Source organism: Alkalibacillus haloalkaliphilus (genome assembly GCF_007991275.1).
GTDB lineage: Bacteria > Bacillota > Bacilli > Bacillales > Alkalibacillaceae > Alkalibacillus > Alkalibacillus haloalkaliphilus.
In genome coordinates this window covers 115,343-173,013 of record NZ_BJYA01000002.1, presented here as the reverse complement: position 1 = coordinate 173,013, position 57,671 = coordinate 115,343, and the positions used below count along the sequence as shown (strand labels likewise).

At 36.6% G+C, this 57,671-nt stretch carries 62 protein-coding genes (2 of these 62 running past the window's edge); 2 read left to right on the top strand and 60 right to left on the bottom strand.

From position 1 onward, the window contains the following. The 50 genes from flhF to smc form a co-directional block, all read right to left on the bottom strand. Nucleotides 1-1,054, bottom strand: the 5' portion of a protein-coding gene (gene flhF, locus AHA02nite_RS03540; protein WP_146814453.1) for a flagellar biosynthesis protein FlhF. Its footprint begins 74 nt before the window's first position; 1,054 of the gene's 1,128 nt are visible here — the first part of the coding sequence; the start codon lies at nt 1,052-1,054; its stop codon lies off the left edge, out of view. Continuing rightward, entirely contained in the window at nt 1,054-3,087 is a 2,034-nt protein-coding gene (gene flhA, locus AHA02nite_RS03535; protein WP_146814451.1) for a flagellar biosynthesis protein FlhA, read from the bottom strand. The genes flhF and flhA overlap by 1 nt, the downstream gene beginning before the upstream one ends. Before the next feature lie 18 nt (nt 3,088-3,105). After that, a complete protein-coding gene (flhB, locus tag AHA02nite_RS03530) occupies nt 3,106-4,191 on the bottom strand; it encodes a flagellar biosynthesis protein FlhB (RefSeq protein ID WP_146814449.1) in 1,086 nt (361 codons plus the stop codon). A 1-nt stretch (nt 4,192) separates the two neighbouring features. Then, nucleotides 4,193-4,972 carry a flagellar biosynthetic protein FliR gene (gene fliR / locus AHA02nite_RS03525; RefSeq protein ID WP_146814447.1) on the bottom strand — a complete coding sequence of 260 codons (780 nt, stop codon included), beginning with the start codon at nt 4,970-4,972 and terminating at the stop codon, nt 4,193-4,195. 1 nt (nt 4,973) lies between these two features. After that, nucleotides 4,974-5,243, bottom strand: coding sequence for a flagellar biosynthesis protein FliQ (gene fliQ, locus AHA02nite_RS03520; protein ID WP_017185294.1), 270 nt, complete (start codon nt 5,241-5,243; stop codon nt 4,974-4,976). A 21-nt stretch (nt 5,244-5,264) separates the two neighbouring features. Continuing rightward, a complete protein-coding gene (fliP, locus tag AHA02nite_RS03515) occupies nt 5,265-5,933 on the bottom strand; it encodes a flagellar type III secretion system pore protein FliP (RefSeq protein ID WP_146814445.1) in 669 nt (222 codons plus the stop codon). Further along, the gene (locus AHA02nite_RS03510; RefSeq protein ID WP_146814443.1) at nt 5,926-6,627 is read right to left on the bottom strand and encodes a flagellar biosynthetic protein FliO; all 702 of its coding nucleotides are present in this window, start codon (nt 6,625-6,627) and stop codon (nt 5,926-5,928) included. The genes fliP and AHA02nite_RS03510 overlap by 8 nt, the downstream gene beginning before the upstream one ends. Nucleotides 6,628-6,647: 20 nt before the next feature. Beyond that, the gene (locus AHA02nite_RS03505) at nt 6,648-7,010 is read right to left on the bottom strand and encodes a response regulator (RefSeq protein ID WP_146814441.1); all 363 of its coding nucleotides are present in this window, start codon (nt 7,008-7,010) and stop codon (nt 6,648-6,650) included. A gap of 23 nt (nt 7,011-7,033) precedes the next feature. Further along, nucleotides 7,034-8,191, bottom strand: a complete 1,158-nt coding sequence (gene fliY / locus AHA02nite_RS03500) for a flagellar motor switch phosphatase FliY (RefSeq protein WP_146814439.1) — start codon at nt 8,189-8,191, stop codon at nt 7,034-7,036. Further along, nucleotides 8,184-9,179 carry a flagellar motor switch protein FliM gene (fliM, locus tag AHA02nite_RS03495; protein WP_146814437.1) on the bottom strand — a complete coding sequence of 332 codons (996 nt, stop codon included), beginning with the start codon at nt 9,177-9,179 and terminating at the stop codon, nt 8,184-8,186. Before fliM ends, fliY begins: the two co-directional genes overlap by 8 nt. Nucleotides 9,180-9,209: 30 nt before the next feature. Beyond that, nucleotides 9,210-9,632, bottom strand: a complete 423-nt coding sequence (locus AHA02nite_RS03490) for a flagellar basal body-associated FliL family protein (RefSeq protein WP_146814435.1) — start codon at nt 9,630-9,632, stop codon at nt 9,210-9,212. Continuing rightward, nucleotides 9,616-9,843 carry a flagellar FlbD family protein gene (locus AHA02nite_RS03485; protein WP_146814433.1) on the bottom strand — a complete coding sequence of 76 codons (228 nt, stop codon included), beginning with the start codon at nt 9,841-9,843 and terminating at the stop codon, nt 9,616-9,618. The genes AHA02nite_RS03490 and AHA02nite_RS03485 overlap by 17 nt, the downstream gene beginning before the upstream one ends. Nucleotides 9,844-9,884: 41 nt before the next feature. Further along, entirely contained in the window at nt 9,885-10,754 is an 870-nt protein-coding gene (flgG, locus tag AHA02nite_RS03480) for a flagellar basal body rod protein FlgG (protein WP_146814431.1), read from the bottom strand. Nucleotides 10,755-10,846: 92 nt separating this feature from the next. Next, nucleotides 10,847-11,224 carry a TIGR02530 family flagellar biosynthesis protein gene (locus AHA02nite_RS03475; protein ID WP_146814429.1) on the bottom strand — a complete coding sequence of 126 codons (378 nt, stop codon included), beginning with the start codon at nt 11,222-11,224 and terminating at the stop codon, nt 10,847-10,849. Further along, nucleotides 11,217-11,678 carry a flagellar hook assembly protein FlgD gene (flgD, locus tag AHA02nite_RS03470; RefSeq protein ID WP_246118802.1) on the bottom strand — a complete coding sequence of 154 codons (462 nt, stop codon included), beginning with the start codon at nt 11,676-11,678 and terminating at the stop codon, nt 11,217-11,219. Before flgD ends, AHA02nite_RS03475 begins: the two co-directional genes overlap by 8 nt. 2 nt (nt 11,679-11,680) lie before the next feature. Then, on the bottom strand, nt 11,681-12,940 hold the full coding sequence (locus AHA02nite_RS03465; protein WP_146814427.1) for a flagellar hook-length control protein FliK: 1,260 nt from the start codon (nt 12,938-12,940) through the stop codon (nt 11,681-11,683). Between the two features lie 31 nt (nt 12,941-12,971). After that, nucleotides 12,972-13,547 (bottom strand): magnesium transporter MgtE N-terminal domain-containing protein, encoded by a 576-nt coding sequence (locus AHA02nite_RS03460; RefSeq protein WP_146814426.1) that lies wholly within the window; start codon nt 13,545-13,547, stop codon nt 12,972-12,974. 8 nt (nt 13,548-13,555) lie between these two features. Continuing rightward, nucleotides 13,556-13,996, bottom strand: a complete 441-nt coding sequence (fliJ, locus tag AHA02nite_RS03455; RefSeq protein ID WP_146814424.1) for a flagellar export protein FliJ — start codon at nt 13,994-13,996, stop codon at nt 13,556-13,558. Further along, nucleotides 13,996-15,318, bottom strand: a complete 1,323-nt coding sequence (gene fliI, locus AHA02nite_RS03450; RefSeq protein ID WP_146814422.1) for a flagellar protein export ATPase FliI — start codon at nt 15,316-15,318, stop codon at nt 13,996-13,998. Before fliI ends, fliJ begins: the two co-directional genes overlap by 1 nt. Further along, on the bottom strand, nt 15,308-16,087 hold the full coding sequence (gene fliH, locus AHA02nite_RS03445) for a flagellar assembly protein FliH (RefSeq protein WP_170235960.1): 780 nt from the start codon (nt 16,085-16,087) through the stop codon (nt 15,308-15,310). The genes fliI and fliH overlap by 11 nt, the downstream gene beginning before the upstream one ends. Continuing rightward, the gene (fliG, locus tag AHA02nite_RS03440) at nt 16,080-17,093 is read right to left on the bottom strand and encodes a flagellar motor switch protein FliG (protein ID WP_146814418.1); all 1,014 of its coding nucleotides are present in this window, start codon (nt 17,091-17,093) and stop codon (nt 16,080-16,082) included. The genes fliH and fliG overlap by 8 nt, the downstream gene beginning before the upstream one ends. A gap of 14 nt (nt 17,094-17,107) precedes the next feature. After that, nucleotides 17,108-18,685, bottom strand: coding sequence for a flagellar basal-body MS-ring/collar protein FliF (gene fliF, locus AHA02nite_RS03435; protein WP_146814417.1), 1,578 nt, complete (start codon nt 18,683-18,685; stop codon nt 17,108-17,110). Between the two features lie 46 nt (nt 18,686-18,731). Beyond that, a complete protein-coding gene (fliE, locus tag AHA02nite_RS03430; RefSeq protein ID WP_246118806.1) occupies nt 18,732-19,010 on the bottom strand; it encodes a flagellar hook-basal body complex protein FliE in 279 nt (92 codons plus the stop codon). A 47-nt stretch (nt 19,011-19,057) separates the two neighbouring features. Beyond that, nucleotides 19,058-19,513: a flagellar basal body rod protein FlgC gene (gene flgC, locus AHA02nite_RS03425; RefSeq protein WP_146814413.1), complete on the bottom strand. Its 456-nt coding sequence runs from the start codon at nt 19,511-19,513 to the stop codon at nt 19,058-19,060. Between the two features lie 2 nt (nt 19,514-19,515). Beyond that, nucleotides 19,516-19,896 (bottom strand): flagellar basal body rod protein FlgB, encoded by a 381-nt coding sequence (gene flgB, locus AHA02nite_RS03420; RefSeq protein WP_146814411.1) that lies wholly within the window; start codon nt 19,894-19,896, stop codon nt 19,516-19,518. A 434-nt stretch (nt 19,897-20,330) separates the two neighbouring features. Continuing rightward, the gene (gene codY / locus AHA02nite_RS03415) at nt 20,331-21,110 is read right to left on the bottom strand and encodes a GTP-sensing pleiotropic transcriptional regulator CodY (RefSeq protein WP_146814409.1); all 780 of its coding nucleotides are present in this window, start codon (nt 21,108-21,110) and stop codon (nt 20,331-20,333) included. Between the two features lie 11 nt (nt 21,111-21,121). Continuing rightward, a complete protein-coding gene (hslU, locus tag AHA02nite_RS03410; protein WP_146814407.1) occupies nt 21,122-22,510 on the bottom strand; it encodes an ATP-dependent protease ATPase subunit HslU in 1,389 nt (462 codons plus the stop codon). Next, on the bottom strand, nt 22,507-23,079 hold the full coding sequence (gene hslV, locus AHA02nite_RS03405; protein ID WP_146814405.1) for an ATP-dependent protease subunit HslV: 573 nt from the start codon (nt 23,077-23,079) through the stop codon (nt 22,507-22,509). The genes hslU and hslV overlap by 4 nt, the downstream gene beginning before the upstream one ends. Before the next feature lie 11 nt (nt 23,080-23,090). Beyond that, the gene (gene xerC, locus AHA02nite_RS03400) at nt 23,091-23,996 is read right to left on the bottom strand and encodes a tyrosine recombinase XerC (protein ID WP_170235959.1); all 906 of its coding nucleotides are present in this window, start codon (nt 23,994-23,996) and stop codon (nt 23,091-23,093) included. A 283-nt stretch (nt 23,997-24,279) separates the two neighbouring features. Further along, on the bottom strand, nt 24,280-26,358 hold the full coding sequence (gene topA, locus AHA02nite_RS03395; RefSeq protein WP_146814401.1) for a type I DNA topoisomerase: 2,079 nt from the start codon (nt 26,356-26,358) through the stop codon (nt 24,280-24,282). 219 nt (nt 26,359-26,577) lie between these two features. Then, nucleotides 26,578-27,450 (bottom strand): DNA-processing protein DprA, encoded by an 873-nt coding sequence (dprA, locus tag AHA02nite_RS03390; protein ID WP_246118801.1) that lies wholly within the window; start codon nt 27,448-27,450, stop codon nt 26,578-26,580. 73 nt (nt 27,451-27,523) lie between these two features. Continuing rightward, entirely contained in the window at nt 27,524-28,426 is a 903-nt protein-coding gene (gene sucD, locus AHA02nite_RS03385) for a succinate--CoA ligase subunit alpha (protein WP_146814399.1), read from the bottom strand. 16 nt (nt 28,427-28,442) lie between these two features. Next, nucleotides 28,443-29,603, bottom strand: a complete 1,161-nt coding sequence (gene sucC / locus AHA02nite_RS03380) for an ADP-forming succinate--CoA ligase subunit beta (RefSeq protein ID WP_146814397.1) — start codon at nt 29,601-29,603, stop codon at nt 28,443-28,445. 118 nt (nt 29,604-29,721) lie between these two features. After that, complete coding sequence (locus tag AHA02nite_RS03375) at nt 29,722-29,991, bottom strand: EscU/YscU/HrcU family type III secretion system export apparatus switch protein (protein ID WP_146814395.1); 270 nt, start codon at nt 29,989-29,991, stop codon at nt 29,722-29,724. Continuing rightward, nucleotides 29,988-31,835 (bottom strand): hypothetical protein, encoded by a 1,848-nt coding sequence (locus AHA02nite_RS03370; protein ID WP_146814393.1) that lies wholly within the window; start codon nt 31,833-31,835, stop codon nt 29,988-29,990. The genes AHA02nite_RS03375 and AHA02nite_RS03370 overlap by 4 nt, the downstream gene beginning before the upstream one ends. Nucleotides 31,836-31,855: 20 nt before the next feature. Continuing rightward, a complete protein-coding gene (locus AHA02nite_RS03365; protein ID WP_146814391.1) occupies nt 31,856-32,635 on the bottom strand; it encodes a ribonuclease HII in 780 nt (259 codons plus the stop codon). A 60-nt stretch (nt 32,636-32,695) separates the two neighbouring features. Then, complete coding sequence (gene ylqF / locus AHA02nite_RS03360; protein ID WP_146814389.1) at nt 32,696-33,535, bottom strand: ribosome biogenesis GTPase YlqF; 840 nt, start codon at nt 33,533-33,535, stop codon at nt 32,696-32,698. Between the two features lie 124 nt (nt 33,536-33,659). Next, nucleotides 33,660-34,004 carry a 50S ribosomal protein L19 gene (gene rplS / locus AHA02nite_RS03355; RefSeq protein ID WP_146814387.1) on the bottom strand — a complete coding sequence of 115 codons (345 nt, stop codon included), beginning with the start codon at nt 34,002-34,004 and terminating at the stop codon, nt 33,660-33,662. A 125-nt stretch (nt 34,005-34,129) separates the two neighbouring features. Next, nucleotides 34,130-34,870, bottom strand: coding sequence for a tRNA (guanosine(37)-N1)-methyltransferase TrmD (gene trmD, locus AHA02nite_RS03350; protein ID WP_146814386.1), 741 nt, complete (start codon nt 34,868-34,870; stop codon nt 34,130-34,132). Further along, nucleotides 34,870-35,394, bottom strand: coding sequence for a ribosome maturation factor RimM (gene rimM / locus AHA02nite_RS03345; RefSeq protein ID WP_146814384.1), 525 nt, complete (start codon nt 35,392-35,394; stop codon nt 34,870-34,872). Before rimM ends, trmD begins: the two co-directional genes overlap by 1 nt. Nucleotides 35,395-35,400: 6 nt before the next feature. Next, entirely contained in the window at nt 35,401-35,790 is a 390-nt protein-coding gene (locus tag AHA02nite_RS03340) for a YlqD family protein (RefSeq protein WP_170235958.1), read from the bottom strand. Between the two features lie 91 nt (nt 35,791-35,881). Next, the gene (locus tag AHA02nite_RS03335) at nt 35,882-36,109 is read right to left on the bottom strand and encodes a KH domain-containing protein (protein WP_017185497.1); all 228 of its coding nucleotides are present in this window, start codon (nt 36,107-36,109) and stop codon (nt 35,882-35,884) included. Between the two features lie 17 nt (nt 36,110-36,126). Then, nucleotides 36,127-36,396 (bottom strand): 30S ribosomal protein S16, encoded by a 270-nt coding sequence (rpsP, locus tag AHA02nite_RS03330; protein WP_146814380.1) that lies wholly within the window; start codon nt 36,394-36,396, stop codon nt 36,127-36,129. Between the two features lie 181 nt (nt 36,397-36,577). Next, nucleotides 36,578-37,258, bottom strand: coding sequence for an ABC transporter ATP-binding protein (locus AHA02nite_RS03325; RefSeq protein WP_146814378.1), 681 nt, complete (start codon nt 37,256-37,258; stop codon nt 36,578-36,580). Nucleotides 37,259-37,283: 25 nt separating this feature from the next. Then, a complete protein-coding gene (locus tag AHA02nite_RS03320; protein ID WP_146814376.1) occupies nt 37,284-39,821 on the bottom strand; it encodes an ABC transporter permease in 2,538 nt (845 codons plus the stop codon). A gap of 65 nt (nt 39,822-39,886) precedes the next feature. After that, entirely contained in the window at nt 39,887-40,120 is a 234-nt protein-coding gene (locus AHA02nite_RS03315; protein ID WP_146814375.1) for a hypothetical protein, read from the bottom strand. 269 nt (nt 40,121-40,389) lie between these two features. Next, entirely contained in the window at nt 40,390-41,730 is a 1,341-nt protein-coding gene (ffh, locus tag AHA02nite_RS03310; protein ID WP_146814373.1) for a signal recognition particle protein, read from the bottom strand. 15 nt (nt 41,731-41,745) lie between these two features. Beyond that, nucleotides 41,746-42,072, bottom strand: coding sequence for a putative DNA-binding protein (locus AHA02nite_RS03305; protein WP_146814371.1), 327 nt, complete (start codon nt 42,070-42,072; stop codon nt 41,746-41,748). A 39-nt stretch (nt 42,073-42,111) separates the two neighbouring features. Then, entirely contained in the window at nt 42,112-43,116 is a 1,005-nt protein-coding gene (gene ftsY, locus AHA02nite_RS03300; RefSeq protein WP_146814369.1) for a signal recognition particle-docking protein FtsY, read from the bottom strand. 31 nt (nt 43,117-43,147) lie between these two features. Next, complete coding sequence (smc, locus tag AHA02nite_RS03295; RefSeq protein WP_146814367.1) at nt 43,148-46,717, bottom strand: chromosome segregation protein SMC; 3,570 nt, start codon at nt 46,715-46,717, stop codon at nt 43,148-43,150. Nucleotides 46,718-46,877: 160 nt separating this feature from the next. Between smc and AHA02nite_RS03290 the strand changes: the two genes are divergently transcribed. Then, on the top strand, nt 46,878-47,102 hold the full coding sequence (locus AHA02nite_RS03290; RefSeq protein ID WP_146814365.1) for a DUF1128 domain-containing protein: 225 nt from the start codon (nt 46,878-46,880) through the stop codon (nt 47,100-47,102). 51 nt (nt 47,103-47,153) lie between these two features. Here the strand turns inward: AHA02nite_RS03290 and rnc are convergent, their stop codons facing one another. The 9 genes from rnc to sdaAB all read right to left on the bottom strand — a co-directional run bounded on the left by rnc (nt 47,154) and on the right by sdaAB (nt 55,184). Further along, nucleotides 47,154-47,831, bottom strand: coding sequence for a ribonuclease III (rnc, locus tag AHA02nite_RS03285; protein WP_407642714.1), 678 nt, complete (start codon nt 47,829-47,831; stop codon nt 47,154-47,156). A 133-nt stretch (nt 47,832-47,964) separates the two neighbouring features. Next, nucleotides 47,965-48,198 (bottom strand): acyl carrier protein, encoded by a 234-nt coding sequence (locus AHA02nite_RS03280; protein WP_146814362.1) that lies wholly within the window; start codon nt 48,196-48,198, stop codon nt 47,965-47,967. A 35-nt stretch (nt 48,199-48,233) separates the two neighbouring features. Beyond that, entirely contained in the window at nt 48,234-48,974 is a 741-nt protein-coding gene (fabG, locus tag AHA02nite_RS03275) for a 3-oxoacyl-[acyl-carrier-protein] reductase (RefSeq protein ID WP_146814360.1), read from the bottom strand. After that, nucleotides 48,974-49,918, bottom strand: a complete 945-nt coding sequence (gene fabD, locus AHA02nite_RS03270) for an ACP S-malonyltransferase (RefSeq protein ID WP_146814358.1) — start codon at nt 49,916-49,918, stop codon at nt 48,974-48,976. Before fabD ends, fabG begins: the two co-directional genes overlap by 1 nt. Beyond that, a complete protein-coding gene (gene plsX / locus AHA02nite_RS03265; RefSeq protein ID WP_146814356.1) occupies nt 49,911-50,924 on the bottom strand; it encodes a phosphate acyltransferase PlsX in 1,014 nt (337 codons plus the stop codon). Before plsX ends, fabD begins: the two co-directional genes overlap by 8 nt. A 14-nt stretch (nt 50,925-50,938) precedes the next feature. Next, a complete protein-coding gene (fapR, locus tag AHA02nite_RS03260) occupies nt 50,939-51,502 on the bottom strand; it encodes a transcription factor FapR (RefSeq protein ID WP_146814355.1) in 564 nt (187 codons plus the stop codon). A gap of 70 nt (nt 51,503-51,572) precedes the next feature. Then, nucleotides 51,573-53,609, bottom strand: a complete 2,037-nt coding sequence (gene recG, locus AHA02nite_RS03255) for an ATP-dependent DNA helicase RecG (RefSeq protein ID WP_146814353.1) — start codon at nt 53,607-53,609, stop codon at nt 51,573-51,575. A gap of 6 nt (nt 53,610-53,615) precedes the next feature. Continuing rightward, on the bottom strand, nt 53,616-54,500 hold the full coding sequence (gene sdaAA, locus AHA02nite_RS03250) for an L-serine ammonia-lyase, iron-sulfur-dependent, subunit alpha (RefSeq protein WP_174758179.1): 885 nt from the start codon (nt 54,498-54,500) through the stop codon (nt 53,616-53,618). Between the two features lie 21 nt (nt 54,501-54,521). Then, on the bottom strand, nt 54,522-55,184 hold the full coding sequence (sdaAB, locus tag AHA02nite_RS03245) for an L-serine ammonia-lyase, iron-sulfur-dependent subunit beta (RefSeq protein WP_146814349.1): 663 nt from the start codon (nt 55,182-55,184) through the stop codon (nt 54,522-54,524). Between the two features lie 185 nt (nt 55,185-55,369). Between sdaAB and AHA02nite_RS03240 the strand changes: the two genes are divergently transcribed. Then, nucleotides 55,370-56,632 carry an NCS2 family permease gene (locus tag AHA02nite_RS03240; RefSeq protein WP_146814347.1) on the top strand — a complete coding sequence of 421 codons (1,263 nt, stop codon included), beginning with the start codon at nt 55,370-55,372 and terminating at the stop codon, nt 56,630-56,632. A 38-nt stretch (nt 56,633-56,670) separates the two neighbouring features. Here the strand turns inward: AHA02nite_RS03240 and AHA02nite_RS03235 are convergent, their stop codons facing one another. After that, nucleotides 56,671-57,671: the 3' portion of an MFS transporter gene (locus AHA02nite_RS03235; RefSeq protein WP_170235957.1), read on the bottom strand. 199 nt of this gene lie beyond the right edge of the window; the window shows 1,001 of its 1,200 coding nt (coding positions 200-1,200); the start codon falls outside the window, past its right edge — the gene reads right to left on this strand; it ends in the stop codon at nt 56,671-56,673.

Sequence of the window (57,671 nt, the reverse complement as noted above, 5' to 3'; positions counted from 1 at the left end):
CAGTCGTTATATAACTAATATTAAACTTATAGCGGTGCCACAAATTTAAGATTGGTCCATAATGGTTAGTTTCATCGACTTTAGTAAAAATGACCTGATTTATAGGTAATGCTTTAAAGTTGTTATAAATATCAACCATATCTTGTTCTTTTGATGTTAGTGACAAGACACAGTACAACTCATCTTGTTCATTAAAGTCGATTAGTTCATCAATTTGCTCAATATATTCGCTATTACGAAAGTTACGTCCAGCTGTGTCCACTAATATTAAATCCTTATGGCTAAAGCTGTCTTTGGCTTGTTCGAAATCTTCTTTGTTATAAGCTACTTCAACAGGTAAGTTTAAAATTTTAGCATACGTCTTTAATTGTTCAACAGCTGCGATTCGGTACGTATCTAAAGTAATTAAAGCAACGTCTTTATTTTGATTAATAGACGCATCAGCTGCTAATTTAGCTAAAGTTGTTGTTTTGCCTACTCCAGTTGGTCCGAAGAGAAAAATTCTCTTAGCCGAACTATTTGATTGAGTCGCAGCAGCTTCCATTCTAGTTGTAACTTGTTTTTGTAATAATTCATAATAAATAGTCGAATCACCTTGTTGTCCATTTGAATAATACTCAGCTAATAAAGGATCAATTAATTCGTCTATGACCGATTGAGAAACGCCTTGCCCTTGCAAATAATTATTCACTTCTTCTATAACTTTTGGATATTGTGTTTTGGTTTCTTGCTTTAATGTTAACTGTTCCTTTAGATCACGAATTTCTTCAAGTAGCTCTGAATCATATTCTTTGGACTTCGATGTATGTTCATTTCGAATAAGCGGGTCTTGATTCAAGCTGAATTGCCCTTTTGATTCTGTAGTTTGTTTATTATAAATTGGGTTAGGGTCTACTGCAGCTACTACTTCTATATTTTTCTTCTTCAAAAAGCCTAAGAAACCTGTACTCCGTTTCTCTTTAGAGTTCAAAATAACAGCTTGATTCCCTAGTTCTTTTCTAACTTTCTTCATAGCTTCCGGCATAGTAGGAGCTGTATACTTTTTAACTTTCATTAGATATTCACCACCCCGGCGCTTTCAACTTCTAAGTCTGGTTCTAACTCATTGTAGGATAATACAACAACATCTGTTAAATAGCGACCAATCATTTGTTTAACATACCTTCTAATAGCAGGAGAACATAATAAGATTGGAGTAGAATTATCGATAAAAGCCTGGCTTGCTTGTTGGTGAATCGTTTCTATTACTTTTTGTTGTGTCTCAGGATCCATCGATATAAAACTTCCATGTTCTGTTTGTTGTATATGCTCTGCAATTTTCTTCTCTACTTGAGGAGAGAGTGTAATTACTTTCATTTTATAATCTTCTGCAGCAAACATTTTTGTAATTTGAACTGAAAGAGATTGTCTACAATATTCAGCTAACAAATCAGTATCATTTGTCATCTTGCCATAGTCTGCTAAAGTTTCGAAAATAATTGGTAAGTTTCGAATAGAAACTTGCTCTTCTAATAGCTTAGATAATACTTTTTGTATTTCACCAACTGATAATGGTTCTGGTGTCACTTCGTCAACTAATGTTGGATAGCTTTGTTTTAAATGATCAATTAATTGTTGTGTTTCTTCACGTCCTAATAATTGACTAGCATACCTTTTAATTACTTCTGTTATGTGAGTAGATACAACTGATGGTGGGTCTACGATCGTATAACCTGATAACTCAGCTTCATCCTTCATATCCTCACTAATCCATTTAGCTGGTAGGCCAAATGCTGGCTCCACTGTGTCAATCCCTTCAATTGTCTCATCATCCATACCAGGGCTCATCGCCAAATAATGATTCAAGTAAAGTTCACCTTTTGCCACTTCATTGCCTTTTATTTTTAACTGGTACTCGTTTGGATTTAATTGAATGTTATCACGTATACGAACAACAGGGATTACTATGCCGAGCTCTAACGCAATTTGTCTTCTGATCATGACGACTCGATCTAATAAATCGCCACCTTGATTAGCGTCAGCTATTGGAATCAGTGCATAGCCAAATTCGAACTCAATAGGATCCATATTAAGTAAATCAACGACATTATCAGGCGTTGCAACTTCTTTGTCTTCTGTTTGTTGGTCTGTTTCCTCATCTTCATACTCTTGTTGTCTTTGATGAGATCGATCAAGGTAAAAGCCACCTACAGCTAGTATCGTTGCAATTGATGCCGTTAACATAAAGTGAATAGGTGTAAATCCAAGTAAGAAAATCGTACCCGCTGCAACATATAGTAATTTCGGATAGCGGAATAACTGTCCTGTCACATCATGTGATAAGTTACCTTCAGCAGCTACGCGCGTCACGATAATACCTGTTGCCGTTGCAATTAGAAGTGCAGGGATTTGAGAAACGAGTCCGTCACCAACTGTTAATCGTAAGAACACATTAACAGTCTCACTAGCTGAAAGTCCCCACTGCGTCATACCAATAATAAAACCAAAGATTATATTAACTAAGACAATCACGATACCAGCAATTGCATCACCTTTTACGAATTTACTTGCACCATCCATCGCCCCGTAAAAGTCTGCTTCATTTTCAATTTTTTCACGACGATCTTTTGCTTGCTGTTCAGTGATCATACCTGCATTTAAGTCAGCATCTATACTCATTTGTTTACCAGGCATCGCATCGAGAGTGAAACGTGCTGCAACTTCCGAAACACGTTCGGCACCTTTTGTGATAACAATGAACTGAATAATAACTAAGATTAAGAAAATAACGAAACCGACAAAAGGATTACCTCCTGTTACGAACTCTCCGAATGTATCAACAACATTACCAGCGTCAGCTTCTGATAAAATACTTCTTGTCGTTGATACGTTTAAACCTAGACGAAATAACGTTAAGAGTAAAAGTAATGAAGGAAAAATCGCAAAATCTAAAGCTTCCTGTGTGTTCATAGTGACAAGAATCACGATTAAAGCTAAAGAAATGTTTGTCAAAATCAATATACTTAAAAGCCATCCTGGTAATGGGATGACCAACATAATAATAATTAAAATAACACCTAATAATACCGATAAATCTCTTGCTGACATTTCTAAAAACCCTCTCCATTACTTCGCTCTTTTTTCCAGTTTGTAAACATAAGCTAATACTTCAGCTACTTGTTGGAAGAAATCTTCCGGAATTGTGTTTCCGATCTCTGTACCATAATAAAGCCCTCTTGCAAGTTTGCGGTTTTCAACTCGCACAACATCATTAGCCTTTGCAACTTCTCTAATTTTTAATGCGACGTAATCAACACCCATCGCAACAACAAAAGGGGCATCAGCCTTGTTCTCATCGTACTTTAATGCTATTGAATAATGCGTCGGATTGGTAATAACAACGTCGGCGGTAGGTACTTCACTCATCATCCGTTGTTGTGCCATTTGTCGTTGCCTTTCTTTTATTCGTGATTTAATTAGCGGATCCCCTTCGATGTTTTTACTCTCATCTTTAACATCGTGTTTTGACATTTTTATATTTTTCTCATGGTCATAACGTTGGTATAAGTAATCAATCACAGCAACAATCATAAGCATAATCGCTGCACCAACTCCGATTATAATTGTTAACTGTCCGAAAAAAGAGATAGCTTCACCTATTGATTTTTGTGATAGCATCATCAGCTCATCTTTATTAAGCCATATGATTGTAAAACAAACGGAGCCAACTGATGAAATCTTTAGTAAAGATTTCAAAAACTCAACTAACGCTCTAGCTGAGAATATTCTTTTAATACCTTTTAAAGGGTCGATCTTTTTCAAGTCAAACTTCAGTGGTTCACCAGTGAATAAGAAGCCTATTTGCAGATAGTTCGCTATGAGTGCTCCTATAATCGCTATGACCATAACTGGTAAGACTACTTTTACCCCTTCTACAGTTGATTGGAAAAATACTTGTTGAACATTAGCCGGCGTGACCTCCCAATGAATAAACTCTGTGAAACTATGAGTATAAACACCCGTTAACGTTTCTCCCATATAGGAACCATAGATTAATAGAAAGACGAATACACAAAACAACAATATAGATGTATTAACATCCTGACTTTTAGCGACCTGACCTTTTTTACGAGAGTCTTGTCTCTTTTTTGGAGTTGCTTTCTCTGTTTTTTCTTGGTTGAAATATTGTAGATTTAAGCGTAATTGTTTCACATTACGCCCCTCCCATAATCTCCAGAAGTTGTCGCATCGTCTGGAACATGTAATTAAATAATTCACTAATGAGTAAGCCGAAAAAGCTAAACGAAATTAGTATTACGACAAAACTAACAAATATTTTAAGCGGTAACCCTACGACGAACACGTTCATTTGCGGAACGGTTCTAGCGATCATACCTAGGGCAACATCTACTAAAAATAATGTACCAACTATCGGGATCGCCATTTGAAAAGCAATTAAAAACATACCTGATACTGTCATAATAATAAATTCAGGGAATGCGTCACTATGTATTGGAATCATATCTTGGAAACCAATAAATTGATAACTATAAAAAATACCATCAATGAGTAAATGATGCGCATTAGTAGCTACGAGTAATAATAATGCGAAAATATAATAGTATTGACCAATAATAGGACTTTGCACACCTGTTTGTGGGTCAACGACGTTCGCAATTGCAAAACCCATCTGAAAATCAATAAAACCACCAGCAATTTGTACACCAGCTAGTATGAGATAGGCTATTAATGCGATTAATATCCCTACTGTAACTTCTTTAAGTAGTAGTAATACATATTGACCATCAAAAAGCATAGCAGGAACATCTAGCGATAAGTACATGATCCAAGATAAAACGAATACAAGACCAATTCGATGCATCATTGGTATCGTATGATATGAGAATAAAGGGGCTAAAAAGAAAAAGCCCGCAAGTCTAGCTAAAACTAGGAAGAAAGCTGGTAATCTAGTAAAATCTAATAATTCTAACATGTTAACCAACTACTTGAGAGATGTTATTGAAAATACTTACGGTAAATTCAATCATTCTTTGTAACATCCATGGCCCTAAAATAACTATGCCAACAAAAACTGCAACAATTTTTGGGATAAATGCTAACGTTTGTTCTTGAATTTGTGTCGTTGCCTGAAAAATGGCTACCGTTAGTCCTACAAATAAAGCAATTAATAATAAAGGACCAACAACTATTAAAATAGTGTAAATGCCACGTTCAGCAAGTGACACGACCATGTCTGGGGTCATACTTATTCCCTCTTCCTATCGCTATATATAACTCTCTAAAATTGAATGGGTGATCAAATACCAGCCATCGACAATGACAAACAATAATACTTTAAAAGGTAATGAAATCATAACAGGTGGTAACATCATCATACCCATTGACATTAAAACACTCGCAACAGCCATATCAATAACTAGAAATGGAATAAAAATCATAAACCCCATTTGAAAGGCTGTCTTTAATTCGCTAATCGCAAATGCAGGTACTAATGCAGTAAGCGGTATATCCTCAATCGATTGAGGTCGCTCAGCTCCCGAGTAATCTAGAAAAAGAGCTAAGTCTTGTTGTCTCGTATGTTGCGACATAAACTCCTTAAATGGAATGCTCGCTTCATCGTAAGCTTCTTCTAAAGAAATTTCCTCATTGAATAAAGGTTGTAATGCTTGTTCATTCACTTCATAAAATGTTGGTGCCATAATGAAAAAAGTTAAGAACAGCGCTAAACCAATTAACACTTGGTTTGGTGGCATTTGCTGAGTAGCAAGTGATGTACGTACGAAAGAAAGAACAATTACGATTCTAGTAAAACAAGTCATCAAGATTAATATACTAGGCGCTAATGTTAAAACGGTTAATAAAATTAATAACTGTACGGCCGTAGAAATGGCTTCCGGATCATTTTCTGAAAACATGTTTACGAACTCATTCATCGGTCGGTCCATCCTTATCCTGATAACGTTTCATCATTCTTTTTCTTGAGTTTTTCATCGTTTCTAATTCAGTCTTAAACTGATTTTTAGTTTCTTGTTCTTGGTATGGGTTTCGGTTACGATTTTGAAAGTTTTGTAACACAGATTGAAATGAAATATTACTAGATGTGTCTTCATGGGATTGCGCTAACTGTTCAATCGTTTCATCATCATCAACTTTAGTTAACATTTCTACGTTGTCTCCAACACCTAATAAATAATATTCATTTCCGACCCTTACGACTTGAGCTGATTTGTTATTACCTAATGCAATGCCACCTACATTTTCTAACGATTGTGTTTGTTGATAAATCCTTGTTCTCTTTTGTACAAATTTTAAAACAACAAAGATTAAAGCTAACACAAGCACAAGTGCAGCAACCATCCTTAAGAAATCAAGAAATAACGAACGATTCGTTTGGCCAATTTGTTGTTCATCTTGGTCATCATCTGACGCTACAGGTGTTTCTTCTCGCTCGTCATCGTCATTACTACTTAAATCCTCATCATCTTCTTCATGATCTTGAGAATTAAACTCTCCTATGCAATCTGAAACACTACCATCACAATCATCTTCTGCCAATGATATGTAATCACTCGTACTTAGTAAGGCAAAAACTAAGATTGCAATAAATGTTATTCTCCATAATTTCATGATTGATCAACCTTCACAATTTAACTTAAAGCCTTGCCAATTGCTTCTAATACACGATCTGCTTGGAATGGTTTTACGATGAAATCTTTTGCGCCAGCTTGGATTGCATCAATAACCATAGCCTGTTGTCCCATTGCAGAACACATAACGACCTTAGCATTACTATCTTCACTTATGATTTCCTTTAAAGCTTCAATACCATCCTTCTCAGGCATTGTAATGTCTAATGTAACTAAATCTGGATTTAATTCTTTATATTGTTCAACTGCTTCTTGCCCGTTTTCTGCTTCTCCAACCACTTCATAATCATTCTTTTCTAGAATATCTTTGATCATCATTCTCATAAAAGCTGCATCATCTACAATTAAAATTTTGTTACTCATTTTTTAATCCCCCTAATGGCATATTATTTTAACTTTTGTATACGTTCTGTTTTACTCAATATGTCTGAAACTCTAACACCAAAGTTTTCATCAATTACAACAACTTCACCTTTAGCAATTAATTTGTTGTTGACTAAGATATCAACGGGTTCACCTGCTAATTTGTCTAACTCCACAATCGACCCTGTACTAAGTTCTAAAATTTCTTTAATGCTTTTACTAGAGCGACCTAATTCTACTTGCACGTTTAATGGAATATCCATCAACAAGTCTAAATTACGCTTTTCTCCAGAATCAAGTTGTGGCGAATCTCCAAGGTCTGCAAACTCTGCCTTTTCTACTTGGTGGTCTTCTGCCTGTGCTTGAAATGCTCTTTGGCCAATATTTTGAGAATGTGAACTCTCTGTTGCCTGTTGAGTTTCTTCGTTAATGGCAGGATGCTGCTGAGTGATACCTTCTTCCTCAGACAAGTTTTCAGCTGCTTCTTCAGTATTTAATAAACTATCTACAAAATCTTTAGCAAAATCCACTGGTAATAATTGCATAATACTAGAATCAATTAATTGACCTACTTGAAGTTGAAAAGATACTTTCACAAAAGTATCCTCATCAGGGATGTAATCTACACCTTCGCCAGACTCAACATCTAGTAAAGTTGTATTCGGTGGTGTAATATCCACCCTTTTATTAAAGACAGAAGACATACTCGTTGCAGCCGACCCCATCATTTGATTCATCGCCTCTTGTACGGCACTTAATTGTATTTCACCTAGTTCTTCTGATGGTGACTTACCATCTCCACCTAACATAAGATCAGCAATAATAGCAGCATCTTGGCTCTTAATAACGAATAGATTAGTCCCTTTAAAACCTGTCGTGTAATCTACTTTTACTGCTACATGTGGTGTTGGAAAACTATCATCTAATGAATCACTATCAATTGCTGAAACGACTGGTGTCGTAATTTCTACCTTTTGGTTCAATAAGGAAGATAAAGCAGTAGCAGAACTTCCAAAAGAAATATTGCCTAACTCTCCAATAGCGTCTATTTCTATATCTGACAACACATCAGATATAGAAACTGTACCGTTATTTTCGTTAGAGGAGTCCTCATCATTTTGCGTTCCACTTAGCAGTGCATCAATCTCTTCTTGTGAAAGCATATCATCGTTATTACTCATCTTCTTCACCCCTTGTTTCACCTAAAACTTGCACAGCCATATGACGCTTCTTCTTACCTGGCTGTACGTAAAATTTAGGTTCATCATTTACAAATAATTTTAATGGTTGATCAATCTCTTGGTTTAACATAATGACATCATCTTCATTCAAGTTTAAAAACTCATCGATAGAAATTGATGATTCACCTAATAAAGCCTTAGTTTCAACGTTAACTTGATTTAAGTTTGTCGCAATATGTTCAAAGTCTTCTGGATTACTTTTGCTTGATTCGTTTTGCATCCAATAATGAACCGACAACTTTGAAATAATAGGTTCTAATACCATATGTGGAATACAAATATTCATCATGCCTGAGCTTTCACCTATAGTCGTATTTAATGACACAACTACAACTGTTTCATTGGGTGATACCATCTGTATAAATTGAGGGTTAATTTCAAATTCCTCTAGTGATAAGTCTATTTCAACTAAATTCCCCCAAGCCTCTTCTAAAGATCCAAATGCTTGCTCAAACAATCTAGACATAATCCGACTTTCAATTTCAGTTAAGTTTTCTACTTTACTCTCGCCTTGTCCTTCGCCACCTAACGTACGGTCTAAAATTGCGTAAGCTATGTTCGGATTTACTTCGTATAAGATCCTACCTTCTAGTGGTTCGACTGAGAAAATATTTAATACTGTACGTTGCGGCATTGAGCGAATAAACTCTTCATATGGTACTTGGTCAACAGAAGCTACTGATACTTCTGCATATGTTCTAAGTTGACCAGCAAAAAAGGATGTTAATAATCTAGCGAAATTTTCATGAATTCTAGTTAATCCACGAATCTGATCCTTTGAAAAACGCAATGCTCTTTTAAAATCATAATCTCTAATTTTTCGCTCTTCAGTTTGCTGTTCTTTAAGTTCTTCAGCATCCATCTCACCCGTTGAGATTGCTGATAGGAGCGCATCTATTTCTCCTTGGGATAACACATCTTCTGCCATTGTTTCACCTCCACATTGGAGCACCGAGTATTACTGAACTGTTTTTTCAGTAATGAAAATGTCGGTCACTTCTCCTTCATCTAACCGATCATTTAAAGCAGTGGCAACTTCCTCTCGAACAAGATCAAGGTTTGTTCTGAAATCTTCACCCTCTAAAACGGTCAACTTTTGAATAATCGCATCATTTATAATGAAATATTCACCTTCTTGAAGTTGCTCACTAGTACTTTGATTATCTGTTACGACTCTAAATTGTATTCTTACAAAACTTCCGTCTGATAAATCGGTTGTAATTTCATTAGTTACAAATGAACTATCTGCCATTTCACTAATCGTTCTTTCACCATCAACGCTCTCATCAAAATCTACATATATCAGCAGTATTATAGCAACTATGCCAATAATAGTTAGAGAGATTAATGTGGTAAGCATAATCTTAATTGGTTTCGTCATTTTCATCAACTACCTTCGCATGGAGATCTATTAATCCAACATTTCTATAGTAATCTGTTGAAAGTTGAATAACCGTTTCCACTGATTCTTGTACAAAATAAGTTTTTCCGTTTGCTAACGAAATAGTCGTATCTGGTAATGCTTGTACCTTTTCTATGTATAAAGCGTTAAGGACAAACGGTTCACCGTTCAGTCTTGTTACATTTATCATATGATGGATTGGGGCTAAACAAAGTTAGCCCCTGCCCCCTTTTATCGTTTTAAGTTAACTAACTCTTGAAGGATTTCATCTGATGTTGTAATGACACGAGTATTGGCTTGGAACCCTCTTTGTGAAGTGATCATTTCTGTGAACTCTTCAGCAAGGTCAACGTTAGACATTTCAAGAGCACCAGCATAAAGGTTGCCTGTACCGCCTTGACCAGGAACATTAAGGTAATCATCTTCTTCACCCATTAAACCTGCATTACCAGTTAGTGCGTAATTGTTCCCACCAACCTTTTCTAATCCTTCCGGGTTTGAGAAGTTTGCTAACATAACTTGGCCAGCCTCCTCTGAGTTACCTTCATCAGAAACGTAATTAACTGTTCCATCAGCGCCCACATTAAAGCTTTGTGCACCTTCAGGAATATTAATTCTACCTGGCTCACCATCAACTTCTCCTACTAAATACTGTCCATTAGAATTAACAATGTAACCATCTTCATCTAAGTAAAAGTTACCTGCACGTGTAAAATTGATTTGGTCACCATCGTTGGGATCAATATCAACTTCTGCACCATCACCGCTAACAGTTCTTTCTGCAACGACAAACATACCATCACCTTCCACCGCTAAGTCTAATGGTCGATCTGTCGTTTGACGATTACCTTGAGTATGAATATTGTCAATACTTCCTGTATTTGAACCTAAACCAACTTGCATCGGATTACGACCACCTAGTTGTCCATCTCCTACTGGTCCAGTTGCACCTTGTGTTGTTTGGCTCATTAAATCAGAAAAAGTTTGGCGCCCTTTCTTATAACCAAATGTATTAACATTGGCGATATTGTTTGAAACAACATCTAACTTGTTTTGGAAACCATTCATACCCGAAATACCTGTATACATTGAACGTAGCATTAAGCTTCATCCTTTCGATTTTAAATACTTTATTATTACTGCTTCTGTCGTTCAGCAGTTCTGTTGGCTTCCTCTCGGTCCAGCCAATTTGTTTATAAAACAATCGTTCCGTTTACGTTTGTAAATAAATGACCTGTCGCTTCTTGACGATCCATTGCTGTTATAATTGTTTCATTTTTTGTACTAGCAAGTAGTATAGCGTCAGACAAAACTACAGCTGAATCTGTAACGCCTTTTTCTTTTGCTTCAGTCATTTTTTGTTCAATTTGTTCCCACTGCTTTTCACTAATTTGGATATTCCGTTCTTCCATACGCTTTTGTGCATGCTTACTTACTTTTACACCTTCGTTAGAGACATTTTCAAAGACCGTTTTAAATGACTCGCCTTGAATAGGTTTACTTTTCGGCTTTGTATTGGCATTCGTAATTGATAAAGGTTGTTGATGTAACCCAGGGTTTATTTTATTCATTTGAATCACCTTCATCATCGACGTTTACTTGGCCGATTTGAGTGACATCTTCAGCACTTATTTCTTCACCATTATCTAAAGAAATGATAATGCCGTCTCCTTCTTTTCTAACCGATTGAACAACTGCGCTTAATTCTTCTTCTAAATTTCCATTATTACTAAATTCACCGTAATTCACAGCTTGTCCAATTAAGTTCGAATATTGCAAGAAGTTGGAGTAACTTTGGTTTTCCATAAATCCCGAAAAGTCACTAGCCATATTTGTCATTTGCTCTAGTTGAGAGAAGGTTGCCATTTGCGCAATAAAATCTTTGTCATCCATTGGGTCTAATGGATCTTGGTTTGTTAACTGTGTCATTAAAATTTGTAAGAAAGCATCTCGTCCAAGTTCATCATTATTTGTCTCACGTGATTGCGACTGTTGATTTAACATTAATGATTCATCTATTTTCACTACTACACCTCCTCTTGGAATAAGTAATCTTTAAAATCAACGGAAGGGTTTTCTTCTTGTTGTTCTTCTTTGTCATCTTCATAAAGTTGCTCATCTGACTCTTCGCTGTCATCTTTTAACTGTTGTTTTGTAAAATCAGTGTTTGTCTGGTCTACTTGACGTTCAATGACAACTTGGTTCGGATGAAACAAATGTCGTAATTGATTCAAATTACTTTCTAACATCTCTTTTGCAGCAGTAGACATCACAGATATTCTAACTGCCATTTGTCCATCAATTTGTGTAAATTGTAATGTCATCTGGCCTAAGTTAGCTGGCTTAAGTTGAATAGTTAAGTTGTTTGTACCATTTGCTCGTCCAAACTGAGTAGACTGAATAATCTTCTGTAGTTGCTCTATAATTTGTTGCTGATTACTCATTTGACTAGACTGACTACTGTTGGCTCGTGATACATGAACTGTAAACTGCTCTAATTTAGACATATTTAACTGCTCAAAGTTAAAGTCTCCATTTCTATTCAACATACTAGATTGTTCTGATCCACTATTCCCCTGACTTAACAAGCCGGGCAATAACTGTTTAATTGAGTTAATGGACTGTTGGCTCGTTTGCTGGTTTTGTATGTTTTCAACTTTACTCTTTATTTGTTGTACTAGTTGAGACCATCTTTCATTTAATTGATTTTGTCCTTGTTGGTTTGCTTGTTGGTGACCAACTAAGTTAGCAACAACTCGTGAAAGCATACGTTCAACTTGCTCTAACTGTTTAAATACGTCATTTGCTTGCGTGGCCCCGCCTTGAATTGTAAGTTGATTATTCATTGATAGATCTAGCATATTAAAGTCGTTGCTCTCATTCTTCACGTTGTCTTGTAGCTCAAAATGGATTTCTGCTAAAAGCTCACCCAAAGTATCAAGTAGATCATAATCTAGATCATCTAAAATACCAGATTTCTCCGTAAGCAACTCCTCTAAACTATTAAGCATTTGCTCAATTTCATCAGAAGATAAAGAAGATACTATATCACCTAAGTTAATCTCGCCATCTTCTATTAATTCTGTTAGTTGAGCTAACAATTTAACAAGGTCTGATTCAGTTAATAACTCTCCATCTAACAGTTCAAGATTAATTCCTTCCATAGAGTCGGCAAACTTATGATCTAAAAAGTTTTTGAAATCGGTAGACTCTTGTTGTTTAACCGCATTTTGCTTAGAAAAGTTTTGAGGTTGCATCATTGGCATCAATGCCATCATCCCGTTCATCTTTTCACCCCCTTTCAAGTAATCGCTCTAGTTAGTTGGAACGTTGAATTAGTGAGTTAGTAAAGCTTGCTGCAGTTTCTGAATCCATTTCGCTAAGAATTTCACCACGCTCATCATCGTTTAACTCTTCCAAGACGTCTAATGCAATTTCGGTTTCCATTTCAACAATTATGTCAGCTGCATGACTTGCAACCATTTCAGAAAATGATCTTGTTAGCTTCTCAACTGCTTCTGACTGAGATAATCTTGTTTGTTCTTGTGATTCTAGCTGTTGCTGCAACGTATTAATCTCTTCTGTTAAATTATCAACTTCTTGATCTTTAGTTGTTAATTGAGACTCTAAATCATGTATAGTAGCTTCTTGGTCTTGGACAGTAGCTTCATAACTTGCGATTTCCTCTTGCAAACGTTCTTCTTCTGGATCGTCTATAAATGATGAAACGACAGGGACTTTACTGCCATATTCCTGCATAGCTTGGAAAGGATTAATACCAGCTATTGTTGTTACGACCATCACTAAAGTAATAGCAAATACAATTGGTATTACAATAACGTATATAAACCATTGCCACTTATTTTTCTCTTCATACCTTTGTTCTTTAGCCATCTCATCACCTATTTAGCTCTTGAATATTGTTGAACTGCTATTTCATCTATAAAAGATGCTTCAATCTGTTTGTTAAGTAACCTTTGTTTCTCTACCTTATGATCTTTTAACTTCTCAAACTTTTTTAACTCACGATAAGCTTCTTCAACAGCTTCTTGTTTTTTATACATATTGACTCTAGCTTGGTGCACTTTCTTTTGTAAGTTACTCTCTTGTTGTTGAACTGAATCAATATAGTGATGAAAGTTGTTTAAATAAGCAATTGAAGCACCTTTTGAAAGTTGGCTTTCGTATTGGCCTTCAATATTTTCCTTCGATTTAAGCAATTCATAAAGCTTCGTTGCTTCGGATTCAAAATGTTCAACAGCAAGGTTATACTGTTTCTGTGTTTGATCCATTTCTTCTTCTTTAATTTGAATCATTTTTTCATAAGTCTTTAGATCACTCACTAAGCATCACCATTCTGTTCAAAAATTTGTTTTAATTGATTAAAACTATCATCTGATTTAATAGACTCCGTCATCGGTTGAGCCAAAAACTCCATTATTTTAGGCTGATAATAAATAGCTTCATCAACTTTTGCTGATGACCCTTTTTTATATGCGCCGATCTGAATCAATTCCTTATTTTCTTCAAAAGTGGCTATTAATGAACGGACGTGGTGACTAAGTTGTAAATGCTCTTGACTTACAATTTTCTGCATTAAACGACTAACTGACTTCATAATATTAATCGCTGGGTATTGACCTTGTTCTGCCAGTTGTCGATCTAAAACTAAATGTCCATCAAGTAAACCTCTTACAGCGTCTGAAATTGGTTCATCCATGTCATCTCCATCTACTAAGACCGTGTAAAATGCTGTTATACTTCCCTTCTCACCGGGTCCCGTTCTTTCTAAGAGCCTTGGTAGAAGAGCAAAAACACTAGGTGTATAACCTTTAGTTGTTGGTGGTTCACCACTAGCAAGACCTAATTCACGTTGGGCCATCGCAATTCTTGTGAGAGAATCCATCATTAAATTAACGTGGTAGCCTTGGTCACGGAAAAACTCACTAATTGCAGTCGCTGTATAAGCACCCTTAATTCTTTGTAACGCGGGTTGGTCTGAAGTGGCAACTACTATAATGGATCGTCTTAATCCTTCTTCACCGAGTTCATGTTCAATAAATTCTCTAACTTCACGTCCACGTTCACCGAGTAATGCAAAAACATTCACTTCAGCATCACTGTTTTTTGCTAGCATTCCTAGCAATGTACTTTTACCAACACCACTTCCGGCAAATATCCCCATTCTTTGTCCACGGCCAACCGTTACACAATTATCAATGGCTTTAATGCCAGTTGAAACTATTTCATCTATTGGCGGCCTGCTTAATGGGTTAGGTGGTTCACTTTCCACTCCATATGGCTCCATACCATTAGGAATGTTGCGATGATCAATAGGTTCTCCTAATCCATTTAATACTCTACCTATTAGTTGTTCTCCAACCTCAACAGTTAAAGAACGGTTAGATGATTCTACTAAGCTATCAGGTCCAATCATATTGGTTTGTTCATAAGGCATTAATAAAACATGTTGGTCTTGAAAGCCGACAACTTCGGCTTGAACATAGTCTCTCTTAGATCGATCAGTATATATGTAGCAAACATCACCTATATTCGCTTCAGGCCCTTTTGATTCAATTAAAAGACCTACGCTTCGATTAACACGTCCATAACGCTTAACAATATCCGCTTGTCTAATTTGTTCTAGCACGTGTTCAATACTCACTCGTCATATACTCCTTCTCATATGCTCCCAACACATTTTTGAGCTGACTTAACTTAGTATCTATTGAAGTATCAATTTGTCCATTTCTCGTCTCAATAATGCAGTCATTTCTATTTAATTCTTTGTTTGGATAAATAGATAATGTATGTTCACTATTCATAAGAGATAGCAGATCCACTTTGTAATCCAATAGAAGTTCATATTGACTAACATGGACATAAACTTTAATTTCTTCCTGGTCAGACACTTCGTCTATCACATTTTTTACTACATGTTTAAATATTTCTGGTTCTTCATTTAACTTCGATTGAATTATTTTCTCTGAAGCTTCTAAAGCAATTTTTACAATGTCATCTTCAGCAGATTGCAATTTGATTTGATACTCTTGTTTAGACAGATCAATTATTTTTTCAGCTTCATTAATTAACTCACCATAATCTTGTTCAGCCTTTTGTTGTCCTAATTGGTAACCTTCATCGTAGCCTTTCTGTGACGCCCTTTCGAAGATTTCTTGCTTTTCCAACTCTAGCTGTTCTTTTTCTTTTGTGATTTGTTGCCGGGTTTGTTCGAGTAATTTGTTCGCTTCATCCTCAGCTTGCTTAAGCTTGTCATCAGCAGCGTTTAGCTTTTTAGTTAATTCTTGTTGCAAGTCCTCATGTTGGTCTTTATTTTCATTTTCCTCTACATGAGTGTTTTCTGAGCGACCAATAGGTTTAACTTGTATAGTTTTAGGCTTAACGACTTTTGTAGATTGATATAGATTAGACAATGATGTCATCACCTCCGCCACGGGCGATTACGATTTCTCCCATTTCTTCTAATCGTCGAATCGTACCAACGATTCTAGTTTGTGCTTCCTCAACATCCTTCAGGCGTACAGGACCCATGAATTCAATTTCTTCTTTCATCGTCTCTGACATACGAGCAGACATATTTTTAAAGAGTACGTCTTTAACTTCATCACTAGCTACTTTTAAAGCTAGCATTAAATCTTCATTTTCAGTGTCACGTATAATTCTTTGAATGGCTCGGTTATCTAAGGTAACTATATCTTCAAATACAAACATTCTCTTCTTAATTTCTTCTGCTAATTCAGGGTCTTGTATCTCTAGGTCATCTAAGATGGTACGTTCAGTCGTACGGTCAACGCTGTTAAGTATATTAACGATTGATTCAACCCCACCTGTTTCTGTGTAATCTTGAGTTACGGTTGTTGAAAGCTTCTTTTCTAGCAAATGTTCAACTTCATTAACGATATCAGGCGATGTTGAATCCATGACCGCTACTCTTCTAGCTATGTCAGACTGAGCATCCTCGGGTAGTGAAGATAGAATTTGGGATGCTTGCTCTGGCTCCAAGTATGATAAAACTAAAGCTATCGTTTGAGGATGCTCATTTTGAATGAAGTTATAAATTTGATTAGGATCTGCTTTTCTAGCAAAATCAAAAGGTCTTACTTGTAATGTAGATGTTAAGCGTTCAACAATTTTATTTGCTTGTTCATCACCTAAAGCCTTTTCCAAAACTGTCTTAGCATAATTAATACCACCTTGAGCAATGTAATCTTGCGCGATTGCTATTTGGTGAAACTCATCCATGATTTCATCTTTTTGTGCTGAATCAACTTTTTTAACTGATGAGATCTCTAATGTTAATTCTTCAATCTCTTCTTCTGTTAAATGTTTGTAGACTTCAGCTGAAACATCTGGTCCTAATGAGATAAGGAGTGCTGCTGCTTTTTGTTTACCTGATAAATCTCTTTTTTGTGCTGTCAATTTAATCTCCTCCCTTACTCATCAATCCACGAACGTAATAATTTTGCAAAATCTTCTGGTTTATCTTTCGCCATTTGTTCAAGTTGCTTCCTTCTAACATCAGATTCTGATTCTACTTGTTCTATTGAGTAATCAACATCTGAAGTTTCAAGTTGTTCCTCTACAACTTCCTTAGTTCCATCTTCATTCTTATTTCGGACCAGCATAAAGATTAATACGATAATGATTAGGATTAGTATTGCTCCTAGAACGTATAACCAAGTCGGAATTGGAGTTGTAGGGCTTTCAAATTCTGGTACTCCAGAAAACTCTTGAAAGACAATGGATACTTTATCCGCAGGCTCTACTACTTCTGGTTCACCTGGGACTGACGTTTGAATTATTGAAGCTAGTATAGATTGAATATCTTCTTCAACCGCTAATTGCTCTTGTTCTGAAAGCTGGATGATTTCTCCGCCTTCTTCAACTGTATTATCAACCGCTACTTGGATTCCTAGATCCCTAATTTCATAAGGGCTTTCTACAATCTCACTTCTAGCACGGTTGAATTCATTGTTAATAGTTTCACGAACATTTTCGTATTGTGTAACTTCTTCTCCGTCTTCTATAACTGCTGGCAAGTTCGGTACGTCTGCTTCACCATCAACTAATCCTGACCCATCGTATCCAGTATACGTTTCAGTTACTCGGTCAACGCTGACTGGTAACCCTTCCATCGTATCCATATCTACAGGTTCAACAATCTCTTCAACTCTATTTTCTTGAGAGAAATCGATATCAGATGTAACTGATACAACAACTTTTTCTTGACCAATCATTGTTCCAAGTAGTTGTTGGACTCTTCTTTGTATGTCACGTTCTATATCTTTCCTAATTTCTTGATGTTGTGCATATGTATTCGTTGCGCCACCTGATGTATTTTCCAAATCATAATACTCAAAGTGTTGGTTCATAATTACAATGTTTTCTGGCTCTAAGTTTGGTACAGCTCGTGATACTAAGTGATAAAGACTTTGAATTTGATTTTGATCAAAGTTTTGACCATAGTCTGTGTTTATGACAATAGAAGCAGAAGAGTCTCCAACATCATCTGCTACAAAAACTGTCTCTTGAGCTTGGTTAATTAAAACATTGGCATCCGATATACCAGAAATATTACTAATTAGATTGGACAACTCTGTCTGAAGAGCATCTAGTTCAATGATTTGTCTTTCTTCATCCGTCATACCCCATGAAACGTTCTCACTAAAGAAGGAATAGTCAATATTTCCGCTATTCGGCATTCCTTGAGCTGCCAACTCGACCAAAAGCTCATCAGATTGACTTTCTGGCACTAATATTGTCGTGCCACCATGTTCGATTTCATGTGATACCCCTCTACTTTGTAATTCATCACGGAGTTCACCAGCTTCTTCTAAGCTTAAGTTGCTATATAACGGAACCATTTTAGGTGAGCTAGCCAATACTGTTATTGAAATTAATAACACTAGTACTGCTAGCACCCCTCCGATCATGATTGACTTTTGAGGGTTTGTTCTAGTCTGCCAAAATTCTGTTATTTTTTTTCGATATTGTTGCACTGTCTCATTCATTGTAGTCCTCCGACTTCAGAAAAACTTCATAGTTTTGCATGATAAATTATAGTTGCATTCTCATAACTTCTTGGTAAGCTTCAATCGCTTTATTTTGAATCTCAGTTGCAGTCTGTAAAGTTACACTTGCTTTTTCTGCAGAGATCATTACATTATGTAGATCTTGTGCCTCTCCATTAATAAGGGCATTAGTTTGGGCATTTGATTCTTGTTGAGTTTTGTTCACTTCGTTAATAGCATTTTTTAGCTCGTTCGCAAAACTTTGCTGAACTTCACTAGCAGTTGCGGTATTGCCTTGCTTACTATTTGATGCTATTTGATTCATGCCTGTTGAGAAAATATTAGATTCAATCGGTTTCAAAGTTGATCACCTTACCTTCCAATTTCAAGTGATTTCATTAACATACCTTTCGATGCATTCAAAGCCGTTACATTAGCTTCATATGACCTAGATGTTGACATTAAATCTAGCATTTCTTTTAATGGGTCAACGTTAGGCATTTGAACATATCCATTTTCATCTGAATCAGGGTGTGATGGATTATAAACTTGCTCAAATGGGGATTGGTCTTCCTCCACTGAATCCACTCGCACACCTGAACCAGGATTACTCGATCTGTTCATCGATTTTTGTAAAAACGAATTAAAATTTGCATCCCTAGGTTCTGTTGAAACTAGCTTCCTTCGATAAGGTTCCCACTCTCCATCTTCGTTCAATTGTGCTCTAGTTGTATCAGCATTCGCTAAATTGGAAGAAACGACATCCATCTTAAATCTGTTAGCTGTTAGAGCACTCGCATTTGTATTCATCCCATGAAAAATTGTCAAAGTTATCTACCTCCTACAACTGATTTAATAGAACTGAACTTACCATTTATTCTCTCAGTTAATGCTTCATAATAAAGTTGGTTTTTAGCTAACTCACTCATTTCTCGATCAATATCAACACTGTTACCATTATTGTTATATGTAACATCTTGTCGTGCAGTAACAGAATAAGGACGGTCGCCATTTGAAAAAGGCAAATGGCGATCATTTGATCTTTTTGCTTCTAAGCCCGCAGACTCTAAGTGATCCTTAAAAGATACTTGCTTTGCCTTATAATTTGGCGTGTCAACATTCGCTATATTATGACCGATTGTTTGGTTTTTTACAGAGGAATAATCAAGACCTTTTTGTAAGTTTTGGATCGTACCATCAAATAATTTCATTCGACCCCCACCTTTTAATTATTTGTAACGAAATATTTAGATTAGAGATTGCTATAATTTTCTTATATTATTACATAAATTCGCAAAAAATGACACAACTCCTCTAAACATTTTGGTTTTTATGTCGATATAAAGCAAATTTTGTACTTTTGACCTAGTCATAAAGTCACGATATTATACCATTATATAGTTTTAAGATCTCCTGCTTCTTTATTTTGCTGCTATAGATAAATATTGGTAAATCTATTATAGTTTTATGAAAAACACATCTTATTTAATTAATGCACAAAAAAGCCCGGACGAAAAAGTTTGAATTCGTTCGGGCTCTATTTTATCTAAAATATTAAAATGCACTTTTTTTGTAATTCACAGCTAACCACTTAATGAATTTAGCGCAAAAAAAAGAGGTGCATTTCAGCACCTCTTAATGTTTATTACATAATGTTAATTTTCTCAAGCTCTACTAAAAACTTGTTATTCAACACTTTAATATACGTTCCTTTCATACCTAACGAACGTGATTCAATTACACCAGCACTTTCTAATTTACGTAGTGCATTTACAATTACTGAACGTGTAATTCCAACACGGTCAGCTACTTTACTAGCAACTAATAGACCTTCATTGCCATCTAATTCGTTAAAGATATGTTCAATCGCTTCAAGCTCGCTGTATGACAATGAATTAATCGCCATTTGAACAACTGCTTTACTACGAGCTTCTTCTTCAATTTGTTCAGTCTTTTGATGAAGAATCTCCATTCCAACTACTGTCGCACCATATTCAGCTAATAATAAGTCATCATTATCAAATGATTCTTCAATACGACTTAAAATTAATGTACCTAAGCGCTCACCGCCACCAATAATTGGCGTGATCGTTGTTAAACCATTTTTGAATAGTTCCTTATTTTCAACTGGGAATGCCGTATACTCACTATTTATATCAATATTAGCTGTTGTTTCATTAATATTAAATAGGTTATTCGTATACTCTTCAGGAAATTGTCTTTCTTCTAACATTGATTTCATTCTTTCGTTTTCAATCTCTTGTTTAACTGCAAACCCTAATAGTTTACCTTTACGGCTTAATACGAAGGTGTTTGCTTCAATAACATCCCTTAATGTTCCTGACATATCATTGAAGTTTACCGCCTTTCCTTGCGTCTTTTGTAACATTGCATTAATTACTCTTGTTCTTTCTAATAAATTCATTTAAATTCCTCCTATAAGATGTACTCTGATAAATCTTTATTTTTAACGATCGTCGATAGTTTTTCATCTACATAATTTTTAGTTATTTCGATCGTTTCCATCATAATTTCTGGCGCTTCAAAGGAAAGGTCTTCTAGTAACTTTTCCATAATGGTGTGTAATCTTCTAGCCCCAATATTGTCTGTTTCCTGATTTACCTCGTATGCTATTTCCGCTATGCGGTAAATCGCCTCGTCTGTGAACGTAACTTTAATCCCTTCAGTTTCAAGTAATGCCGTATATTGTTTAATAATAGCATTAGATGGCTCTGTTAAGATGTTTACAAAGTCTTCGATTAATAATTTGTTTAACTCGACTCTGATCGGGAAACGCCCCTGTAATTCTGGTATTAGGTCAGACGGTTTAGCCATATGGAATGCACCAGCAGCTATAAATAACATATAGTCCGTTTTGACAGATCCATATTTTGTAACAATCGTTGACCCTTCAACAATTGGTAAAATATCACGCTGTACGCCTTCGCGAGACACGTTCGCTTGCTTCTCATCTTTACCACACACTTTATCAATTTCATCAATAAAGATTATGCCAGATTGTTCAGCTTGTTCAATAGCTAATTGATGAACTTCATCCATGTCGATTAATTTTTCTGCTTCAACTTGCGTTAAGACTTCGCGCGCTTCTTTAACCGGTAACTTTCGTTTTTTTGATTTCTTAGGCATCAATTGGCTGAATGCATCTTGCATGTTCATTCCCATTTGTTCCATACCCGAACCTTGTAACATGTCAAACATTGACGATTGTTGCTCTTCTACTTCAATCGAAACAATTTGTTCCTCAAGTTGCCCTTGTTCTAATTGTTCCTTCACTCTTCTTCTTCGATCTGCTTGGTCAGCTTCTTCCTCATTATCATCATCTGTTTGATCTGGCTGCTGATTAAAAAACATTTCAAGCGGATTTTTCATTTGTGTTTGCTTTTTCTTACTAGGAACAAGTAGTTCTACCAGTCGTTGATTTGCTGACTCACGAGCTTGAGTTTGCACTTCTAGCATTTTCTCCTCACGAACCATTCTGACACTTGTATCGACTAAGTCACGAACCATCGATTCAACATCTCTTCCTACATAGCCCACTTCCGTAAACTTAGTTGCTTCTACTTTAGTAAATGGCGCCCCTACTAACTTTGCTAACCTACGAGCCAATTCAGTCTTACCAACCCCTGTTGGTCCAATCATCAATATGTTTTTAGGGACAATTTCATCGCGCATGTCATCAGATAGCTTCATTCTTCTATATCGGTTTCTTAACGCTACAGCTAAAGCTTTTTTAGCATCTGATTGACCAATAATGTACCGATTTAATTGTTCTACTATTTGTTTTGGCGTTGCTTTTGTACTCATGAATGAGAGTCTCCTTTGTCATTCAAAGTCTCTAACACTATTTCATTATTTGTATAGACACAAACTTCACCGGCAATTTCTAGTGCTGCTTTAGCAATGCTAGCTGCCGTTTGGTTTTCACTGTAACGCTTAAGCGCTCGACCAGCACTTAAAGCATAATGACCACCTGATCCAATTGCTAAAATATCGTCATCAGGCTCTATGACTTCACCTGTACCAGACACTAATAACATTTGATCGTTGTTCATGACGATCAACATCGCCTCTAAACGTCTTAATACTTTATCACTTCGCCACTCTTTAGCAAGTTCAACCGCAGAACGGCTTAAGTTGCCATTATACTTCTCTAAATTAGCTTCAAACTTCTCAAATAAAGTAAAAGCGTCAGCAACTGACCCAGCAAAGCCAGCAACTACTTGCCCGTTAAATAATTTGCGAACTTTTTTAGCTTTATGTTTCATCACAACGGCATTTCCAAACGTCACTTGTCCATCACCTGTCATTGCTGCTTCACCGTTGTGTCTAACTGCAAAAATTGTTGTTGCATGAAATGACTGCTCCACTGTCATCCCCTCTTTCCTCACGCTCTTGGATGAGCATTTTTATAAATGTTTTGTAAGTAGTCTTTAGTTACGTGTGTATATATTTGCGTTGACGACAAACTTTCGTGCCCAAGCATCTCTTGTACGGACCTCATATCTGCTCCTTCATTAAGTAAATGAGTCGCAAAGGTATGACGTAATTTATGAGGATGGATTGAGCTTGTTAGCGCAGCTCTTTTCATCATGTCATTTAATATGTATCTGACACCCTCATCAGTAAGTGGTGTACCACGAAAGTTAACAAATAACTGATCGATCTCTTCTTTGCTTTTGGAAATCAATTCTTTGCGACCGTCTTCGATGTATTCTTTCACTGCAGTTTGAGCATAAGCTCCGAATGGAACATATCGTTCTTTGTTCCCTTTACCGTGAACTAGAATTGTACTAAGTGTATAATCTATATCTGTTAACTTTATTTGAACTAATTCGCTGACACGAATCCCTGTCGCATAGAGAATTTCAATTAATGCTTGGTTTCTTTGGCCTAACGGTTGACTGCAGTCTTCTACATTAAACAGACGCTCTAATTCTTCTGCATAGAAAAACTGCGGGATTTTTTTATCCCTTTTTGGCATTGAAACGTATTCAATCGGGTTATGTTCTACAATACTTTCTTTTTCTAAATAATAATAGAATGTGCGTAAACTTGATAACTTTCTAGAAGCAGAAACCCGAGATAAACCTGCGTTATAAAGTTCAGTTAAGTAAAGTCTTATATCGGAGTGGGTAACAGCATTAAAATGGCTAATAACTTCTTTTGATAAAAACAGATTGAACTGTTGAAGATCAGCAACATATTGATTGACGGTGTGCGGGGAGGCATTTCTTTCGACAATTAAAAACTGTCTAAATTGATTGATTAAATTATCCGTGTTCACCTTCATATCCCTCCACTACTAAAACGATTAAATTTTATCAAACTTTTCGGAATAATACAACAATTTTCACATATATGTCATAAATAATTTAGTAATGGGTTTTTACTCAGCGAACATTCCAGTCCTACCAATGGTAAATTGTATAAGAATAAAAATTGTGTGTCAATTTACACACCTTGACTATCTACATGTTTCACAAATTGTATACAAAATATTCAATTTTAATTTAAAAATTTGTAATAATTAAAAAGATGAACCAACTTTTGTTAGCTCATCTTTCAACAACCTACTATTGTTGTACACTTTCAGCATAATCACAATCTGTACATTTAACCTGAACACCTTTTTTCTGTTTCTTCTCAACGAGTAAGGAAGAACATTTAGGGCAAGGTCGTTCAATCGGCTTATCCCAAGAAACAAATTCGCACTCTGGGTATTGATCGCAACCGTAAAATGTACGCCTCTTCTTGCTTTTACGCTCAACTACATTACCATCTTTACAACTCGGACATTTAACGCCAATTTCCTTAAGAATTGGTTTTGTATTTCGACAATCCGGGAAGTTGGAACAAGCTAAAAACTTGCCGTAACGTCCCATTTTATAAACCATTTCGTGACCGCATTTCTCACAGTCTTCACCAGCTGGTTCATCTTTTACTTCAATCTTTTCAATTTCTTCTTCTGCTTTGTCTAAGCGCTTTTGAAAATCTTGGTAGAAGTTGTCAATAATGTTTCTCCATTGTTGACCTCCTTCTTCTACACCGTCGAGATTATTTTCCATATCTACAGTGAACTTAACGTTAATAATTTCTGGGAAGTACTGCTCTAACAGTTCAATTACAATCGTCCCTAGTTCTGTAGGTACAAATCTCTTGTTATCCAAAGCCACATACCCTCTGCGTTGAACCGTATCTAGTGTTGGTGCATACGTAGATGGCCTTCCGATCCCTTTTTCTTCTAAGGTCCTTACAAGTCTCGCCTCAGTATATCGAGGAGGTGGCTGTGTAAAGTGTTGATTAGGTGTGATATCTTTCGCTTTAACCTTCTCACCTTCTTCTAGTGGGGGAAGGACTTTTTGTTCATCCTTTTTCTGATCGTCACTGCCTTCAATGTAAAGCTCCATAAAACCTTTAAATTTAATTTGAGAACCCGTTGCTCTAAATTCCACACCTTGATTCATTAAGTGTGCTGTCACTGTGTCTAGAACAGCAGGAGCCATTTGACTGGCAATAAAACGATCCCAAATCAATTTATACAATTTAAATTGATCATTAGACAATTTCGGTTTAATCGTCTGAGGGTCTTTATGAATAACTGTAGGTCTGATCGCTTCGTGTGCATCTTGTGAACGTTCGTCTTTCTTTGCTTTACCCTGCTTTTTTCCAAGGTGATCCTCACCGAATTTAGCTTTAATTAGATCAGCTGCTTCACCTTTAGCAGTATCTGATATACGAGTGGAGTCTGTTCTCATGTAAGTAATTAAACCTGTTGTACCATCTTTTCCACCTAAGTCAATTCCTTCGTATAACTGCTGCGCAACCATCATTGTTTTCTTCGCGCGGAAATTCAATTTACGAAACGCTTCCTGCTGAAGAGATGACGTTATAAATGGTGCTGCTGGATTTCTTTTACGTTCACGTTTATTTACCTTTTGTACTGTGAATTCGTCTCCTTCAAGACGGTCCAACACTTTCTGCACATCTTGTTCATTTTTTAATTCTACTTTATCGCCGTCTGTTCCATAAAATTTAGCTTCGAACTTTCTACGCTTATGTGTAAAAGCACCTGTAATCGACCAGTATTCTTCTGGGATAAAGTTTTTAATCTCATTCTCACGGTCAATTATTAATTTAACAGCGACCGATTGTACACGACCAGCACTTAATCCTTTTTTAACTTTTTTCCATAATAAAGGACTAATGTTATAACCGACGAGTCGATCTAACACACGTCTAGCTTGCTGGGCATTAACTAATTTCATATCCACTTCTCGTGGTTCTTTAAAAGACTCTTTAATCGCATCTTTTGTAATTTCGTTGAATACGACACGACATTTTGCACCTTCTTCAATACCAAGACTATGTGCTAAGTGCCAAGCAATCGCTTCACCTTCGCGATCGGGGTCGGCTGCAAGATAGACTTTCTTTGCTTTTTTCGCTGACTTCTTTAAGTCATTTAAAACAGGCCCTTTACCGCGAATAGTAATATAGCGAGGCTCAAAGTTATTCTCAACATCAACGCCCATTTGACTTTTTGGTAAGTCAATAACGTGTCCCATAGATGCTTTAACTTTATATTTTTTCCCTAAGTATCGTTCAATTGTTTTCGCTTTTGCTGGAGATTCTACTATAACTAAATAATCTGACATTCACCAATTCCTCCTACGAGGTATATTTCTTTTTTTGTATGTTTGGTTTCACAAAATCGTTAACCATTAATCTCATTCATTATTAAATAACTTAATATCGTTTGTCAAACTTATATACGAAAAATTGTTCGACAAAGTTTATGTTTTTAACATGATTTTGTCTAATACAATACACGAAAATTAAAATGATGCAAACTTTTTTCATATAATTAAAACTTATTATGTTGGTAAATTAAAGGTAATATCATCCGCTGTCGTAACTGGTGTAGCACCATCTTTTATTAATGAGTGACAACCTTTGGCTTGCTCTAAAAATATTGAATCTGGAATAACAAACACTTCTTTACCTTGCTCTAAAGCTTGATCTGCTGTTATTAACGTACCACTTCGTTCTGCAGCTTCAATAATTAATGTGCCAAGTGATAAACCACTTATAAGCCTATTTCGTTCTGGGAAATGCCATTTTTGAGGTTTTTGGTGTGGTGGATATTCCGAGAGCAACAACCCTTTTTGAGCAATAGATTGAAATAAAGTGCGATGTTTTGCGGGGTAAATATGATTAAAACCAAATCCTAACACCGCTATTGTTTTACCTCCGTGATCTAACGCATATTGATGACTCATACCGTCAATACCATCAGCTAAACCACTTACTATGGTTAGAGATTGATTAATTAAAGGGTTTAAAATGTGATTGATCTTTCTATAAGCTTGCTGTGAAGGTTTTCTAGTTCCAATAACACTAATCATTGGACTGTGTAGTAGTGATAAGTCACCTTTGTAGTAGAGTACAAGTGGGGGATCGGGGATAAACCTAAACGATTCAGGATACTGTGGGTCAAACCAAGTGAAAACAGAGGTTTGTTTGAATTGTTGCCATATTAGTCGCTTAAATGCTTCATCATGTATCTTTTTATAAATTTTGTGAGAATCTATTAATGAAAGGTTTAAATGCTTTGAGAGGATTTGTGGTGTTGCTTGAAGAATACCGTCGAAGTGATCATGCTCACAGATGTATTGAAATAAGTGCCTTCGTTTTACTTCTTTAAATTGACTAAAAATATAAAGGATAAATGAGTCTTTAACATTCAAGAACGTTCACCCCCTAAAATTCTATTAAATAAGCTGGGTTTAGGAGAACCTAAACCCAACTTAATAAATTTAATTAATGAGTTTTACACTTGTCGTATAAACCATTTTCTTTAAGTACTTCGATCATTGTGTCGCCCATATCTGATGGTGTAGGAGCAACTTTAATACCGCACTCATTCATAACGCGGATTTTTTCGTCTGCTGTACCTTTACCACCTGAAATGATCGCACCAGCGTGACCCATACGTTTTCCTGGAGGAGCTGTTGCACCACCAATGAATCCTACAACTGGTTTGTCCATATGATCATTAACCCATTCAGCTGCTTCCTCTTCTGCAGTACCACCGATCTCACCGATCATAATAACTGCATGCGTTTCAGGATCTTCGTTGAATGCTTTTAATGAATCAATGAAGTCTGTACCGTTTACAGGGTCTCCACCAATACCTACAGCTGTAGATTGACCGAAACCTTGCTCAGATAGCTGATGTACAGCCTCATAAGTTAATGTACCAGAGCGAGAAACAACACCGATGTGTCCTTTCTTATGGATGTATCCTGGCATAATACCAATTTTACATTCATCTGGCGTAATAACACCTGGGCAGTTAGGTCCTACTAAGCGAGTTTTCTTACCTTCCATGTAACGCTTAACTTTAACCATATCCATTACTGGAATATGTTCAGTAATACAGATAACTAAGTCTAACTCTGCATCTACTGCTTCCATGATCGCATCTGCAGCGAATGGTGCAGGTACATAAACAACAGAAGCATTAGCGCCAGTTTCTTGTACTGCATCGTCAACTGTGTTAAATACAGGTACACCTTCTACTTCTGTACCACCTTTTTTAGGTGTTACACCACCGACGATTTGTGTACCGTATTCAAGCATTTGCTTTGTGTGGAAAAGCGCTGTTCCACCAGTAATACCTTGAACAATAACTTTTGTGTCTTTATTAATAAAAACGCTCATTTTAGTCCGTCCTTTCTTATTTTACTAGAGATACAATCTTCTCAGCACCATCAGCCATTGAATCTGCTGATGTGATGTTTAAGCCTGATTCGTCTAGAATCTTCTTGCCTAGTTCAACATTTGTACCTTCTAGACGAACTACAAGTGGAATTTCTAAACCTACTTGCTTCGTAGCTTCAACAACACCTTCAGCGATGACGTCACACTTCATGATACCACCGAAGATATTAACTAAAATTCCTTGTACACTGTCATCGGACAAAATGATCTTAAATGCTTCAGTAACTTTTTCAGCAGTTGCACCGCCACCTACGTCTAAGAAGTTAGCTGGTTCGCCGCCATAGTGCTTAATAATATCCATCGTTGCCATAGCAAGGCCTGCACCGTTAACCATACAACCGATATTACCGTCTAAAGCGATATAGCTTAAGTCATGCTTAGATGCTTCGATCTCTTTATCATCTTCTTCATCTAAGTCACGGAACTCAACAATGTCCTTATGACGGAATAGTGCGTTATCATCGAAGTTTAGCTTAGCGTCTAATGCTAATACTTCACCGTCACCAGTTGTTACAAGTGGGTTAATTTCTGCGATTGAGCAATCTTTTTCAACAAATAGTTGATATAAGCTCATCATGAATTTAACTGCTTTACCTAGTAACTCATCAGGAATGTTTAAATTGAAAGCTAAACGTCTAGCTTGGAAAGGAGTAAGACCAGTCACAGGGTCAATTACTTCTTTGAAGATCTTTTCAGGTGTTTCTTCTGCAACCTCTTCGATTTCAGTTCCACCTTCTTCAGATCCCATCATTACAACGCGAGAAGTCGCGCGGTCTAAAACAAGACCTAAGTAATATTCGTTTTGAATGTCACAACCTTCTTCGACTAAAAGGCGCTTAACCTCTTTACCTTCTGGCCCTGTTTGGTGAGTGACTAATGTTTTGCCTAAAATTTCGTTAGCATAGTCACGTACTTCATCTGTGTTCTTAGCGATTTTTACACCGCCAGCATTACCACGCCCACCAGCGTGAATCTGCGCTTTTACAACTGATACGCTTGAACCTAATTCTTTAGCCGCATCTACTGCTTCATCAACAGAGAACGCTACTTTACTATTAGGTACAGCAACGTTGTAAGAACGGAAAATTTCCTTCGCTTGGTACTCATGAATGTTCATGTTACATCCTCCCATCAAAAAGTCACTGCAATATACTAATTAATTAAAACCACACCTTGTTTATTATACATGAAAATTGTCACAATCAAAAGAACCTTAGATTGTTTTCGTGAAATTTTTAGTAGTTTTTGTCTAATTGATAAATAAACGCAAAAACTTCAGCTACTGCTTGATACAAATCTTCAGGAATTTTTTCATTTATATTTAATTCTCCCATTAATTCCATTAAAGCTGGATCTTCATAAACAGGCACTTCATGCTCTCCTGCTCGTGTTAAAATCTCTTCAGCAATTAACCCTTTTCCTTTAGCGATCACTTCAGGTGCATCATTCTCCGCTTCATCATAACGTAAAGCGATTGCTTCTTTTCGTTTATAACGTTCATTCATACGCGAAAGTCAACCCCTTTATATGCCGTTTGAGCTTGTTCCACTTCACTGTTAGAAATCGATTCAATTATTTCTTCTTTTAAAGGTTTAACCTCAATCGACTGCAGGTCATAACCTTTTTGATCAAGATTGAGGTTTAACATTGATTCCATACTGTGTACAAGCGGTGATAACACTTGAGGAGATTCATGAAAAATTGAAAGGGATACATCCCCGTATTTCACATGCATATCAATAACTGTGTCTTTTAAATTCGGCAGACTTAAATAAAACATAACACGACAATTTTTCGGATGAATTGAACCATCAGACTGCTTCTGCCCTTCAAAATCCATCCATAAATCTTCATTTAGTCCGAACATCTCTTTTGGAAAATGCGCTGAAAACTGCATCCATTCTCGACTACTATCTTGTAATGATAAATGAATCCCTTGTAACATTTGATTCATTTGTTGAAAAGGCTCTGATTGTACAACCTGGCCACTAACTGTACTAAGTAATGTTTGCATCGTTGGGTAATCTTGAGCACGGATTATAGCTTCATTTTGAGTTAAGTGCATAAAACTTTGCAATTGTTGCATCACTTGAGCCATATTAGTCGATGATGTAGGTTGATTAAATACCGTTTGCCAAACGTTTAAAGCTCTGAATTGTTGTTGCTCCACTTGAGTTGACAACATTTGCGTCAAGTTTCGAATTAACTGTTCACCCTGTTCAGAACTTAACAGTTGCTGTAATGAACTAACTTGATTTTGTTGTAGCATCTGGGCTACCTGTTGCATCATTTGTTGTTGTGCAGGGGGAAGGTTGTTTTGGACTTGGTTAAATACACTTGATTGACTGAAATTTGCCAAGAAATTCAATCGATCAGCACCTTGTAAACTACTTAACTGATAAATAAATCGAGCTAACAATTTTTGAGACCGTTCTCCACCCGCTAACTGATTATTAGCTAAGTTAGCTAGTCCATCTTGCAATCCTTGAGCGCTTATATTGAAGGGTAGATTTACATTTTGTGTTTGCAAACCATTATTCCCTAACTGAAAGCTTACTTGATTCGTTTGTGCCCAAGATGTCCAAGTGTTAGACCATTGGTTGTAACTAACTTGTGAGCTAATGACACCTGCTTTTTGTAATAATTGAAAAGTTGTTTCTGATCCACGACCAATTTCAGTTAAAATTTGATGCGTTAAATGGGCCATGATTTGTTGATTCGATTGACCTCTTCCATTAACGGCATTTAAATATAAGCTTAGCTGCGCTTGCTCATTAGTAAGAGAAGCGTTTTGTGCTAATTGAGATTGCATTTGACTGACCGTTTGATTAAATGACATTGGTTGATTAATCCGTTGGTCAACCGCCCTAAATGTTTGTTCCGTTAACGGAAAGTTTCTAGATAGCATTTCTCTTAAAACCGCATCACTATTGTCAGAGCCTAATTGTGCAAGTTGTAATAAGTTACTAACATTCTGTTGTGTTACTGGTAATTGATCGCGAATGAACCCTGCCAACATCATTTGTTGTTGTCTACCTGCTTGTTGTCCGGTTGCTTCAAGTAAAGCGCGAGCAGCATCATTTGGCGTTCTAACGACTTCTTCACTTACAACTTGTAAATGTATGTATGGACTCGTTTGATTCACTTGCATTAAATAATTTTGATTGGCTTGAAGATTCGCACTTAATTGAGCGACAACTTGTTGTTGCCCAATACGGACCATTGCTTTTTGGTCAGGAAAAAACTTCATGATACGACCGGAAACGACTTGTCCATCTCGTAACGATAAATTTGAGGAACCCGATTCTCTCACTCTAATCGATTGAAATACTTTGTTGATTTCCGCCATATCATTCACGCCTTTTGAACTTAAATTTTGTACAACGAAACAGGATTAAATGACATTCTGTGATAAGGAGTCGGTCCATGCTGTTCTAACGCTTTCAAATGGTTTGCAGTGCCGTACCCCATATTGCGATTAAACTCAAATGAAGGAAACTCTTTCCCAGCTTCAACCATTAAACGATCTCGTGTCACTTTTGCTACAATACTACCAGCGGCAATGGAGACACTTTTTTGATCCCCTTTAATTAACGACTGTTGCGGTGCTTGAAGCCCTTCTAGCTTCATGGCATCTAACAAATAATAATCAGCATTAACTTCCATATCGTCTATTGCTAGCTTCATCGCCTTTTTAGAAGCTTCATATATATTGATCTCATCTATTGTCTGACTATCAACTATACCAATCCCAACTGCTCTAGCACACTTTAAAATCGTCTCGTAAAATTGGTTTCGTTTTAATTCAGATATCTTTTTCGAGTCATTGATCCCAATTAAAGATTCATCACGCGGATCTAAAATAACCGAAGCTGCTACAACAGGGCCAGCTAAAGGACCCCTTCCAACTTCATCTATTCCAGCTACAGAATAATAACCTTTTGATTTTAACTGATATTCATAAACTTTCATTTGTTCATATTGTTCTTTAAGCTGTCGTTCTTTCTCTAACTTTTGATCATATTGTTGTAGTAACTTTTGAACACCCGTTCGTTCATCTTGTCGTAAGACTTTTATATCTTCATGTGTTAAACCGTCGTTTTGTAACTGTTGTTTTATTTCGCTTATCGTTCCCCGTGTGTTCTTCACTTTGTGTTTTCCCCTTCTACTTCTTATATCGACAAATAATAGTAAAAACTAAAGACTTACTTAATCAAAAGTCACGTTACCTAAATGACCTTGCCTTAAATCACGGATAATAACGTCGGCTACTTGATCATAATCGATCATCCCACCAGACATTAAACATCCTCTCTTTTTACCAATGGCATCAAACCACTCCACAATATCTTCACTTTCAATATTTAAAGTTGGGTAACGTTCAAGCAATGCTTCAGCATAGTGTTCTTTGAAATACCTTAATATATATACCGCTATGTCGTCCAAATGCAATATTTGGTCTTTAATTGTTCCGATTGCAGCTAATTTATAACCGACTTCTTCATCTTCAAATTTCGGCCATAAAATCCCTGGTGTATCAAGTAATTCAAACTCACCATGAACTCGAATCCACTGTTGTTGTCTCGTAACACCTGGTTGATCACCTGTTTTTGCTTGTTTCTTATTCGCCAAACGGTTAATTAATGTAGACTTCCCTACGTTAGGGATTCCTAAAATCATCGCTCTTAATGACCTTGGGTTAATCCCTTTTTCTTTCCGTCTTTCGTTTATTTTCTCACTAATAACCTTTGTTTGTTTAATAATCTTCTTTATGTCTTCCTTGTTGTTTACATCGATCGCAAGTGCATATTTACCTTCGCTTTCAAAGTAATCAACCCATTGTTGAGTTAGCTTAGAGTCAGCTAAGTCACTTTTCATAAGTAAGACAAGTTTCTGTTTGTCATCAGTTACTTCTTGAAGCATCGGGTTTTGGCTTGAAAAAGGAGCCCTTGCATCGACTAACTCAACTATTAAATCCACTAACTTTAAGTTCTCTTCAACTTCGCGTTTCGCTTTTGCCATATGTCCTGGAAACCATTGTATTGTCAATTTGATCACCTCTATGTCTATCTTAACCATTTCGAGTCTTTAAGATAAAGTATTATGTAGTCTTTATAACGTAAAAAAAGAGCCTGACTGAACGTCAAGCTCTTTTCGTTGTTTCAAAATGTACTTATCGTCTCTCAGGAATACGCGCTGCTTTACCACGTAGGTTACGTAGGTAATAAAGCTTCGCACGACGTACTCGACCGCGACGAGATACTTCGATCTTGTCAACACGTGGAGAATGTACAGGGAATGTACGCTCAACGCCAACGCCGTAAGAAATCTTACGTACAGTAAACGTTTCGCTGATTCCACCACCACGACGCTTAATTACAACACCTTCGAATACCTGGATACGTTCACGGTTACCCTCTACAACTTTAACGTGTACTTTTACAGAGTCACCGGCACGGAATTCAGGTACATCAGTACGTATTTGATCTTGTGCGACTTGCTCTAGAATCTTTTGCATGTTCGTTCACTCCTTCCAAACTAACACTCTTACTTATTTCAAGAAGCGGAGTATCGTTATCAAGCTTAAGTGAACACTTAAGCACTAAATTAATATATCATACACTGTAATGAGATGCAACAGAGTTATAAGCTTTTATTCGCTTTAATTTCATTTAATAGTTTCTGTTGTTGTGCGGTTAACTGATCTTCATTAATTAAGTCGGGTCGCCTTTCATAAGTGCGCTTTAAAGATTCATACTCTCTCCACTCGTCGATCTTTTTATGGTTACCAGATAACAAGACATCAGGAACTTGATGCCCTCTAAAATCACTTGGCCTTGTATAGTGTGGATGCTCTAGCAAATCATTAGAAAACGAATCTTCTTGTGCTGACTGTTCATTGCCTAATACTTCCGGTAACAAACGAACAACACTATCCGTTACAACCATAGCACCTAACTCACCACCAGTTAGAACATAATCCCCGATTGAAATCTCATCAGTTGCTAATTCTGTTCTAATTCTTTCATCGAAACCTTCATAATGACCACAAACTAAGATTACATGATCTTCTTGCGCCAGTTCTTCTGCTTTCTTTTGACTATAAGGCTCACCTTGTGGACACATTAAGATGACTCTAGGGTTACTGTTAGCTCTTTTTTTTAAGTCTTCCACAGCATCAAAAATTGGTTGTGGTGACAAGACCATGCCGGCACCACCACCATAAGTATAGTCATCTACTTTTTTATGTTTATTTTCGGTATATTCTCGAAAATCAACTAACTGATAGTCATAAGCCTTTTTCTCTTTTGCTTTCTTCAAAATAGAAGATTCAAACACACCTTTAAACATTTCAGGAAAAAGCGTTAATATATCTAGCTTCATTACGAAAGCAACCCTTCCATTTCTTCGATTACGATTTTTTGATTGTCGATATCAATTTCTTTAACAACTTGATCAATGTATGGAATTAGTGCATCTTTCATTCCAGATTCAACACGTTGAACGACCCATACGTCATTTGCTCCAGGAGATAGAATCTCTTTTACCTTCCCTAAATGCTCTCCTGTCGTTAAATACACTTCGCAACCGATAATTTCGTAATAATAAAATTCATCTTCATCTAAGTCTTCCAAATCTTCGAAGGCTACTTTTAACTGGTGTCCTTTAAAACGTTCAGCTTGATCTAACGATTCGTTCCCTTCAAAAACTAACAAGTCAAACTGTTTATGTTTGCGGTGGCTCACTACTATTACTTCTTCGTGCTCTCCACCGTCCATTTCGACGAACAAGCGACTACCTGGTTCAAATCGCTCCTCTTCGAAGTCTGTTACCGACATGACACGAACTTCACCTCGAACGCCGTGTGTGTTTACTATTTTACCAACATTTAAATAATCTTTACTCATATAGCATCACCTATTTATTCGTACTATTATTCCGTCTTCAACGACGATTTCTCTATCACCAAATAATTCATCGTAAGCATCGCCAACAGATACTTCGACAATTTCATCTACTTCTCTTTCAGTAATTTCACTACCTATTGGTAATTGGTCTAATTGTTCGACTTGAAGTTCATACCATTCGATTGATTGTTTTCTTTTTAATTCTTCTTGTGAAAACTTTTCCTCTACTTTATGTTGGTCGAACTTTTGCTTATATATCAATTTTTTCTTTTCAAAATTTAACTGTTCAATTTCTTTTTGTTTAGCTGCTACTTGTTCTTGGAATTTTTCCACAAGTTTCTGTTTACTATATTCAGTCACAACTTGCTTTACTGTTGTCTTTCGTATAATTTGCATAAGACCACCCATTTCATTCAAATAACTCGTCTTAAGCTTATATCATTTTATAACTGAAAAAAAGGGAAAGGTTTAACCCTCTCCCTCTTAACTACATAATATCAACATAAACCTTTTTATTTGTGTTCGAATTAGCTGCATGAACAACTGTACGAACAGCTTTAGCGATACGCCCGTTTTTACCGATCACTTTACCGACATCATCTTCATGAACAGTTAAGTGGTAACGAACTTTACGGTCCGTTTCTTCTACTGTCACTTCAACGTAATCAGGATGGTCAACTAATGGGCTTACAATCGTTTCAATTAAGGGTTTCATGATATCACAAATCCTTATTAGTTATTTTTTGACTCGTGAAACTTAGTCATGATGCCCTGGTCTGAGAATAGGTTGCGTACCGTGTCGCTTGGCTTAGCACCTTTAGTCATCCAGTCTAAAGCTTTGTCTTCATCAATAGAAACCTCTGGTGTTTCAGAAACTGGATTATATGTGCCGATTTGCTCAATAATACGTCCATCACGAGGTGAACGTGAATCTGCTACTACTACACGATAGAAAGGATTTCTTTTAGAGCCCATTCTTTTTAGGCGGATTTTTACTGCCATGTCTTACACCTCCATCAAATTGCTTATCACAATTTTAGATTGTATCAGAGAAACAAAAGTGTGTAAAGGATTTTTACATTACATTGTTATAGAATTTAAATTTCCTGTTTCATGGCCATTTTGAGCAGGTTTTCAGAGCCAAGCCTCATAATACAATGTATTCTATAAATATAAAGGACACTTAAACCTTACTTACTGTTTCTACTTTAACTTTACCGTCCAACAATTCTATCTTATGATTTGCTCGTTTCGCAATAGATTCATCATGTGTAATCAACACGATCGTCACGCCATCATTGACATGTATATCTTCTAGTATGTGCATAATCTTCCTACCTGTCTCAGAATCCAAGTTCCCTGTTGGCTCATCTGCGAGAATAATGGATGGTTTTGTAACCAATGCTCTAGCAATGGCCACTCTTTGCTGCTCACCGCCAGATAACCTTGATGGAAGGTGATTAATCCGATGTCCTAAGCCTACACGTTCTAACGATTCTTTTGCCTTTTCTTTAATATCCTTTGAAGAAAAAACATTTAATAAAGGCATCATAACATTTTCTAAAGCTGTTGCTGTTGGCAACAAATGAAATTGTTGAAAGATATAACCGATTTCATTAAGTCGTAACTTGGCTAACTGTTTATCTTTAAGCTTGTGTACCGCCTGGTTATTTACCCAAATCTCTCCATGATCAATTGGTTCTAACCCTCCAATCGTATGGAGTAGTGTAGATTTCCCTGAGCCAGAAGGTCCGACGATCGATACATAACTATGATCTTCAACTGTCAGTGAAACATGTTTTAACACTTCCACTTTCTCAGTCCCACTCTTATAGCTTTTTTCTAAATCATTTATTTGAATCATTTTCCCACACCCTTTTCGATAAAATTTAAGCCAAATATTGATTGTTAAGTACTTGTTTTACCTTCATTCCACTAAAAATAACAATGGAAAAGAAGCTTATTAACAATACAGGGCCTAAAATAGCTAGTGAAATCATCCATGTAGGAATTACAATGTCTGTAAACACATTTATAAAAAGAATCGCACCTAACGTCCCAATTAAAGAACCAATAAATGAGACAATAAAAGTCTCCAAACTAATATAAAGCTGAATTTTCCTCTTTGGCCACCCTATAGAGCGGAAAATGAAGAACTCCTTCATACGTTCATTAATGTTTAAATACAGGAGTAAAAATGTAACAGCTATGGCTAACGCGAAACTCATAATTAGAGTAGCCGTCTGATATTCTTCCAATCTCACATCAATTGCTTCACCGATAAAACTCAAGTAAAGGAAATCAGAAAGACTTTGCTGCGTTACAAATGAGAGTAAAAGCATAAACGTTGTAATTGCGATGACCGTAGCTAGTAAGCCAAACCTTAATGGCCGACGCAATAATTGATGAATACAATATGACAGAACACCGCGTATTTTCACCAGTCTTTGCATCTTCCACGTATCACCTTCACCTGCTAGCCCATCTCGAGGTGACAATTTCAACGCTTTACGACTTCCTGCTGTATATCCAATTGAAATAATAATGAATGTCATGAACCATACAAGTAAGTAGTCAATAAGAGAGACCGTTTCTAACCAATAATTTGTAAACCATATGGAAACTATAGGGACCAGACTAATAATTAAAGCTTCTACAAATAGTGATTGAATGATTTTCGCTCTACTCCAACCAAATGCTCTTTGCATAGCAAAATCAATTGAACGGTTAAGCAAGCTATGTGTGATCACGGTAAAACAAAAAATCACACTGATCGCTAACAAATAAACAAACAATAAGATGTTAGCTTGGTTCACTTGATTTTCAATTGACCAGCTAACTCCTTGTTGTTGCCAACCTTCTTCTACTGTTCCAACTTCATCTACTTCAGTTCCAGCCAAATTAACATAAACTCTACTTGCAGATGAACCAAGCATGATCTCAACTCGATTGCCAGTTCGTTCCCTTATTTCCGTTGCAATGGCTTCAATCTTTCTTTGACTTTCTTCAGTCCTTTCAGCTACTCCTTCTACCACAACACGAATGGAGGATAATGGAGGCTCATCATCATAGACATGGTTTAATGCATTTAGAGTCGTTAACATATCTGGAGCGCCTGGATAATAACTTGCCTTAACTGGGAGTGGGAGTAATGGTGTTGGTTCAACTTCTTCTCCAAGACCATTTTTAATAATCATACTATGATGTGGTGTATAAACATCGACCGGATCTCCTTCTTGCCATGAACCAGCATATTTCGGACTAATTTCAGATGAATCATAATAACCTACTACATCAACAGTAAAATCATATATATCTCTAACTCCTTCTGTATACCGGTAAAACGGAGCATCTATGTCAGTATAAAATTCACTAGCATTTGGATATTCTTCTGCTTCTAACAGTGGTATATCTTCATCGTTATTTTCAACCAAATTATAATTAATCGGGGAAAATCTGATGATCTCAGTAGGAGCATTAATGAGTTCGTATTCTTCTTCACTATAACCTTCATCATCAAATTCTAGATTGACGTTTTTAAACCTTAGATCTGAAGTAAGTGATGAAATGTTTAATTGTGCCAATTCTTCTTTTGGGAGACTGCGTAAATAGTTTGTTGTCCCACCTGCAATATCTTCTTCAGTTAGATCATCCGGTACACCAATTTCATATACCGATACCGTTTCTTCCATCACATATTCTGGTTCCTGCAAAGCAACTACAGGAATAACAGGCATTGTAGCACCTTCCGCAGAGTATGGCTCATCTAAGTAACTACCAGAAATCATACTTTCAGATACATTATATAATTGGTCTTCAGCTTCAGGGTCAATCGCCACAAGTAACATTTCATTCGGATATCTTACAGAAGTTCCTGGAGCTACATTAGAAGGATACCCTCTTTCCTCTAAATGTCTTTGATATAAAACAGAATCTTCCATTGACTCATCATAGTACTCACGAACAGAGCTTGTTTCTGTTAGTGTATGTGTTTTCATTCCATCAAAAGCAGTAACTTCCTTCGTTATTTCATACCAATTTCCTGGAGTAGCATTAGATGCATTTGCATTCATCCCCAAAAAATCAAAATACCCCATTAATGCAATTGGTGCAGCAACTTCCACGCCTTCAATACTTTTTATTTCTTCCCATTCTTCTATTGATATTCCACCATAGCTAGCAATACTGCTTTGTGGTGCAACCCAACCGTCTTCTAATCCTTGCACTTCTTCATCTAACTGAGGTAATACTAAAATATCATATTGGTAGCGCCAATCATCTTCAAGCTCTCCCCTAGCTTCAACTGTAATTTGATCAGTCACTGTTTGAGTTCCTATGTACGCAAGTCCTAAAAAACTTAAAATAAGCCCTATTGTTAAAAATAGCTTCCAACGACCTCTAAATGTGGCTTTTAAGTATGTAAACATTATTGTTATCCCCCTTGTCAATCAAAAGAGCCAATACTCTAATTAAACTTATTTATAAATTCAGTTTAGATTGGACAAGCAGTACTTACACGTTCATTAATAGTACGAAATTCCTGTCTATCGCCTATATGTCTATGTTGTTCTTCAAATTTATGATAACCAGAACCATCAATACATTGATAGTAAGTATAATGGGTTTCCCAATTACTACCATCATGGTGAGCACTTATAACCAACGGAGATGTAATTAACATGCTGAAAACTAGCGCACTACTAAGTACCTTCGCAAATTTCCTCATATAAACAACCTCCTAAATACTATAGAGTATTGACTCTATGTAATATATTACCTTATTTTAAATTAAGTAACAAGTTAATATTTAAAATATTGAAAAAATTAGGTCACTTAACGTTCGAGAACTATTATTTTTTGAAGTGTTACGCTCTTTGATATTTTGTGTAAAGACCTGATAAATATTGCAGAGCAGTATTTTATGGTTCTATTTTAAGCATAACAAAAAACGCTTCTCCTATAGGAAAAGCGCTTTTAAAACGTTTAGGTTTTACTTTACATAAAAGGAAGGTTCATTCCGCCTTTTTTGCCCTTCTTTTGATTCGTCATCTGTTTCATCATTTTCTTCATTTCTTCAAATTGTTTTAAAAGACGATTGACTTGCGCAACTGATGTACCTGAACCTTTTGCAATACGTTTTTTACGACTAGCATTAATGACACTTGGATCGACACGCTCTGTCTTTGTCATCGATTGAATAATGGCTTCTATATGCGTCAGTTGCTTATCATCAACCTGGAGATTTTTCATGCCTTTCATTTTGTTAGCACCAGGCATCATATCAATCAACTCATCTAATGGTCCCATGCTTTTCACTTGTTCCATTTGTTCTAAGAAATCCTCAAAAGTAAAAGACATGGATCGCATTTTACTTTGCATTTCTTTTGCTTTCTTCTCATCAACTTCAGTTTCTGCTTTCTCAATTAAACTAAATACATCACCCATACCTAATATTCTTGAAGCCATACGATCTGGGTGGAATGCTTCTAGTTGATCTAGCTTTTCACCCATACCAGCAAACTTAATCGGCTTACCTGTAACAGCTCTAATTGATAAAGCTGCACCACCACGTGTGTCACCATCTAGTTTCGTTAGAACGACACCACTAATATCTAGCTGGTCATCAAAGCTATCGGCAACAGTGACTGCATCTTGACCTGTCATTGAGTCAACAACTAAGAAGATTTCATCCGGTGAAGTATCTTCTTTAATTTGGGTTAACTCACCCATTAAGTCTTCATCAATGTGCAAACGACCTGCCGTATCAATTAAGACGTAATCGTGATGTTCTTCTTTCGCCTTAGCGATTGCTTCATTAGCAATATCAACTGGGTTAGCATCCGTTCCTTTAGAATAAACAGGCATCTCAAGCTGCTCACCTAAAGTTTCTAACTGATCGATCGCTGCTGGACGATAGACGTCAGCTGCTACTAACAATGGATTACGATTAAACTTCTTTCGTAAATGGTTAGCTAGCTTACCAGTCGTCGTTGTTTTACCAGCACCTTGTAAACCGACCATCATAATAACTGTCGGCGGTTTATTGGCTACAGCGATCTTACTTTGCTCACCACCCATTAACTCCGTTAGCTCTTCTTTTACAACTTTAATAACTTGTTGGCCTGGTGTTAAACTCTCCATCACTTCTTGACCAACAGCACGTTCTTTAATGCGTTTAATTAAGTCTTTTACAACTTTATAGTTAACGTCAGCTTCTAATAATGCTAACCGCACTTCTCTAGTCATTTCTTTTACATCAGCTTCAGTAACCTTACCTTTACCGGTAATCTTTTTGATCGTACCTTGTAAACGGTCGGCTAATCCTTCAAATGCCATAATGGACTGTCCCCCCTACTCTAGGTTTTCCAACTGTACTAATAAACTCTCAACATCTTCTAATTGACGTTGTGACAGTTTTTCTTTCATTTCTTGAATAATTTCATTACGTTTTTCAAAACGTTCATAGAGTCCTAGCTGAGCTTCGTACTCCTCAAGCATTGCCTCTGTACGTCTAATATTATCATATACGGCTTGGCGACTAACATCATAAGTTTCGGAAATTTCACCTAAAGAATAATCTTCTAAGTAATATAATTCCATATAATTTCTTTGTTTGTCTGTCAAAAGCTGTTGATAAAAATCAAACAAATAATTAACTCGCGTCGTTTTTTCAAGCATGATCAACACTCCTAAGTGCTTTGAACAACAAGTTTATAATTATTTTTCTTCTTGTTCAACTCGTGTCATTAAATCTCCAAATAAGCCGTATACTAATTGGTGTGCATTAAACGGTTGTAAGTCAGTAATTTGTTCACCTAATCCAACATACTTAACTGGAATGTTCATTTCGTTACGGATTGCTAAAACGATCCCGCCACGTGCTGTACCATCAAGCTTCGTTAAGACAATTCCGGAAACGTCTGTTGCTTCTTTAAATGTTTTCGCTTGGCTTATTGCATTTTGACCTGTCGTAGCATCTAGTACAAGTAATGTTTCGTGTGGTGCTTCTGGAATTTCTCGTTCGATTACTTTGCGTACTTTTGATAACTCTTTCATCAAATTCACTTTATTTTGCAGACGGCCTGCCGTATCACAAAGTAAGACGTCAGCTCCCCTTGATCTAGCGGCTTGAATACCATCGTAAATCACCGCTGCAGGGTCACTTCCCTCATTATGCTTGATGACATCAACGCCAGCACGTTCACCCCACACATCAAGTTGGTCAATCGCACCTGCTCTAAATGTATCACCAGCTGCAAGGACGACACTTTTGCCTTCTTGTTTTAGTTGATGAGCTAATTTACCGATTGTCGTCGTTTTACCTACGCCGTTTACTCCGACGATTAAAATGACAGAAAGACCATCTTTTTGTATGTTTAATGCTTCGACTGTTTCTTCGTCATCATCACCATAGTAAATTTCAACTAATTTCTCAGAGATGACTTCCTTTACTTCTTCAGTATCTTGAATGTTACGGCGTTTAACTTCCATTTCAAGCTCTTCAATAAGTTCCATTACTGTTTCTACACCGACATCTGCAGAAATTAAAATTTCTTCAAGTTCTTCAAAAAATTCTTCGTCAACTTTACGGTATTTTGCGACTAAATCATTTACCTTTGTTGTAAAGGAGTCTCGCGTCTTCGTTAGCCCGTCTTTAAATTTATCTGTTACTTGATCAGTTTGTTTATTTACTTTATCTTTTAATTTTTTAAAGAAACTCATTTCAGTACTTCCTTTCTATGAAATGCTTATGTTAATTGTATATCATTTCTTCTGTTTCTTCTAACTTTACTGATACCATCTTGGAAACACCAGATTCTTGCATGGTCACACCGTATAGTACATCTGCATGTTCCATCGTCCCTTTACGGTGGGTGATGACGATAAATTGTGTTTGGGCAGAAAACTGTTTTAAATAGCCTGCAAAACGAACAACATTAGCTTCATCCAATGCCGCTTCTACTTCATCTAACACACAGAATGGTACTGGGCGAACACGTAAAATAGCAAATAATAAGGCGATTGCCGTCAGTGCTCTTTCACCACCTGAAAGTAAACCTAGCTGTTGTAGTTTCTTACCTGGTGGTTGGGCGATAATATCAACACCTGTTTCTAATAAATCATCAGGGTTTGTTAGTTTTAATTCTGCATGACCGCCACCGAATAGTTCTTTAAACACTTTCTCGAATTCTGCTTGGATTTTAAAGAACGTTTCACTAAATTTACGAACCATTTCTTCGTCCATTTCATCGATAATCGAGTGAAGCGTCTCTTTTGCTTCTAATAAGTCATCACGTTGGTCTGTTAAGAATGCATAACGCTCTTGTACACGCTCATACTCTTCGATCGATCCGATGTTAACATGACCTAATGATTTAATTTGTTGTTTCGTTTGAGCGACTTGTTGCTTCGCTTGTTCAATGTCTTCTGCAGGGCCATGTACTTGCTTAGCACGCTCAAAAGTCATTGAATATTCGTCGCTTAACTGTTGTAATCTGTTTTCTAAATCAACATCTAAACGATTCGCTTGCACTTCGTATTTTTGTAGTTGACTACTTTTCTCTTCATACAGTCTATTTTTCTCTTTAATTTCACGTTCTAGATCTTCTTGAAGTTGCATCTCTTGTTCGCGTTTTTCACGTGCTTCCTCTAGTTGGCTGTTAACTCTGACTAATTGATTGCGGTGATTTTTCAATGTTTCAGTCAGTCCTTCGACTGTATGTGATTTTTCATGAGATTCTTTTAAGTCTTTTAGTTCTTTTTCAATTTGGGTTTTCGTCTCAACTTCTTCTTCTAAATCAGCTTTTAATTGATTGACACGCTCTTCTTGATTACGAACATCACTATCTTGTTCTGCTAAACGTATTTGTAAATTATTTAACTCTTCTTGTTGTTCATCTTGTTCAGCTTTATAAGATGACTGGTTTTCTGTTAAGTCATCAATTTTCTGTTTTAGTTCGTTAGATTTATTACTTTGTTCTACTAACGTCGATTCTAGTGTACTCAATTGCTGTTTTAAGTTTTGACGATCTTGTTCAAACTGCTGATTTTCCTGATCATAGACTTCTAGTTGCTTATTCATATTTGAAAGTTGTATTTCAGCACTTTGAAGCTTTTGGTTTACTTCTTGGTATGACGATTGGACTTGATTTAGTTCTTCCTCTTTATTAGTAAGTTGTCCTTTAAGGTGATCTAACTGAGATCGTTTTTGTTTTAATTCTTCTTGGAACGTTTCTGTTTTGCTTTCGTAGTTAGTTAGCTTTTCTTTTATTTCGTCTAACTCTTGTTCACGTGTAAATAAAGAAACTTGATTACTATTTTTCTTAGCTCCACCACTCATTGAACCACCTGGGTTAACAACATCACCATCTAGCGTTACAATTCTGTAGCGATGATTAATTTGTTTAGCAACCGCGTTTGCTTCTTTCAATGATTGCGTCACAATTACATTACCGAGTAAATTTTCAGCAATCTCTCGATAAGACTCATCAAAATTAACTAACTGTGATGCTACTCCAATAAAACCATCAGCATTTTGAATTGTTCTTTGTACTCGCTCATCTATGAGTCTGGATTTCATCGTCGATTGTGGTAATAGTGTCGCTCGTCCACTTTTAGATTGCTTTAAGTATTGAATAGCATCTCTTGCATCTTTATCCGTTGAGACGACAATATGTTGTGCTTGTGCTCCTAAAGCTGTTTCCATTGCAGTTACGTAATCTTGTGGTACTTGGATCAGTTGTGCAACCGCTCCGTGAACGCCATTTAATTGACCACGCTCTTTAGCTTGTAAGATCGCTTTAACACCATAATAGAATCCACTATATGACTCTTTCATATCTTCAAGCATTTCTTTCTTTGAGCGTAACTGTTCAATTATGCGGTAGGCTTGATTTAATTTCTCTTCATCTGTATAAATGGTTTCTTGTTGATCATTTAATTGTGTCTCTAAACGTTCATAAGCTTGTTTAACCTCTGTAAGCTGTTGTTCAAACGCTACCTTTTGTTGTTCATATTCATTGAACTCAGTTTGTAAGCTTTCACGATCTTGTATCATTTGATCAAATCGTTCATCGAGACGTTTCTTACGTTCTTCAATTTGTTCGATTTGTTTTTCCACTGAATGTTTCTCATTACGACTAGCTGCCTGTTCATTTAACAAATCGATATATTCAGCCTTATGTTGTTCAATTGTTTCCTCAATGTTTCCTTCACTAGATGCTAACCTGTCTCTTAAAGCTTTAATTTGTTGTTTTGTTTCATTACGGCTTGACTGCAAAACAGCAAGTCGAGCTTCATGATCTTCAATATCAAGCTTGATTTGATCAACTTGGTCTGAATGAGTTTGAACGTTACTTTCAAGCTTATCTTTACTTTCATCAAAATGTTTTAAACGTTCAGCTAAAACATTTTTCTGCCCTTCTAACTGTTCAATTTCTTTCGTTAAATATAACTTTTCATCTTGCCATTTATTAATTTGTTTTTCTAAAGAATGAATGATCTCGCGTTTCTCTTCTAAATTCGCATCATCTTGCTGGATCACTGCTTTTTCAGACGCTAATTGTTCTTTTAAATGCTCAATGGAAGTTAATAAATGATCCCAATCAGTATGGATCGCTTCAATTTCAGCCACTAATAGTGAGACTTCTTCTTTTTCTAATTGGTCTCGTAAATCCAAATACTGTTTCGCAGTTTCAGCTTGTTTTTCCAAAGGTTCAAGTTGACCTTCGATTTCATGAATGATGTCTTCTACACGACTTAAATTATCTTGTGTTTCACTCAGTTTCTTTTGTGCATGTACTTTACGTTTTTTATATTTTAAAACACCAGCTGCTTCTTCAAATATGCTACGACGCTCTTCTGACTTTGAAGATAAGATTTCTTCTACTTTACCTTGGCTTATAATAGAAAATGCTTCTTTACCTAACCCGGAATCCATAAATAAGTCAGTAATATCTTTAAGCCGACAAGGTTGTTTATTAATTAAGTAATCACTATCGCCAGAACGATAGACTCGACGTGTAACAGCAACTTCATCGTATTCAATCGGAAGTTGGTGATCACGATTGTCCAAAACTAACGTTACGTCTGCAACGTTTAACCCTTTACGTGTATCACTCCCGGAAAATATAACATCTTCCATCTTCGCTCCACGTAAAGACTTAGCTGATTGCTCACCTAACACCCATCGAATAGCATCTGTTATATTTGATTTTCCACTTCCGTTCGGACCCACTACTGCCGTTACACCAGGCACAAAGTCAACTGACACACGTTCGGCAAATGATTTAAATCCGACAGTCTCTAACCTTTTTAGAAACATACCTTTATACACCTACTTATAAATGCTACATTTTTAATTATATTCATACGATGACAATAATCTTGTAATATGTAATAATATACTTAACATTTCAACCTGTATATTTTATCATAAATTAAGGGTTCACAGAAGGATGCAATACACGATTAGGAGGATATTCATGAACTTAAATGAGCCAACTTATGAAAATTTGGAATATATCATCGAGGAATTAGCTAAACAATTGCAAGTGTTAAACGCTTCTATTTTAAAACCAGAGGATTATGATTTAGACCATTATCATGATATTAAAGATATTTATGACATGTTAAGCGCTCAAGGGCAAGTAAGTGTTGCGGAGATTAACGCAATTATTACTGAGTTAAAAAAGTATCGTAAACAATAAAAATGACCCCAGTTAGAGTTCAGTCTAGCTGGGGTTTTCTTTCGTTCAACATTAGGTTAACTTGGCTAATCCTTCTTTTGCCGCATCTTGTTCAGCTTCTTTTTTTGAACGTCCTTTTCCTGTTCCAATCCGTTCTCCATTTAACGAAACAGAAGCAATAAATTCTCTGTTATGGTCTGGTCCTATTTCGTCAACTATTTTGTACTCAACTGATTCACCGTCTTTTTGGACGTGCTCTTGAAGCTGGCTTTTATAATCCATCACATGCGAAAAAGCACCTGGTTCAATATTCGGAAAGATGTGCTCTTCTAGGAAATCCAAAGCTGTTTCGAAACCTCGATCTAAATAAATCGCACCCATTAATGCTTCAAAAGCATCAGCTAAAATAGCAGGACGCTCACGACCGCCGGAAGCTTCTTCTCCTTTTCCTAAAAGTAAATAATCACTTAGTTGTAATTCACGACTAAATTGTTCTAATGACGGTTCACAAACTATATTTGCTCTAAATTTCGTTAATTCTCCTTCACTCATATCGGGATAAGCTCGGAACAGATGTTGAGACACCGTTAGTTCTAAAACCGCATCACCTAAAAACTCAAGTCGTTCATTATCTTCAAGTGAATCATCCTGATGCTCATTCACATATGATGTATGCATGAAAGCTTGCTTTAGTAAATCTTCATTGTTAAATTTAATATTAAATTTTTGTTGAAAATCTTTACAATCCATAAGTTCCACCTTCTCTATAACTTGAGGATAATCCATCAACTTGCATGTATTTATACTTTGCTTATGCATTCATTTTTAAGCATTTAAAATAGAAAATGAGGATGACTACTTTGTCATCCCCCTTTTTTTAAAGTTACTGGATGCTGTTTATGTAATTAACAGCATCACCTACTGTATTAATTTTCTCTGCTTCTTCATCAGAAATTTCCATATCAAACTCATCTTCAAGTTCCATGACTAATTCAACAACATCTAATGAATCTGCTTCTAGGTCATCTTTGAAAGAAGCACTCTCAGTTACTTTTGACTCATCAACGTCTAAACGTTCAACGATAATGTTTTTTACACGATCAAATACGTCTGCCATGTTGTTCACCTCCCTTCAAAGCGTAATTAATTATATTACATTACCATTCCACCGTCTACATGAATCGTTTGCCCTGTCATATAGTTCGCATCGTCTGAGGCTAAAAAGCGCACAACTTTAGCGACATCTTCAGGGTCACCAAGACGGTCTAACGGTATTAAATCATACATTTGTTGTTTAGCTTCATCAGATAACTCATCTGTCATATCAGTTGCAATAAACCCAGGAGCTACAGCATTAACATTTACATTACGTGCTGCTAATTCTTTAGCCACTGATTTCGTCATACCAATGACACCTGATTTAGCCGCAACATAGTTAGCTTGTCCCGGATTACCTGTTACACCAACAATTGAAGCTACGTTAACGATTTTACCAGAACGTTGCTTCATCATTTGACGCGTAACACCTTTAAGGCAATTAAATACCCCTTTTAAGTTCGTATCAATGACTTCATCAAACTCTTCTTCTTTCATACGCATAAGTAAATTATCACGGGTAATACCTGCATTGTTAACTAAAATATCTAATGAACCAAAATGGTCAACTGTTTGTTTAATTATATCTTTTACTTCATCAGAATTTGAGACATTTGCTTGAACTGCAAAAGCATCTCGACCTAACTGCTTAATTTCATCAACTACAGCTTCTGCTTTATCTTTACTCCCAGCATAGTTTACGACGACATTGGCACCTTGCTTTGCAAGTTCAATAGCAATCGCTTTACCAATACCACGCGAAGCACCTGTAACAAGTGCAGCTTTTCCTTCTAACATTACGATTCCTCCTTAGCCCATTTAATAAACTCATTTAATTGATCAACATCTTGTATGTTAAATACTTTCGCTCGACGATGGACTTTCTTCACTAAGCCTGATAATACTTTTCCGTGTCCTACTTCAACAAAAGCATCCACACCTTCATTGACCATGTTTTCTATCGTCTTTGTAAACTGCACTGGTGAATACAGTTGTTCTGTTAATAATTGTTTAATTTCACTTGCATCTTGCACTGGTTTTGCCGTGACGTTGGCATAAACAGGAGCTTGTGCGTCATGAAGGGCTACTCCATCAAGAACTTTTTGGAACTGTTCGCTTGCTGGTTGCATTAATTGTGAATGAAAAGGTCCACTAACGTTTAATGGTAAAGCTCGTTTTGCACCGGCTTCCTTCAACTGCTCAACTGCTTCTTCTACACCTTCAACCGTCCCGGAGATAACTGTTTGACCTGGACAGTTATAATTTGCAACATTTACTGTAGCGCCGTTATTCGTAATCTCTTGTGTGATCTGTAAAATTGTATCATCATCCAAGCCTAACACAGCTGTCATTGTACCTTGCCCTGATGGCACAGCCTGCTCCATTAACTTACCACGTTCATGTACAGCTTTCAGTGCATCTTCAAAGGATAAAGCACCTGCTGCATAAAGAGCACTATATTCTCCTAAGCTATGTCCAGCTACCATTGCTGGCTCGATTCCTGCTTTCTTAATCTGCTCAAAAATAGCTACACTATTTAATAGCAAAGCAGGTTGTGCGTTTTCTGTTTTCGTCAGTTCTTCTTCTGGTCCATTTAACATCAAATCTGTTAAAGAATAGCCAAGTACGTCGTTCGCTTGTTCAAATTTCTCTTTAACTTCGCTTGATTCATTATAAAAACTTTGACCCATTCCAACAGTTTGTGAACCTTGACCTGGAAAAAGAAAAGCAAATTTACTCATCATTGGACTCCTTCCCATTCTCCATTGATTCGACATCTTTTTGAATTAGATTAACAACATCTTTTTCAACTAAGTCATATGTCTGCTTAATGGCACTAAATATTGCTCGACCATTCGAAGATCCATGTGCTTTAATTACTGGTGCTGCAAGTCCAAACAAACCAGCACCTCCATATTCGGAGTAATCAAGTTGATCTTTAATACCTTTAAGGTCTGATTTAACCATGGCAGCAGCTAATTTCGTTTTCATGTTTTGTGTGAACGTATCTTTAATCATTGAAAACATAGACAAAGCTGTACCTTCGATCGATTTCAACGCGATATTACCAGAGAAGCCATCTGTCACAACGACGTCTGCAACACCATCTAGTAAGTCTCTTGCTTCAACATTACCGATAAAGTTGATCGGTGCATCTGACATTAGTTCAAAAGCTTTTTTAGTCAGTTCTGATCCCTTTTGTTCCTCAGTGCCGACATTTAATAATCCGACTTTAGGTTTTTGGACGTTACGTACATTCTCAACATAAATTGAACCCATAATCGCATATTGCAATAAGTGCTGGGGTTTCGCATCCACGTTCGCTCCAACATCTAATAGCAAAAAGCCTTGCCCATCTATTGTTGGTAAGGTTGGGCTTAATGCTGGTCGCTCGATACCTTTTATTCGACCAACTTTAAATAATCCCGTACTCATTAAAGCGCCAGTATTACCTGCTGATATACAAGCATCAGCTTCATTGTTTTTAACAGCTTCGGCCATTAACACCATTGAGGCATTTTTCTTTTTGCGAACGACGCGTACCGGTTCGTCATCATTCTCAATTTTTTCTGAAGTGTGGTGTATTGTAACTCTTTCGTATGTATCACCTAATAAAGGTTTAATTTGTTCTTCATCACCGTAAAGTGTAATTGTTAAATCGTTATAATGTTCTACAGCTTGTTTCGCACCTTCTACAACAGCATTCGGTGCGTGATCTCCACCCATTGCATCGATAGCAATTTTCATAAACACGACTCCTTTTATTGTTCAGTCGATCTAAACATATGGAATTTTCCATCAAAAACTAATTCTTGATCGACGTAACTTGATACTTCAACAATTGTTCGTCCTTTATCATCATCGCCTTTAACATATGCTTTAGCAATGACACGTTCATGTAATTTAACTGGTCTTGTAAAACGTATCTCAGAATTAGCTGTTAAAGCAAGTTCATCATCTATTACAGCGACTGCTAGTGAATTAGCTTGTGCAAATAAATGGTGCCCTCTAGCAATTTGATTACGTGAAAAGACATGCTCCTCACTGATATCCAGTAGTGAAATCGCTGACTGATCAAGCTCTAAGTTAATAACCTCACCAATCACTTCGTCAAGCGGTAAAGCTTTAACTGTTTCATCCCACTGTTTTTGTGCAACATCTTTAATACGTTCACGAAGCTCAGGTATTGATAGTTCTAAGCGATCGAGACGAATGGTTTGAATACTGACACCAAATTTCTTGGCTAAGTCTTCATCTGTAATAAATGGTGTGTCTTCTATAAGTGTTATGAGTTCTTCTTGTCTTTCCTTCTTTTTTCTTTTCATGCTAACCACCATCCGTTTTATGACTAGGTCCTAATAGTAATATATAATACGTTGGCGTAAGATGCAATCATTAATCAAAAATTCGCTCTTGAATTAAAGGGTCTGATTCAATAAGTTGTTTTAACTTACTATATTCTTCGTCATGCTCCAATTTACCTTCATTCATGACATTAACGGCATCTTGTCTTGCCACTTCTAGTGCTCTATAGTCTTCAACAATGTCAGCGACTTTAAACTCGGGTAAGCCACTTTGTCTTTTTCCAAAAAAGTCACCTGGTCCTCTAATTTGTAGGTCATGTTCTGATAATTCAAATCCATCTGTTGTTTCTGTCATGACACGCATACGTTCTTTTCCGCTTTCACTTTTTGGGTCGGCTAGTAAAATACAATAACTTTGTTCACTACCTCGACCTACTCGTCCTCTTAACTGGTGTAGTTGAGCCAATCCGAACCGCTCAGCATCATAAATTACCATCGTCGTCGCGTTTGGAACATTTACACCTACTTCAATCACAGTAGTTGAAACGAGTAGTTGTATTTCATTATTAGCAAATTGTCTCATTAACTCTTCTTTTTCTTGAGCTGATAAGCGTCCATGCATAAGTCCAACTTGAATTGAATTAGGCATCGTTGCGTTTAGCTGCTCAAACACATCGACCGCATTTTGAATGTCTAACTGATCTGATTCTTCAATTAATGGACAAATGACATAAGCTTGATGTCCCTTATTAATTTGATCAATTAAAAACTGATGTACGCGCTCGATCATATTTTCCTTTGCCCAATACGTCTCAACTGGTAAACGCCCTTTTGGCATCTCATCAATTACTGATACATCCATATCACCGAAAGATGTAATGGATAACGTCCTAGGAATAGGCGTAGCTGTCATGAACAATACATCAGGAGTTAACCCTTTATCCCTTAATGTTTTACGTTGGTTAACGCCAAAGCGGTGTTGTTCGTCAATGACTACTAATCCAAGTTGTTTAAAGATCGTTTCATCTTGAATTAATGCGTGAGTACCAACGAGTATGTCAACTTCACCATTTTCAAGTCTTCCTAAGATCTCTTTACGCTTCTTACCTTTAATCGAGCCCGTTAACAACTCAATGTTTAACTGTTCGCCTAACAAGTCATTTAATGATTCTACATGTTGCTCAGCTAGAATTTCTGTAGGGACCATTAAAGCACCTTGCTGACCTGATAGAGCTGTCGCATACAACGCGATCGCTGCAATGACTGTTTTACCTGAACCAACATCACCTTGTAAGAGACGATTCATTCGGTGTTCACCATTTAGGTCATCTAATATTTCTTTTAGCACGCGTTTTTGGCTACTTGTTAAATCAAAAGGCAGTTTCTTAACAAACCCCTTTAAAACACCATTGTCATAATGTTTTTGTGTTCCAACTGATTGTGCTTTATTTTCTCTTCTAATGTATTGCATTTTAAGTTGAAACAAAAATAGCTCCTCATAAATAAACCTTCTTTTTGCATGTTTTAAACTTGATTTTGAAGAAGGCTGATGCAACTCTTGAACTGCTATCTGCCTTTGTGGAATTTTGTAGTTATGTAGGTATTTCTCCGGCAATATCTCTTCAATTTCCTCAATAGAAGACTTCAATGCATACTTAATTAACTTCTTTAATTGAGCAATCGTTAACTTGCCCTTTGTATGGTAAACCGGTTCAATTGAACTTGCTTCTTCAAAGCTTTGGCGATGGAACTTATGCACAGTTAATTGTAATCGGTGCATATCCCACTTTCCTGTTAACGTGACAGTTTGTCCAACTTGTAATTGGTCTTTTAAGAAGGCTTGATTAAAAAATACGGCTTTAACTGCGACAACTCCAATTTGAATCGTGCACGATAATCGTGATTTTTTACGACCGTAAAACGAAACGTTCGGTTGTGAGACAACTTCCCCTTGAATGGTAGCCACTTCTTCATGACTTAATTCTTCTAGCGGTTTTAATTCTAAGAAGTCATAACGAAAAGGAAAGTGGAAGAGTAAATCTCCCACTTTCGAAATATCTAGCAATGCTAGCTGTTCTTGAGTTTTTTCACCGACACTTGGTATTTGATTAACTGGTTCGTTAAACAATTTCGATCACTCGCTTCCCATGGCAGGACCAAAAACTTTTTTAGCTAATTCTCTTCCTGTTGGTGTTGCTGCCAAGCCACCTTCTGCTGTTTCTTTAAGAGCTGGCGACATACTTTCACCAATTCTAAACATAGCTCCAATAACTTCGTCAGTAGGAATTGTACTCGTCACACCTGCTAAAGCTAAGTCAGCTGATACAATCGCTTGAGAAGATCCCATTGCGTTACGTTTAACACAAGGTACTTCGACTAAGCCTGCAACAGGGTCGCACACTAAGCCGAGCATATTTTTAAGTGTAATTGACATTGCTTCTGCTGACTGCTGTGGTGTACCACCTGCCATTTCTACAGCTGCTGCACTTGCCATACCTGCTGCAGAACCAACTTCAGCTTGGCAACCACCTGCTGCACCTGAAATTGAAGCATTATTCGCTACAACTTGACCGAATGCACCTGATGTGAATAGAAAGCGCACCATTTGTTCACGCGTTGGATTTAAGCGAGGCTTCAATCCAAATAACACACCCGGTACACATCCTGCACTACCAGCTGTCGGAGTTGCACAAATTGTACCCATTGCTGCGTTCACTTCATTAGTTGCAACCGCTTTACTAACAACGTCTAATAAAAGGTTACCCGATAATGTTTCTTGTTCAGCCATATACTTTTGAATTAATACAGCATCTCCACCAGTTAAGCCAGAGCGAGATTTAACACCTTCTAATCCATCATGAACAGACTTTTCCATAATATCTAAATTATGACCCATTTGAGCAAAAATCTCTTCTCTAGGTTTTCCAGTCTCTTCTACTTCTTGCCTAATCATCAATTCTGAAATAGGAACGTCTAATTTTTCTGCTTGCTCGACTAACTCACTAACGTGTTTAAACAACATTACACTCAATCCTTCCCCTTATTCTGAGATTGTAACAACTTGCATAATATGATCACATTTATTCAACTCATCCATAATGTGGTCAGGAATTCTTTCATCAGTTTCGATAATCATCATCGCGTCTTTCCCTTCTTCTTTCCTTGCTACTTCCATATGACCAATGTTAATCTCGTGCTCAGCTAGAACGTTCGTAACTGCGGCAATAGCTCCGAAACGGTCATTATGCATAACGAGGATCGCCGGTGATTGGCCAGTTAAACGTAATTCAAAACCGTTTAACTCTGTAATTTCTGCCTTTCCACCGCCAATAGAAATTCCGACAAGTTCAAAATCTCCATCTTCATCTCCCATTTGGATACGTGCAGTATTAGGGTGATCTGATGATCCATCTTCTTCTATAAACTCTATATCTAAATTCGCTTCTTTAGCTAAATTTAAAGCATCTTTTATTCTTTCATCATACGTGCTAAACCCTAGTATGCCTCCTACTAATGCTACGTCTGTACCGTGACCTTGATAAGTTTTAGCAAAAGACCCATACAAATGAATTTTCGCCCAATCTGGTTGACGGCCGAATAATTCTCTAGCCATCTTCCCAATACGTGCAGCACCTGCAGTATGAGAGCTTGAAGGCCCGATCATTACTGGACCGATAATATCAAAAACAGATCTAAATTTCATAACGGACACGCTCCTTTGTCTCCTCTATCTATCTTCATTTTATCGTTAATTCGTTAAAATTCCAACACTTATTCGTTTTGTTTCGAACTCATTGTGTTGATAATCTTTCATTTTCTCTTTATAATATGCTTTGGGTTTTAAGAACTCGGGTGGGCGAGGGCTTTACAAACAAAGAAGGAGTACTCATGAAAAATTGGCCTAACAATCGTTGGTTAAACGAGGTCGTTGCCGGTTTAATCGGTTATTTAACAACGGTTTATATCGTCGTTGTTAACAGTGCCATTTTAAGTGATGCTGGAATTAATCGAGAAGATGCTATGATTGCAACCATACTTGCGAGTACGGTTGGTTGTATTTTAGTCGGACTCTGGGCTAAAGTACCAATCATAATCATACCCGGTATGGGAGTCAATGCGCTTTTTGCATACTCGATTGTTCAACAATATGATTTCACTTATGAACAAGGTTTAGGTGTAGTTGTTGTTGCAAGTTTAATATTTTTAATTACAGCTATTACGCCATTAGGAGAAATGTTTAAAAAAGCGATTCCTGATGCATTAAAACACGGCATTACAATCGGTTTAGGTTTGTTCCTCGTATTAATCGGCCTAGAAAACGGTGGGTTAATTGTAAGTGGTGATTATTCCATAATCGCATTAGGAGATTTCTCTTCTCCATATGTCGTCGTTAGCTTACTATCATTACTTGTCGGCGTTATTTTATTTGTCAAAAATGTTCCCGCAAACTTCTTATTTACGATGATTATTGGAACGTTGATTGCTTATATGTTTGGCGTATTAGACACAGAACCAACGACAATTACAGCTGAAAGTATTGCTAACTTTATGGTCTTCCCTGCTTTTGATCATATTCTCGGATTAACGTTTTGGATTGCTGTATTACCACTCGCAATCGTCTTGATCTTCGAAAGTATGGGCTTACTACACGGCCAATTGGATATGGTAAACCGTCATGATGCTTTCCACAAAGCGAATAAGAGTAGTGCCGTTGCTGCAACATTTAGTGGTTTCTTCGGTACTTCTCCAACAATACCAGCTGCCGAAACAGCTGCAGTAATCGCCGCGAAAGCCAAAACTGGCCTGACTAGTATCGTAATCGGCATAATGTTCTTAGGTACATTTTTCTTAATACCTTACATTTCATTAATCCCAGCTAATGCGATCAGTCCAATCTTAATCATAGTCGGTGTACTAATGATGCAAAACATTAAGCATATTAAAGTAGACGATCTAACTGAAGCATTTCCTACATTTTTAATTATGTTTATGATTCCATTCACATACAGCATAGCCGATGGAATGGCATTCGGTTTCATTGCATATCCAATTGTTAAAATTGTAGCTGGCCGAAAAGACGAAGTAACACCATTGTTAATCATCATTTCTAGCTTGTTTTTACTCGAATTCTTAATTAAAGGTTTCATTTAAGTAATCCCTCCCTAGCAGCGTGCTGGGGAGGGATTTTTTCAGGGGTTAACAGTTTCATTAAACATTTCTTTTTTTGATGACCGTAAACTTAACATTAATAAAGTTGTAGAAATTAGAAACATGATCAGCACGCCTAAAATGACCGCACCTTTAACTGAATATAGTTCTGCAATAGCCCCCAAAAGGGTAGTTAGTAAGATTATGAGAATTGCTTCAAGTAAGCCAAATACACTTCTTACCCTACCCATAACTTCAATTGGTATATTATTTTGATAAAAAGTGAGAAAGCCTGTATTTGCAAATGCAATAAAAAATGCCAAAAAGAAAAATCCAAACGCTGCAACTATAAAGACCTCAGAAAAAGCGTATATGACATAACCCATTGAAACAAATACAGTACCTAAACCAATTAAAATAAAAGTCTTTAGATGATTAACAACTAATGAATTTATAATTGCCCCTATAACAATACCCGCACCAGCTATCGATACTAAAAAACCATACTCACTGTCTGTCAACATTAAGACTTCCTTTGCGAACGCAGCTTCAAGAGAGTCGATCGCACTAGCCATTATGATCATAACAAAACTAAATAAAAAGTATATAATCATTACTTGAATGTGCAAGCGTGAATATTTTATAACATGTGCTAAATCGCTTTTAATTAATCTTAAAGATAGTTCGCCTAGATTGAATGAACGCAAATGGTCTTTCTCCAAATTAGGCATAAAGCTAGTTATGATTGCAGAGATTAACAAGGCGATTGAGTTAATATAAATAGCAATGTATGGAGATCCAACCATAAATAACACACCTGCAATGGCAGGTCCAATTAAAAAAGCTCCTGATGTAACTAAACTTAACAAGGAATTAAACCGTTTTCGGTCTTGATAAGGAATTAGTTTCGTCACATATGTCATCGATGTGGGTTCAAATACTGAGCTAGCTACATTAACTAAAAACACAATTAAATAGATTAAACCTAAAGACGATAAAAATGGTAAAGTAAGTATTAAGGTTGCTTTCAATAAGTCTAGTA

Excerpts from the sequence above, each read along its gene's own strand:
- AHA02nite_RS03370 (WP_146814393.1), bottom strand. The coding sequence starts at position 31,835 with ATGGCGGAAATCAACAAAGTATTTCAATCGATTAGAGTGAGAGAATCG.
- hslU (WP_146814407.1), bottom strand. The coding sequence starts at position 22,510 with ATGAGTACAAAAGCAACGCCAAAACAAATAGTAGAACAATTAAATCGG.
- AHA02nite_RS03485 (WP_146814433.1), bottom strand. The coding sequence starts at position 9,843 with ATGATAAATGTAACAAGACTGAACGGTGAACCGTTTGTCCTTAACGCT.
- sucD (WP_146814399.1), bottom strand. The coding sequence starts at position 28,426 with ATGAGCGTTTTTATTAATAAAGACACAAAAGTTATTGTTCAAGGTATT.
- codY (WP_146814409.1), bottom strand. The coding sequence starts at position 21,110 with ATGAATTTATTAGAAAGAACAAGAGTAATTAATGCAATGTTACAAAAG.
- xerC (WP_170235959.1), bottom strand. The coding sequence starts at position 23,996 with ATGAAGGTGAACACGGATAATTTAATCAATCAATTTAGACAGTTTTTA.
- sdaAB (WP_146814349.1), bottom strand. The coding sequence starts at position 55,184 with ATGAAATTTAGATCTGTTTTTGATATTATCGGTCCAGTAATGATCGGG.
- AHA02nite_RS03465 (WP_146814427.1), bottom strand. The coding sequence starts at position 12,940 with ATGAACGGGATGATGGCATTGATGCCAATGATGCAACCTCAAAACTTT.
- AHA02nite_RS03490 (WP_146814435.1), bottom strand. The coding sequence starts at position 9,632 with ATGACGAAACCAATTAAGATTATGCTTACCACATTAATCTCTCTAACT.
- fabD (WP_146814358.1), bottom strand. The coding sequence starts at position 49,918 with ATGAGTAAATTTGCTTTTCTTTTTCCAGGTCAAGGTTCACAAACTGTT.
- AHA02nite_RS03340 (WP_170235958.1), bottom strand. The coding sequence starts at position 35,790 with ATGCAAATTATACGAAAGACAACAGTAAAGCAAGTTGTGACTGAATAT.
- rpsP (WP_146814380.1), bottom strand. The coding sequence starts at position 36,396 with ATGGCAGTAAAAATCCGCCTAAAAAGAATGGGCTCTAAAAGAAATCCT.
- flhA (WP_146814451.1), bottom strand. The coding sequence starts at position 3,087 with ATGTCAGCAAGAGATTTATCGGTATTATTAGGTGTTATTTTAATTATT.
- sucC (WP_146814397.1), bottom strand. The coding sequence starts at position 29,603 with ATGAACATTCATGAGTACCAAGCGAAGGAAATTTTCCGTTCTTACAAC.
- fabG (WP_146814360.1), bottom strand. The coding sequence starts at position 48,974 with ATGTTAGAAGGAAAAGCTGCACTTGTTACAGGTGCTTCGCGTGGTATT.
- AHA02nite_RS03475 (WP_146814429.1), bottom strand. The coding sequence starts at position 11,224 with ATGAATAAAATAAACCCTGGGTTACATCAACAACCTTTATCAATTACG.
- smc (WP_146814367.1), bottom strand. The coding sequence starts at position 46,717 with ATGTTTCTAAAAAGGTTAGAGACTGTCGGATTTAAATCATTTGCCGAA.
- AHA02nite_RS03315 (WP_146814375.1), bottom strand. The coding sequence starts at position 40,120 with ATGAGGAAATTTGCGAAGGTACTTAGTAGTGCGCTAGTTTTCAGCATG.
- fliY (WP_146814439.1), bottom strand. The coding sequence starts at position 8,191 with ATGAGTAATAACGATGATATGCTTTCACAAGAAGAGATTGATGCACTG.
- fliP (WP_146814445.1), bottom strand. The coding sequence starts at position 5,933 with ATGAATGAGTTCGTAAACATGTTTTCAGAAAATGATCCGGAAGCCATT.
- AHA02nite_RS03335 (WP_017185497.1), bottom strand. The coding sequence starts at position 36,109 with ATGAAACCCTTAATTGAAACGATTGTAAGCCCATTAGTTGACCATCCT.
- AHA02nite_RS03375 (WP_146814395.1), bottom strand. The coding sequence starts at position 29,991 with ATGAATGAACGTTATAAACGAAAAGAAGCAATCGCTTTACGTTATGAT.
- flgG (WP_146814431.1), bottom strand. The coding sequence starts at position 10,754 with ATGCTACGTTCAATGTATACAGGTATTTCGGGTATGAATGGTTTCCAA.
- hslV (WP_146814405.1), bottom strand. The coding sequence starts at position 23,079 with ATGACAGTGGAGCAGTCATTTCATGCAACAACAATTTTTGCAGTTAGA.
- AHA02nite_RS03325 (WP_146814378.1), bottom strand. The coding sequence starts at position 37,258 with ATGATTCAAATAAATGATTTAGAAAAAAGCTATAAGAGTGGGACTGAG.
- AHA02nite_RS03460 (WP_146814426.1), bottom strand. The coding sequence starts at position 13,547 with ATGGCTAAAGAACAAAGGTATGAAGAGAAAAATAAGTGGCAATGGTTT.
- AHA02nite_RS03320 (WP_146814376.1), bottom strand. The coding sequence starts at position 39,821 with ATGTTTACATACTTAAAAGCCACATTTAGAGGTCGTTGGAAGCTATTT.
- plsX (WP_146814356.1), bottom strand. The coding sequence starts at position 50,924 with ATGAAAATTGCTATCGATGCAATGGGTGGAGATCACGCACCGAATGCT.
- fliF (WP_146814417.1), bottom strand. The coding sequence starts at position 18,685 with ATGAATGAGACAGTGCAACAATATCGAAAAAAAATAACAGAATTTTGG.
- AHA02nite_RS03510 (WP_146814443.1), bottom strand. The coding sequence starts at position 6,627 with ATGAAATTATGGAGAATAACATTTATTGCAATCTTAGTTTTTGCCTTA.
- fliE (WP_246118806.1), bottom strand. The coding sequence starts at position 19,010 with ATGAATCAAATAGCATCAAATAGTAAGCAAGGCAATACCGCAACTGCT.
- trmD (WP_146814386.1), bottom strand. The coding sequence starts at position 34,870 with ATGAAGCTAGATATATTAACGCTTTTTCCTGAAATGTTTAAAGGTGTG.
- ftsY (WP_146814369.1), bottom strand. The coding sequence starts at position 43,116 with ATGAGTTTCTTTAAAAAATTAAAAGATAAAGTAAATAAACAAACTGAT.
- rplS (WP_146814387.1), bottom strand. The coding sequence starts at position 34,004 with ATGCAAAAGATTCTAGAGCAAGTCGCACAAGATCAAATACGTACTGAT.
- rnc (WP_407642714.1), bottom strand. The coding sequence starts at position 47,831 with ATGGATTGTAAAGATTTTCAACAAAAATTTAATATTAAATTTAACAAT.
- fliM (WP_146814437.1), bottom strand. The coding sequence starts at position 9,179 with ATGGCAGAAGATGTGTTATCCCAAGGAGAAATAGATGCGCTCCTATCA.
- AHA02nite_RS03505 (WP_146814441.1), bottom strand. The coding sequence starts at position 7,010 with ATGAGTAACAAAATTTTAATTGTAGATGATGCAGCTTTTATGAGAATG.
- AHA02nite_RS03290 (WP_146814365.1), top strand. The coding sequence starts at position 46,878 with ATGAACTTAAATGAGCCAACTTATGAAAATTTGGAATATATCATCGAG.
- fliR (WP_146814447.1), bottom strand. The coding sequence starts at position 4,972 with ATGTTAGAATTATTAGATTTTACTAGATTACCAGCTTTCTTCCTAGTT.
- fapR (WP_146814355.1), bottom strand. The coding sequence starts at position 51,502 with ATGAAAAGAAAAAAGAAGGAAAGACAAGAAGAACTCATAACACTTATA.
- flgB (WP_146814411.1), bottom strand. The coding sequence starts at position 19,896 with ATGAAATTATTTGATGGTACGATCCAAAACTTACAAAAAGGTCTTGAT.
- AHA02nite_RS03240 (WP_146814347.1), top strand. The coding sequence starts at position 55,370 with ATGAAAAATTGGCCTAACAATCGTTGGTTAAACGAGGTCGTTGCCGGT.
- ffh (WP_146814373.1), bottom strand. The coding sequence starts at position 41,730 with ATGGCATTTGAAGGATTAGCCGACCGTTTACAAGGTACGATCAAAAAG.
- AHA02nite_RS03280 (WP_146814362.1), bottom strand. The coding sequence starts at position 48,198 with ATGGCAGACGTATTTGATCGTGTAAAAAACATTATCGTTGAACGTTTA.
- topA (WP_146814401.1), bottom strand. The coding sequence starts at position 26,358 with ATGTCAGATTATTTAGTTATAGTAGAATCTCCAGCAAAAGCGAAAACA.
- fliQ (WP_017185294.1), bottom strand. The coding sequence starts at position 5,243 with ATGACCCCAGACATGGTCGTGTCACTTGCTGAACGTGGCATTTACACT.
- rimM (WP_146814384.1), bottom strand. The coding sequence starts at position 35,394 with ATGAGTAAAGATTATTTAAATGTTGGTAAAATAGTAAACACACACGGC.
- AHA02nite_RS03305 (WP_146814371.1), bottom strand. The coding sequence starts at position 42,072 with ATGCTTGAAAAAACGACGCGAGTTAATTATTTGTTTGATTTTTATCAA.